Origin of the sequence: Micromonospora sp. NBC_00617, from assembly GCF_045161355.1 — a bacterium.
In the GTDB taxonomy this organism is placed as follows: Bacteria; Actinomycetota; Actinomycetes; order Mycobacteriales; family Micromonosporaceae; genus Micromonospora.
Genome location: NZ_CP107751.1, coordinates 3,146,528 through 3,204,198, shown reverse-complemented (window position 1 = coordinate 3,204,198; position 57,671 = coordinate 3,146,528). Strand labels below are relative to the sequence as shown.

Below are 57,671 nucleotides of genomic sequence, written 5' to 3'. Positions count from 1 at the left end.
ATCCCGGCGGCAGCATCAAGGACCGCACCGCGCTGAGCATGCTGCGCGCCAAGGTCGAATCCGGGGAGCTGGTGCCCGGCCGTTCGGTGGTCGTCGAGTCCAGCTCGGGCAATCTGGCCATCGGCCTCGCTCAGGTTTGTGCGTACTACGCGATCCGGTTCATCTGCGTGGTCGACCCGAAGACCACCCGGCAGAACCTCGCGATCCTGACCGCGTACCACGCGGAGATCGAGATGGTCGAGCACCCCGACCCGGTCACCGGCGAGTACCTGCCGGCCCGGCAGCGCCGCGTCCGCGAGCTGTGCGAGCAGGTCCCGCACGCCTACCGCCCGGACCAGTACGCCAACCCGCTCAATGCCGCCGCGCAGCGGCAGACGATGGCCGAGATCGTGACCGCGCTCGACGGGCGGATCGACTATCTGTTCTGTTCCACCGGCACCTGCGGGACGCTGGTCGGCTGCGTCGGCTACCTCCGCGACCACGGGCTGTCCACGCGGGTGGTGGCGGTGGACGCGGTGGGCAGCGCCATCTTCGGCGACGAGCCAGCGACCCGGCTGATCCCCGGGCACGGCGCCTCGGTCGTGCCGCCGCTGGCCGCCGACGCCACCCCGGACGAGATCATGCACGTCTCCGACCTGGACTGCGTGGTCGGTTGCCGGTTGCTGCTGCACCGGGAGGCCATCCTCGCCGGCGGGTCCTCCGGCGCCACCGTGGCCGCACTGCGCCGACGGATGGCGGACATCCCGGCGGGCGCCACCGCCGTGCTGATCCTGCCCGACAACGGCGACCGCTACCTCGACACGATCTATTCCGATCAATGGGTTTCCGGGCACTTCGGGGAGATCACCCACCTGTGGAAGGACGCTACGTGCTGATCATCGGTCGGGCTGTGGTGCGGGACATCCTCGACGGCGACGACGCCCGGGTGGTGGATCTGGTTCGGCACGCGTACCTGCTGCACGAGCAGGGCCGCACGAGCCTGCCGCACTCGGTCTTCCTGCGCTTCCCGCAGCAACCCCGCGACCGCATCATCGGCCTGCCCGCCTACCTCGGCGCCGACCCACCGGTGAGCGGCATCAAATGGATCTCCTCCTTCCCCGGCAACCTGGCCGCAGGGCTGGAGCGGGCCAGCGCGGCGATCCTGCTGAACTCGATGCGTACCGGCCACCCGGTGGCCCTGGTCGAGGGCTCGGTCATCTCGGCCCGGCGTACCGCGGCGAGCGCGGCGCTCGCGGCCGGCCTGCTCACCGCGCACCGCCGCCCGGACGGTCTGGCCCTGATCGGCTGCGGGCTGATCAACCAGCAGGTGCTGCGGTTCGTGGCGGGCACCATCGCCCCTCCGCTGGCGCTGACGCTGTTCGACACCGACCCCCGCCGGGCCGAGGCCTTCGCCGAGGTCGCCCGGACCCTGCTGCCGGGGACGCCGACGACACTGGCCGGGACTGCCGAAGAGGCGATGGCCGCGCACCGGCTGGTCTCGATCGCCACCACCGCCACCGAGCCCCACCTCGACCTGGCCGCCTGCCGGCCCGGCGCGATGCTGCTGCACCTGTCCCTGCGCGACCTGCTCCCCGAGGGGCTGCTGACCGCGCGCAACGTGGTCGACGACCCCGATCACGCCTGCCGAGAGGGCACCTCGTTGCAGTTGGCCGAGCAGCTCACCGGCGGCCGGAACTTCATCCACGCCACCATCGGCGCGCTGGCCGGCGGCCAGGCGCGGCTGCCCGTCGACGACGTACCGGTGGTGGTGTCCCCGTTCGGCCTCGGCGTGCTGGATCTCGTGCTCGCCGAGCACGTCCGCGCCACCGCCGTACGGCGGCGCCTGGGCGTACGCGTCGACGACTTCCTACCCGTGGTGGACGCCACCGTGGCGTCCACCGGATCCCTTAAGGAGTGGCAATGACGGACAACCGCAGCTACCGAGTGGTGCTCAACGACGAGGAGCAGTACTCGGTCTGGTGGACCGACCGGGATCTGCCCGCCGGCTGGCGTGCCGAGGGCACCGAGGGCACCCGCGACGAGTGCTTGGCCCGCATCGACGAGATCTGGACCGACATGCGGCCGCTGAGCCTGCGCCAGCGCATGGAGTCCCAGGCCACGGCCTGACCACCTGATCCGATCCCACGCCCGCGCCCGGTCCCCCGGAGGAGCACCATGAACATCGTTCCGCCAACGGCGCCCGCAGCCGCAGCCGCCACCCAGGGGGCGGGCACCCTGTCCGAGCTGATCGCCTGGCAGGCCGCGCTGACCCCCACCGCGATCGCGGTGAGCAGCGACACCGAGCGGCTGGACTACGCCGGGCTGGACCGGCGGGCCAACCAGCTCGGGCGGCACCTGGCCGAGCTGGGTGTCGGTCCGGAATCGCTGGTCGCGGTCAACCTGGACCGCGGCGTCGACCTCGTGGTCGCGCTGCTGGGAGTGTGGCGTGCCGGTGCCGCGTACCTGCCGCTGGACCCGACCCACCCCGCCGAACGGCGGCGGCGGCTCCTCGCCGACAGCGGGGCCGGAGTGCTGCTCACCCGCAACGCGCTGTGCGACGAGGCGACGCCCGGCCAGGTGGTCTGCCTGGACGCCGACCGGGCGCGGATCGCGGCCTGCCCGGACACCGCCGCGGTGCGGTCACCCGACCCGGACTCGGTGGCGTACGCCATCTACACCTCCGGGTCCACCGGCCAGCCCAAGGGAGTGCTGATCACCCACCGCGGAATCGGCAACCGGGTGACCTGGACGATCCGGGAGCACGGCCTGGGCCCTGGCGACCGGGTGCTGCAAAAGACCTCGGTCAGTTTCGACGCGGCGGGCTGGGAGTTCTTCGCCCCGCTGGCCAGCGGCGGCACCGTGGTGCTCGCCCCGGACGGGGCGCACCGGGATCCCGCCGCCCTGGTCGCCGCGGTCATCCGGCACCGGATCACCGTCCTACAGGGAGTGCCGTCGGTGTTCGGTCGGCTGGTCGACGAGCCCGGCTGGGCCGACTGCACCAGTCTGCGACTGGTCTTCTCGGCCGGGGAACCGTTGCACGCCGACCTGTGCCGGCGGCTGGCGGTCACGCCCGACGTGCGGGTGTGGAACACCTACGGCCCCACCGAGTGCGCCATCGACGTGACCGCCCACCCGGTGGACACGGCGCAGCCGACCGGGCCGGTGCCGATCGGACGGCCGCTGCCCGACGTCCGCGTCCAGGTGCTCGACGCCGACCGACGACCGGTGCCGGTGGGTGTGGTCGGCGAGCTCTATGTCGGTGGGGCCAACCTGGGCCGGGGCTATCTGCACCGGCCGGACCTGACCGCCGAGCGGTTCGTGCCCGACGAGTACGGGACGCCCGGCGCCCGCCTCTACCGCACCGGCGACCAGGTCCGGTGGCGCGGTGACCGGAGCCTGGAGTTCGTCGGTCGAGCTGACCACCAACTCAAGGTCAACGGCGTACGGATCGAACCGGCCGAGGTGGAGGCGATGCTCGCCGCTCACCCGGACGTCCAGGCGGCGGTGGTGGTGGGGTACACCGACCCGGCCGGTCGCCGGCAGCTCGCCGCGTACGTCGCCGGTCGGCGGTCGCTCGACCCGGCGGCCCTGCGGGCGTTCTGCGTCGGCCGGCTGCCCGAGGCGCTGGTGCCGGCCGTGTTCCAGCCGGTGGCGGAGTTCCCGCTCACCGCCAGCGGCAAGATCGACCGGTCCGCCCTGCCGGCAATCGACCCTCTCGACCGGCCGGCGCTGCGTCCACCGCGGACCGCCGCCGAACGGACGGTCGCGGCCATCTGGCGGGATCTGCTCGACGTCGACCAGGTCGGCGTCGACGACGACTTCTACCAACTCGGCGGCTCCTCACTGGTGACGCTGATGTTGGAGAGCCGGCTCAGCGGGGCCGGCGGCACGGTGACGCTGCGCGATCTGCTCACCCACACCACCGTGGCCGCGCAGGCCCGGCTGGTGGAGGCGGCCACCCCGGCGGACTCGCCGGTGCTGCCGGTGGGACGCGACCGGCCCCTGCCACTCTCCGCCGCCCAGCACCGGCTCTGGATGCTCGACCAGCTCGATCCGGGCAGCAAGGAGTGGGTCGTCCCCGTGCCCGTACGGCTGCCCGCCACCATCCACCCCGACCACGTCCGGGCGGCCCTGCACGCGCTCGAGGCACGGCACGAGCCGTTGCGCACCCGCTATCTGGTGGTCGACGGCGTGGCCCGGCAGCAGGTCGTGCCGCCGGGAGCGGCCGACCTGGAGGTGCGCGACGTCAGCCACGGCGGGTTGGCCGAACTCATCACCGCACAGCTCGGCCGGGGCTTCGACCTGCACACCGGCCCGCTGTGGCGGGCAGGGCTGGCCATTGCCGCCGGCCGTGATCACCTGCTGGTGCTGGCCGTGCACCACATCGCGTCCGACGCCGGCACCGCCGAGGTCCTCGACCGGGACCTGCGGGAGCTGTGCGACGCCGCCGCGCAGGGACGGCCGGCCGACCTGGCGGAGCTGCGGGTGCAGTACGCCGACTACGCGGTCTGGCAGCAGCGACACCTCACCGACGACGTCGTCGGGCGGGAGTTGGCGTACTGGCGGGAGACGCTGGCCGGGATGCCCCAGCTGGAGCTGCCGCTGGACCATCCGCGCCCGGCCCGGCGGGACGCGCAGGGCAGGATGCTCGGCTTCACCGTCGCGGCGGAGGTCGCCGGCGCCCTGACCGAGCTGGGTCGGCGCTGCGCGGCCAGCCCGTTCATGACCCTGCTCACCGGCTTCGCCACGGTTCTCGCTCGCTACACCGGGCAGTGGGACGTGCCGATCGGCACGCCCACCTCGGGGCACCGGCCCGCCGAACTGGACCAGACCGCCGGGATCTTCCTCAATCCGGTGGTGCTGCGCTGCACTCTGGACCCGGCGTCCAGCTTCACCCAGACCGTCCGGGAGGTCCGCGACCGGACCGTCGCCGCCCTGGCCCACCAGGACCTGCCCTTCGACCGGGTGGTGTACGACCTGGTCGGCGAGCGGGACCTCTCCCGCACCCCCCTCTACCAGGTGGCGCTGAACTACCAGGAGGACGGGATCACCGGCCGGGTGGCCGAAGACCCGCTCACGATCGACGCGCTGCGGCAGGCGTCCACCGTGGCCAAGACCGACCTGACCGTGCACCTGTGGCCGCAACCGGACGGCTCGCTCGCCGGAGCCGTCGAGTACGCCACCGCGCTGTTCGACGAGGCAACCGTGCGACGACTGGCCGACCACTTCGTCCGGCTGCTCCGCGCCGCCGCCGACGAGCCGGACGCCCGCCTGGACCAGCTCGACCCGTTCTCGGCCAACGAGCGGCACCGGCTGCTGCACGAGTGGAACGGGCCGACGGTGCCCCGTCCCGCCACCACCGTGGTTGACCTGTTCGAGGCACGCCGCGCGGCGACACCGCAGGCCGTGGCGTTGCGCCACGGCCACGCGCGCACCAGCTACGCAGAGTTGGACGACCGGGCCAACCGCTTCGCCAACCACCTGCGCCGGTCCGACGTGGCGCCGGGCACGACCATCGCCGTACTGCTGGGGCGGGCACCCGACCTGGTCGCCGCGATTCTCGGGTGCTGGAAGGCTGGTGCCGCCTGCCTTCCGCTGGATCCCTCGTACCCGGCCGAGCGGATCGGCTACCTGCTCGACGCCGCCGGCGTCGGCCTCGCCGTCACCGACTCGCGGTACGCCGACCGGTTCGGAGTGCCCACCCTCCAGGTGGACACCCACCGGCTGATGGTCAGTGCCGAGCCGCCCACCGCGCCGGCTCGCGACCTCGACCCGGCGCAGACGGCGTACGTGCTGTTCACCTCCGGATCGACCGGCCGCCCCAAGGGGGTGCTGCTCTCCCACGCGGCGGTGACGAACTTCCTGGCCTGCGCCACGGAGACCGAGGCGCTCGGCGACCGGGGCGGCCGCCCGGCCGGCGGCGGGGCCCCGCTCTTCTCCACCATCGCCTTCGACCTGTCGATCTCCAACCTCTGGGGGCCGCTGGTGGCCGGGCAGCCGGTGACCCTGCTTCCGCAGGAGTTCGACCTCACCCAGCTCGGCGCACTGCTGCTGGCCGCCGGCCCGTACGACCGTTTCATCATGACGCCGCCGCACCTGGAGCTGCTGGCCGCGCAGGTCGACGCCGCGCAGGCGCAGCGGCTGGCCGGTCAGCTCTGGGTGGCCGGTGGGGTGCTGCGCCGGTCGGTGGCGAACCAGTGGCTCGACCTCCTCGGTCCGGGCGGCTTGATCAACTCTTATGGCCCGACCGAGACCACCGTGATCATGTCGGCGTACCCGGTGGTGGCACCACAGACCAGCGAGATCGTGCCGATCGGCCGGCCGATGGCGAACACCGTGGTGCGGATCCTGGACGACGCGATGCGGCTGCTGCCGGTCGGCGCCGTCGGCGAGCTGTACATCGGTGGTGCGTGCCTGGCCACCGGCTATCTCGGGCAGCCAGGGCTGACCGCCGAGCGCTTCGTGCCCGACCCCTTCGGCCCGCCGGGCGCCCGCCTGTACCGCAGCGGCGACCTGGGCCATTGGCGGCCCGACGGCACGATGGCCTTCGTCGGTCGGGTGGACGACCAGGTCAAGGTCCGCGGCTACCGCATCGAACCCGGCGAGATCAGCGCTGTCGTCGCCCAACACCCTCGGGTACGCGACTGCGTGGTCCTCGCCCACCAGGACCGTCTGGTCGCCTTCTACCGCGGCGAGGCCACCGACCTGGCCGCGTACTGCGCCCGGCAGTTGCCCGACTTCATGGTGCCGAGTCTTTTCGTGCCGGTGGAGCGGATCCCGCTCAATGCTAACGGCAAGGTGGACCGGGACGCCCTACGCGGCCGGCTCGACGCGGCGCTCGCCGACGGCACCGCCGATCCCGCCGAGTTCGTCGCACCGCAGACCGTGGTCGAGAAGCGGGTCGCCGCGAACTGGGCGGAGCTGCTCGACGCGCGGATCGGCGCGACGACCGACTTTTTCCTCCTGGGTGGTCACTCGGTGCTCGCCGCCCGGCTGATCGCCGGGTTGCAGGAGGAGTTCGACCTCGACCTGCCGATCCGGCTGGTGTTCGAGCACCCCACGGTGCGCGCCCAGGCGATCGCCATCGAAGACCTGATCCGAGCGGAGGTCGACGCGCTGGACGCCGCCGACCTCACCCACGACCTTTCGCGATCCGAGGAGTACCCGGCATGACCAGCATCGCCAACGAGCCGAACCTGCGTGAAGAACTCGTCCAGCGTCGGCTGGCCGGCCGTCGTACCGGCCGCCGGGACCGGATTCCGACCGTTGACCGGTCGGGGGAGCTGCCGCTGTCGTACGGCCAGCAGCAGATGTGGTTCCTCAACAGGATGGACCCCACCAGCGCCGAGTTCCTGGTCTCCTCCGCGCTGCGGCTGCGCGGGCAGCTGGACGCCGACGCGCTGGGCCGCGCCCTCGACGCCCTGGTCGCCCGGCACGAGATCCTCCGCACCCGCTACGCCCTCGCCGGCACCGCTCCGGTCCAGGTGATCGACCCGCCGACGCGCCGCGACCTGCCGGTGGTGGACCTGACCAACCGGCCGCGCACCGAGCGGGAGGCGGCGCTCGACGCGGTGCTCGCCGACACTGCGCTGACCGGGTTCGACCTGGCCCGGGACTGGCCGGTGCGGGCCGTGCTGGTCCGGCTGGACGCCGACGAGCACGTGCTCGCCCTGGTGCTGCACCACATCGCCTGCGACGCGCCGTCCCTCGCGGTGCTCACCGGTGAGCTGGCCGAGCTGTACGCCGCCCTCCGGGCCGGCGTCGAGCCCTGGTTGCCGGCGCCCGCCGTGCAGTTCGCCGACTTCGCCGCCTGGCAGCGCGGCCGGCTGCGCGCCGAGCCGGTGGCCCGGTCGCTCGACTACTGGCGCGACCAACTCGCCGGGCTGACGCCGGTGGAGCTGCCGGCCGACCGGACCCGGCCGAAGAGCCGGGACTGGCGTGGTTCGTCGGTGCCGTTCACGCTGACCGCCGAGCTCTCCGCCGCGTTGCGCGGGGTCGCACGCGACGCTGGCACCACCGTCTTCGTCACCCTGCTCAGCGCCTACCAGGTGCTGCTGTCGCGCTACACCGGCCGGACCGACCTCGCCGTGGGCACGGTGTCGTCCGCGCGCAGTCGCGCGGAGCTGCACAACCTCGTCGGGTACGGCATCGACAACCTGGTGCTGCGGGCCCGGTGGAGCGGCGACCCCTCGTTCGCCGCCCTGCTGGAGCAGACCCGGGACACCGTGCTGGGCGCGTTCGACCACACCGATGCCCCGTTCGCCCTGCTGGCCGACGAGCTGGAACCGGAGCGGGATCTCTCCCGTACCCCGCTCTACCAGGTCGCGTTCACCCTCCAGTCCGAGCCGCCCACCACCGACTGGCCCGGCGACCTGCGCGTGGAACCGGTCGAGCTGCCCCTGCGGTCGTCCAAGGTCGATCTGACCCTGCACATGATGGAGGGCGCCGACGGCGGGCTGCGCGGCCGGATCGAGTACGCCACCGCCCTGTTCGACCCGGCCACCGTCGAGCGCGCCGCCGACCACCTGGTGCGGCTCCTGGAGCAGGTGGCGGCCGACCCGACGGCCCGACTGTCCGACCTGGCCATCCTCGGTGCCGCCGAGCTGGCCATGGTGACCCGGGGGCCGGTCACCGCGGACCCGGTCACCGGCACCGTGCACGACGTCTTCGAGGCGATCGCGGCCGCCCACCCCGACGCGGCGGCGCTGACGGTGGGCGACACCACCCGTAGCTACGCCGAGCTGAACGCCGACGCCAACCGGCTCGCCCACTGGCTGCGCGGCCACGGTGCCGGGCCCGAGCGGCTGGTCGGGGTGCAGCTCGACCACGGCCCCGAACTGGTTCCGGCCCTGCTCGGCGTGCTCAAGTCCGGCGCGGCGTACCTGCCCCTCGACCCGGCCTCGCCGGACGAACGCCTCGACTTCATGATCAACGACGCCGGGGCCGAGATCGTGCTGACCACGACCGCCCACCGCGACCGGTTTGCCGACTTCGGTGGGACCGTGGTGTTGCTGGACGACCCGGACCTCGCCGCGGAGCTGGCCGCCCAGCCGACCGCCGACCCGGCCGTGTCGATGGACGTGGACAACCTCTGCTACGTCATCTACACCTCGGGCTCCACCGGCCGCCCCAAGGGTGTCGCGGTGGCCCACCGGCAGGTGCTGCGGCTGCTGACCGTCACCGCCGCCGACTACCGGTTCGGCCCGGACGACGTGTGGACGCTGCTGCACTCGTACGCGTTCGACTTCTCGGTCTGGGAGATCTGGGGCTGTCTGCTGCACGGCGGTCGACTGCTGGTGGTGCCCCGGGCGCTGGCCCGATCCCCGCAGGAGTTGCTCGACGAGCTGATCGCACACCGGGTCACGGTGCTCTGCCAGACGCCCACGGCGTTCCGCGCGCTGGTCCGACTGGCGGCCGAGGGCGACGCTCGGGTGGACCGGCTCGCCCTGCGGGTGGTGACCTTCGGCGGCGAGAAACTGGACTTCGCCGAGCTGGCATCGTGGGTGGCCAGCCGTGGCGTGGACGCGCCGCAACTGATCAACATGTACGGGATCACCGAGACCACCGTGCACACCACGTACCACCGGGTCGTCGCCGCCGAGGTGGGCGGTACGGCCAGCCCGATCGGCGTACCGCTGTCGGACCTCACCGTCCACCTGCTCGACGCCGACGGCCGACCGGTGCCGATCGGTGTACCGGGTGAGATCCACGTGGGCGGCCCGGGTGTCGCCCGCGGCTACCTCGGTCGCGCCGAGCTCACCGCGCAGCGGTTCGTGCCGGACCCGTGGGGGCCGGCCGGTTCGCGGCTCTACCGCAGCGGCGACCTCGCCCGACGGCACGCCGACGGGCGGCTGGAGTTCGTCGGACGCATCGACCACCAGGTCAAGATCCGTGGCTACCGGGTGGAGCTGGGCGAGATCGAGGCGGCCCTGACCGTCCTGCCGGGCGTCCGGGACGCGGTGGTGGTGCTGCGCGAGGACAACCCGGGCGACCAGCGGCTGACCGCGTACCTGGTGGCCGATGACAACTCGACGTTGCTGCGCCCCTCGCAGTTGCGCGCGGCGCTGGGCCGGACGCTGCCGGACTACATGGTCCCGGCGGCGTTCATGCCGCTGCCCCGGATCCCGCTGACCGTCAACGGCAAGCTCGACCAGGCCGCGCTGCCCGCCCCGGGCCGTTCGGTGGCCGCCGTCGACCGCCCGTACGTGGCCCCACGCACCACTGTGGAGCAACAGCTCGTCGACATCTGGACCGCCACCCTCGGGCTGGACCGGGTCGGTGTGCAGGACGGCTTCTTCGACCTCGGTGGGGACTCCATCCGCGCGGTGGCACTGGCCGGCGCGTTGCGGGCGGCGCACTTCGACGTCGAGGTCCGGGACATCTTCGAGCGGCGTACCGTCGCCGAGCTGGCCGAACTGCTCACCGCGCGGCCGGCCGCCGAGCCGGAGCCGACGGTCGCCCCGTTCGAGCTGGTCGGCGAGGCGGACCGGGCCGCGCTGCCCGTCGGCGTGGTGGACGCCTACCCGTGCACCCAGGGACAGCTCGGCATGCTGGTCGAGCTGCTGTCCGACACCGAGCAGAACCCCTACCACAACGTGACCAGCTACCGGGTCCGTGGCGACGGGGAGTTCTCCCTGGACGCGCTGCGTGCCGCCGCGGCACTGCTGGTGCGCCGTCACGAGGTGCTGCGTACCTCCTTCGACCTGACCAGCTATTCGGTGCCGATGCAGCTGGTGCACGGCACCGCCGAGCTGACCGTCACGCACGATCACAGCCTTGCCACCGAGCGGGCTGAGCTGGACCGGGAACTGCGCGACCACATCGCGGTCGAGCGGACCCGTCTGTTCGACCTCGATCGCCCGTCGCTGCTGCGGCTGCACGCCAGGACCTGCGCGGACGGCAGCTGGTGGCTCACCATCACCGAGTGCCACCCGATCCTGGACGGGTGGAGCTACCACTCGCTGATCATGGAGTTGGTCCGCGACTACCACCAGATCCGGGCCGGAGAGCCGCTGTCGCCGCGGCCGATCCCGTCGGTGCGGTTCGCCGACGCCGTCGCGGCCGAACGGCGGTCGGTCACCGGCGACGCCGACCGGGCGTTCTGGCGTGGCGTCCTGGCCGGTCGAGCCCGTCACGACCTGCCCACCGGCTGGGGTGACCCCGACGCGCCGGAGGGTGCCAAGCACGAGCACTGGGTGCCGGTGCAGGACCTCGAATCCTCGCTGCGCGACCTGGCCCGGCGCCTCGGCGTGCCGTTCAAGTCGATCATGCTGGCCGCGCACCTGAAGGTGATGAGCCAGCTCACCCGCGCGGAGCGGTTCTACACCGGCCTGGTCTGCAACATCCGCCCCGAGGCAGCCGGCGCCGACCAGGTGTACGGCATGCACCTCAACACCGTGCCGGTCGGCTACGACGGGCCGGCTGCCACCTGGGAAGAGCTGATCCAGCGGACCTTCGCCGCCGAGGTAGAGCTGTGGCCGTACCGGCGCTACCCGCTGTCCACTTTGCAACGGGAGGTCGGCGAGGACGCCCGCATGCTCGACGTGCGGTTCAGCTTCCACGACTTCCACCAGATCGATGCCGACGACATCGACTACGCCGAGTCCATCGACGACAGCCCCACCGAGTTCCCGTTGGGCGTGTTCAGTCGGCTCGGCTTCCTCACCTTGCAGGCCAGCCGGCGGCACGTCGGCCACGACGCCCTGCGCCGCCTGGGCGCGATGTATCGGGTGGTGTTGGAGGCGATGGTGGCGGATTCGGGTGGGGATGCGCGGGTGGTGTGTTTGCCGGCGGGTGAGGTGTCGGTGGTGTTGGCCGATGGCGGTGGTGTGGTGGAGCCGTTGTCGGGGTCGGTGTTGGGGTGGTTTGAGGAGCAGGTGGCGGCGGTGCCGTCGGGTGAGGCAGTCAACGGGGTTGGGTTCGCGGAGTTGGATGCGCGGGCGGTGGGTTTGGCGTCGTGGTTGGTGTCGCGGGGTGTTTCTCGGGGTTTGGTGGTGGGGGTGTTGCTGGATCGGGGTGCCGATTTGGTGGCGGCGCTGCTTGGGGTGTGGAAGGCGGGGGCGGCGTTTGTGCCGTTGGATCCGTCGTATCCGGCTGGGCGGATCGGGTCGATTTTGGCAGATGCGGGTGTGTCTCATGTGGTGACGTCGGCTCGTTATGCGGATCGGTTCCCGTCCGGGGTAGAGGTGTTGGTGGCCGAGCGGGCTGTGGTGTCGCAGCAGCCGGTGGTGTTGCCGGGTGTGGCGGATTTGGATGATTTGGCGTATGTGATTTTCACGTCGGGTTCGACGGGTCGGCCGAAGGGTGTGCAGGTTACGCATCGGGGTTTGGCGAATCATGTTCGGTGGGCGTCGGTGGAGTTGGCTGGTCGTGGTTCGGGTGGGTCGTCGGTGTTTTCGTCGGTGGCTTTTGATTTGCAGGTGCCGAATTTGTGGGCGCCGTTGGTGGTGGGCCAGCGGGTGTTCATGGTGGATCAGGATCTGGATTTGGCGGAGTTGGGGGAGTCGCTTTCGGCGGCGGGGCCGTTTAGTTTCTTGAAGTTGACGCCGGGTCATTTGGAGATTTTGGGTCGGCAGTTGTCGGATGAGCGGTTGGCTGGTTTGGCGCCGGTGGTGGTGGCGGCGGGTGAGGGTTTGCCGGCGGCGTTGGCGAATCGGTGGTTGGGCATTCTGGGTCCGGGGAATTTGGTTAATGAGTATGGGCCGACGGAGGCGTCGGTGGGTACGTGTGTTTTTCCGGTGCGGGTGGAGCAGACGTTGCCGGTGGTGCCGATTGGTCGGGCGTTGCCGGGTATGCGGATGTTTGTGCTTGATTCGTGGATGAATCTGGTGCCGGTGGGTGTGGTTGGTGAGTTGTTCGTGGGTGGTGTGGGGGTTGCTCGGGGTTATGTGGGTCGGTCGGGGTTGACGGCGGATCGGTTTGTGCCGGATCCGTTTGGGTCGGTGGGGTCGCGGTTGTATCGGACGGGGGATCTGGTTCGTCGGTTGGCTGATGGTGCGGTGGAGTTCGTGGGCCGGGTTGATCATCAGGTGAAGGTTCGTGGTTACCGGATCGAGTTGGGTGAGATCGAGTCGGTGATCGGCGTGGTGGCCGGGGTCCGCGATGTGGTGGCCCTGGTCCATGGCGACGAGTCGCGGCTGGTGGCTTTTTATGTGCCGGACGGCCCGGATGTTGGCTTGTCGGAGCGGGTGCGGCGGGAGTGCGAGGGCCGACTGCCGGAGTACATGATTCCGGCGGATCTGGTCGTGGTGGAGTCGATCCCGCTGAACGCCAACGGCAAGGTCGATCGTGCTGCTCTGGCGGCGGCGGTGACCGGTGGCGGGCGGGTGCACGTGGCCCCGCGTACTGACCTGGAGCGGCAGCTCGCGGAGATCTGGGCGCAGGTGCTGAGCCTGGACACGGTCAGCGTCATGGACAGCTTCTTCGACCTCGGCGGTCACTCGATCAGCGCCATCGCTCTCGTCGGCGCACTGCGTACGGCCGGGATCCCCGCGTCGGTGCGCGACATATTCCTGCACCGGACCGTCGCCGCGCTCGCCGCGAACCTTGAAGCGGAGCAGACCCCCGTCGAGCCGGAGTTCCAGCCGGTGGCCCCGTTCGCGCTGCTCGACGACGCCGACCGGGCCGCCCTGCCCGCCGGCCTCACTGACGCCTACCCCATCGCCCAGGTGCAACTCGGCATGCTCGTCAAGACGATGGCCGACACCGAGCGGCACACCTACCACAACGTTTCAGCCTTCCCGATCCACGACGAGCAGCCGCTGGTCCCCGACGCGTTGCGCCGCGCCGTGCAGACCGTCGTCGACCGGCACGAGATCCTGCGTACGTCGTTCGACCTGAACGGCTACTCGGTGCCGCTGCAACTCGTGCACGCCGAGGTGCCGATCGAGGTGACCGAGCTCGACCTGCGTGGCCCGGACACCGAGGCCCGGATGAGCGCCTTCATGGCCGCCGAACGGGCCAACCCGTTCGCGCCGGACCAGGTCCCGCAGATGCGCGTCGCCGGTGCGATCGGCGAGGGCAACGCCTGGTGGTTCGTACTGACCATGTCGCACGGCATCCTCGAAGGCTGGAGCCACCACTCCCTGCTGATGGAGATCCTGGACAACTACCGGCGGCTGCGGGACACCGGTGCTCCGGTGCCCGTCGACGCGTTGCCAGTGCGCTACGCCGACTTCGTCGCCGCGGAGTTGGCCTCGCTGACCTCCGCCGAGGACGAGGCGTACTGGCGGGGCGTCGTCGAGTACCCGCGCTTCGCGTTGCCCACCGGGTGGGATGCCCCCGATTCCGACCCCCAGTTCCAGTGCGGCACCCGGGTGCCGCTGCACGACCTGCTCGACGGGCTCAGGGACCTGGCCAGCAGCACCGGCACCGCACTGAAGAGCGTGCTGCTTGCCGCGCACCTGAAGGTGATGAGCCAGCTCACCGGCGAACTCGTCTTCACCAGCGGCCTGGTCTGCCACGGGCGGCCCGAGGTGACCGGCGCGGACCGGGTGTACGGCATGCACCTGAACACGTTGCCGATCGTGCACCGTGGCCCGGCTGCCACCTGGGCGGAGCTGATCCGGCAGACCTTCGACGCCGAGCTGGAGCTGTGGCCGCACCGGCACTACCCGCTGCCGTCGGTGCAGCGGTTCACCGACGGCGCCCGGCCCATCGAAATCCTCTTCAACTACCTCGACTTCGCGCAGGTCGACACCGACCGGGTTGGCTTCGACGACGCCGTCTACGAGGCGTCCAGTGAGTTCGACCTGCACGTCTCCACCCTGGACGGGACGCTCAGCATCCTCAGCGACCCCCACGTCGTCAGCTACCCCAACGTCCTGCGCCTGGGCGCGATGTATCGGGTGGTGTTGGAGGCGATGGTGGCGGATTCGGGTGGGGATGCGCGGGTGGTGTGTTTGCCGGCGGGTGAGGTGTCGGTGGTGTTGGCCGATGGCGGTGGTGTGGTGGAGCCGTTGTCGGGGTCGGTGTTGGGGTGGTTTGAGGAGCAGGTGGCGGCGGTGCCGTCGGGTGAGGCAGTCAACGGGGTTGGGTTCGCGGAGTTGGATGCGCGGGCGGTGGGTTTGGCGTCGTGGTTGGTGTCGCGGGGTGTTTCTCGGGGTTTGGTGGTGGGGGTGTTGCTGGATCGGGGTGCCGATTTGGTGGCGGCGCTGCTTGGGGTGTGGAAGGCGGGGGCGGCGTTTGTGCCGTTGGATCCGTCGTATCCGGCTGGGCGGATCGGGTCGATTTTGGCAGATGCGGGTGTGTCTCATGTGGTGACGTCGGCTCGTTATGCGGATCGGTTCCCGTCCGGGGTAGAGGTGTTGGTGGCCGAGCGGGCTGTGGTGTCGCAGCAGCCGGTGGTGTTGCCGGGTGTGGCGGATTTGGATGATTTGGCGTATGTGATTTTCACGTCGGGTTCGACGGGTCGGCCGAAGGGTGTGCAGGTTACGCATCGGGGTTTGGCGAATCATGTTCGGTGGGCGTCGGTGGAGTTGGCTGGTCGTGGTTCGGGTGGGTCGTCGGTGTTTTCGTCGGTGGCTTTTGATTTGCAGGTGCCGAATTTGTGGGCGCCGTTGGTGGTGGGCCAGCGGGTGTTCATGGTGGATCAGGATCTGGATTTGGCGGAGTTGGGGGAGTCGCTTTCGGCGGCGGGGCCGTTTAGTTTCTTGAAGTTGACGCCGGGTCATTTGGAGATTTTGGGTCGGCAGTTGTCGGATGAGCGGTTGGCTGGTTTGGCGCCGGTGGTGGTGGCGGCGGGTGAGGGTTTGCCGGCGGCGTTGGCGAATCGGTGGTTGGGCATTCTGGGTCCGGGGAATTTGGTTAATGAGTATGGGCCGACGGAGGCGTCGGTGGGTACGTGTGTTTTTCCGGTGCGGGTGGAGCAGACGTTGCCGGTGGTGCCGATTGGTCGGGCGTTGCCGGGTATGCGGATGTTTGTGCTTGATTCGTGGATGAATCTGGTGCCGGTGGGTGTGGTTGGTGAGTTGTTCGTGGGTGGTGTGGGGGTTGCTCGGGGTTATGTGGGTCGGTCGGGGTTGACGGCGGATCGGTTTGTGCCGGATCCGTTTGGGTCGGTGGGGTCGCGGTTGTATCGGACGGGGGATCTGGTTCGTCGGTTGGCTGATGGTGCGGTGGAGTTCGTGGGCCGGGTTGATCATCAGGTGAAGGTTCGTGGTTACCGGATCGAGTTGGGTGAGATCGAGTCGGTGATCGGCGTGGTGGCCGGGGTCCGCGACACGGTGGCCCTGGTCCATCCGGAAGAGGCGCGGTTGCTCGCCTTCTACGTACCCGAAGGGCCGGACGCCGATCTGGCCGCCCGGGTGCGGCAGGAATGTGCGAGCCGACTGCCGGAGTACATGATCCCGGCGGATCTGGTCGTGGTGGAGTCGATCCCGCTGAACGCCAACGGCAAGGTCGACCGGGCCGCCCTGGCCGCGTCGGTCGGGGCGACCGGCCGGGTGCACGTGGCTCCCCGCACCGATCTGGAGCGGCAACTCGCGGAGATCTGGGCACGCGTGCTGAGCCTGGACACGGTCAGCGTCACGGACAGCTTCTTCGACCTCGGCGGCGACTCACTGCGAGCGGTGGCCCTGGTCGGCGCGCTCCGCGGAGCCGGCTTCCCGGTTGGCGTCCGAGACGTCTTCGTGCACCGCACCGTGGCCGCGCTGGCCGCCCACCTGACGGCCAAGGACACCGCCGAGGTCGCACCGGAGTTCCAGCCGGCGGCCCCGTTCGCCCTGCTCGACGACGCCGACCGGGCCGCCCTGCCCGCCGGCCTCACCGACGCCTACCCCATCGCCCAGGTGCAACTCGGCATGCTGGTGGAGATCCAGAAGGACCCGACGCGGTCGCTCTATCACATCGTCCGCTGCTTCCGGGTGCACAGTCGCCAGCCCTTCTCGGCCGACGCGCTCACGACGGCCGTGCAGGACATCGTCGACCGGCACGACACCCTGCGTACGTCCTTCGACCCGCACACCTACTCGGTGCCGCTGCAACTCGTGCACGCCCAGGCCCCCGTCGACGTACGGATCCTGCGCCTGGACGAGGAGCGGGCCGAGGCGCACCTGCGCGGCTACGTCGACGCCGAGCGGGCCCGGCCATTCGACGCCGAGCACCCCGCCCCGCTGCTGCGGGTCAGCGCTCACGTCGCTACCGACGGCGGATGGTGGCTCACCGTGGCGATCAGCCACCTGGTGACCGGTGGATGGGACCTGAACACCCTTCTGGCCGAGCTGCTCAGCTGCTACGAGCGGCGGTGCGTGGGCATGGCGCCGGAGGCACCGGAGCCGACCGCGGTCCGGTACGCCGACTTCGTCGCCGGCGAGCGGGCGGCGCTCGCCTCGGAGGGCGACGAGGCGTACTGGCGAAAGATCACTTCCGAGTACGCCAGATTCGCCCCGCCGACGGGCTGGGGCGAGGAGTCCGCGACTCCCGGGACGGTGCTGCGGCACCGGATCAGCTACCAGGATCTCGACCCACGGATCCGCGCTCTGGCCTCGGCGCTCGAGGTGTCACCCAAGGCTGTTCTGCACGCGGCTCATTTGAAGGTGATGAGTCAGTTGACCGATGAGCGGCGTTTTCACACGGGTTTGGTGTGTGATGCGCGGCCGGAGGTGCGGGGTGCGGAGCGTGTGCATGGGATGTACATCAATGTGTTGCCGTTCGGTCATGAGCGGGGTGGGGGTTCGTGGCGTGGTCTGGTGCGGTCGGTGTTCGACCGTGAGGTGGAGTTGTGGCCGCATCGGCGGTTCCCGTTGCCGGCGGTGCGCCGGTTGACGGGTGTCAACACGCACCCGATCGACGTCGTTTTCGACTACACCGAGTTCCGGCGTGCCAACACCGACAGCGAGGAGCAGGTCGGCTTCGAGGCCGTCGCCGGTGAGGGTGGCACCGAGTTCGCCCTCCAGGTCACCGCGGCCAGCGGATTCCTCGACCTCGTCGCTGATGGGCGGGTGTTTGGTGCGGCGGGGTTGGTGCGGTTGGCGGGGATGTTTCGGGTGGTGTTGGAGTCGATGGTGGCGGATCCGGGTGGGGATTCGCGGGTGGTGTGTGTGCCGTCTGGTGAGGCGGAGTGGTTGTCGCGGGCGGGTGTGGGTGCGGTGGTGCGGGTGTCGGGGGTGGTGGTTTCGGCGTTTGAGGCGCAGGTGGGTGTTCGGGCGGGGGCGGTGGCGGTTTGTGATGGTGGGGTGTCGTTGTCGTATGGGGAGTTGAATGCGGCGGCGAACAGGTTGGCTCGGTATTTGCGGTCGGTGGGTGTGGGTGCCGAGGTGTTGGTGGGTGTGTGTGTGCATCGGTCGGTGGAGCAGGTGGTGGCGATGCTGGCGGTGCATAAGGCGGGTGGTGTGTATGTGCCGTTGGATCCGGGTTATCCGGTTGAGCGTTTGGGTTTGATGGTTGCTGATGCGGGGGCGTCGGTGGTGGTGACGTCGTCGGGTTTGGTGTCGGGGTTGCCGGAGTTGGCGGCTGAGGTGGTGTTGGTTGATCGGCCGGGGTTGTGGGCGGGTGAGTCTGCTGAGGATGTGCCGGCGGTGGTGGGGCCGGAGAACGCGTGTTATGTGATTTACACGTCGGGGTCGACGGGTCGGCCGAAGGGTGCGGTCGTCACCCACGCCGGCCTGGTCAACCGCACCGCCCACGTCGCACCCACCATCAACCGCCTCGGTGCCGACGGGGTGATCCTGCAGAAGACCGAGATCGGCTTCGACGTCTCGCCGGCCGAGGGGTACGCCGCGCTGTCGGCCGGCGCGCGGATCGTCGTGGCTCGGCCGGGTGGGCACCGCGACCCCGCGTACCTGCGCGACCTGATCATCGCCGAGTCGGTCACCTCGATCGAGCTCGTGCCCAGCATGTTGTCGGCGCTGCTCGCCGAGGGCATCACCGGCTGCACCTCGCTGCGGTCGGTGGCGGTCGGTGGTGAGGAGTTGCCGGTCGACGTGGCGCGGGCGTTCCTGGCGGCGCTGCCCGACTGCGAGCTGCACAACACCTACGGGCCGGCGGAAACCACCGTCGATGTCACCAGTTGGCGTTGCACCGCCGACGAGTTGGCCGACGTGTCCCGGGTGCCGCTGGGGCGCCCCTTCCCGAACCTCACCCTGCGAGTGCTCGACGACGAACTCCAGCCGGTGCCGGTCGGTGTGCGGGGGGAGTTGTTTGTCGGTGGTGTGGGTGTGGGTCGGGGTTATTTGCGGGCTGGGGGGTTGACGGCGGGTCGGTTTGTGCCGGATCCGTTTGGGTCGGTGGGGTCGCGGTTGTATCGGACTGGGGATGCGGTGGCGTGGCGGCCGGACGGGACGGTGGAGTTCCTGGGTCGGTTGGATGCGCAGGTGAAGTTGCGTGGTGTTCGGGTGGAGTTGGGTGAGGTGGAGTCGGCGTTGCGGTCCTGTGTGGGTGTGCGGGATGCGGTGGCGGCGGTGGTGGAGGTGGATGGTCGGCGGGTGTTGGCCGGTTATGTGGTGCCGGTGGGTTCGGGTGTTGATGTGGTGGGTGTGCGGGAGGTGTTGCGGGGGGTCTTGCCGGAGGTGTTGGTGCCTTCGACGTTGGTGGTGATCGATGTGGTGCCGGTGGATCCGAATGGGAAGGTGGATCGGCGGCAGTTGCCGTTGCCGTCGGTGACGGATGAGCCGGTGGGTGTGTTTGTGGCGCCGGTGTCGGTGGTGGAGCGGGCCGTGGCTGCGGTGTGGGCGCGGGTGTTGGGTCGTGACGTGGTCAGTGTCGAGTCGAGTTTCTTTGATCTCGGTGGTGATTCGATGCTGGCGGTGACGTTGGTGGGGGCGTTGCGGGCGGCGGGTTATCCGACGAGTGTGCGGGATGTTTTCGCGTTCCGGACGGTGCGTGGGTTGGCGGCGTCGTTGGGTGGGGTCGAGGATTCGTGGGTCCCGGTGGCGCCGTTCGCGCTGCTGGGAGACGCGGACCGAAACGCCCTACCGGCCGGCCTCACCGACGCCTACCCGGCGACCCAGGCCCAGGTGGGCATGGCGGTGGAGATCGCCAAGGACGAGACCGCCACGCCGTACCACATCGTGCACACCATGCGCGTGCACGACGAGTTGCCCTTCGACGTCGAGCCGCTGCGCGCCACCCTCGCCGAGCTGGTCGCCCGGCACGACACGCTGCGCACCTCGATCGACCTGACCGGCTACTCGGTGCCGATGCAGCTCGTGCACGCCGAGGCGCAGGTGCCGGTCGCGGTGCATGCCGAGGCGACCGGCCATCCCGCGTACGTCGCCGCCGAGCGTGACCGGCCGTTCGACCTGGCGACGCCGCCGCCGCTGCTGCGGGTGGCTGTCCATCGCGAGGACGATCGGGCCTGGTGGCTCACCGTCTCCGTCAGCCACCTGATCACCGGCGGCTGGGACCTCAACCTCCTGCTGGCAGACCTGCGCGACGGCTACCACCGGCGGCAGCGCGGCGAGCAGCCGACGCCGGCCGAACCGGTGGCCGTCCGGTACGCGGACTTCGTGGCCGCCGAACTCTCGGCGCTCGACTCCGAGACCGACGCCGCCTACTGGCGGGAAGTCGTGACCGGTACGCCGAAGCTCACCCTGCCGGGCACCCCGGCGACCGACTCCGGCCCACGGCAGGTGTGCCGCACCGAGGTGGACATCGCCGACCTGGACGGTGCGTTGCGCCAGCTCGCCAGCAGCCTCGGCGTACCCGTCAAGGCTGTTCTGCACGCGGCTCATTTGAAGGTGATGAGTCAGTTGACCGATGAGCGGCGTTTTCACACGGGTTTGGTGTGTGATGCGCGGCCGGAGGTGCGGGGTGCGGAGCGTGTGCATGGGATGTACATCAATGTGTTGCCGTTCGGTCATGAGCGGGGTGAGGGTTCGTGGCGTGGTCTGGTGCGGTCGGTGTTCGACCGTGAGGTGGAGTTGTGGCCGCATCGGCGGTTCCCGTTGCCGGCGGTGCGCCGGTTGACGGGTATCGACACGCACCCGATCGACGTCGTCTTCGGCTACACCGAACCTCGTACCGACCCGTCCGGTAGGGGAGGCGCGGACGGGCCGGGCGCCGCGCCGACGCCCGATGGCCACACCACGCACGCCGACGAGGCCGTTGCCGGGCGGGTCGCCAGCGACGTGGCCGCCACCGAATTCGTCCTGTCCGTCGGTGCCAGCCCGACCGTGATCCGTCTCGTCGCTGATGGGCGGGTGTTTGGTGCGGCGGGGTTGGTGCGGTTGGCGGGGATGTTTCGGGTGGTGTTGGAGTCGATGGTGGCGGATCCGGGTGGGGATTCGCGGGTGGTGTGTGTGCCGTCTGGTGAGGCGGAGTGGTTGTCGCGGGCGGGTGTGGGTGCGGTGGTGCGGGTGTCGGGGGTGGTGGTTTCGGCGTTTGAGGCGCAGGTGGGTGTTCGGGCGGGGGCGGTGGCGGTTTGTGATGGTGGGGTGTCGTTGTCGTATGGGGAGTTGAATGCGGCGGCGAACAGGTTGGCTCGGTATTTGCGGTCGGTGGGTGTGGGTGCCGAAGTGTTGGTGGGTGTGTGTGTGCATCGGTCGGTGGAGCAGGTGGTGGCGATGCTGGCGGTGCATAAGGCGGGTGGTGTGTATGTGCCGTTGGATCCGGGTTATCCGGTTGAGCGTTTGGGTTTGATGGTTGCTGATGCGGGGGCGTCGGTGGTGGTGACGTCGTCGGGTTTGGTGTCGGGGTTGCCGGAGTTGGCGGCTGAGGTGGTGTTGGTTGATCGGCCGGGGTTGTGGGCGGGTGAGTCTGCTGAGGATGTGCCGGCGGTGGTGGGGCCGGAGAACGCGTGTTATGTGATTTACACGTCGGGGTCGACGGGTCGGCCGAAGGGTGCGGTGGTCACCCACGCCGGCCTCGTTAACCGAACCCAACACGTACTGCCGGAGGTCTACCGCATCGGCCCGGACGGCGTCGTCCTCCAGAAAACCGAGATCGGCTTCGACGTCTCGCCGGCCGAGGTGTACGCCGCGCTGTCGGCCGGCGCGCGGATCGTCGTGGCTCGGCCGGGTGGGCACCGCGACCCCGCGTACCTGCGCGATCTGATCATCGCGGAGCAGGTGACGACCGCCCACTTCGTCCCGGCGATGGTGTCGGCGTTGCTCGCCGAGGGCATCGAGCGGTGCACCTCGCTGCGTTCCGTCGGCGTCGGCGGCGAGGAGTTGCCGGTCGACGTGGCGCGGGCGTTCCTGGCGGCGCTGCCCGACTGCGAACTGCACAACACCTACGGGCCCGCCGAGGCGGCGGTCGATGTCACCAGTTGGCGGTGCGACCCGGAGGCCCTGGCCGAGCTGACCCGGGTGCCCCTCGGCGGACCGCACCCCAATCTGCGGCTCTACGTCCTCGACGAAGACCTCGCGATGGTGCCGGTCGGTGTGCGGGGGGAGTTGTTTGTCGGTGGTGTGGGTGTGGGTCGGGGTTATTTGCGGGCTGGGGGGTTGACGGCGGGTCGGTTTGTGCCGGATCCGTTTGGGTCGGTGGGGTCGCGGTTGTATCGGACTGGGGATGCGGTGGCGTGGCGGCCGGACGGGACGGTGGAGTTCCTGGGTCGGTTGGATGCGCAGGTGAAGTTGCGTGGTGTTCGGGTGGAGTTGGGTGAGGTGGAGTCGGCGTTGCGGTCCTGTGTGGGTGTGCGGGATGCGGTGGCGGCGGTGGTGGAGGTGGATGGTCGGCGGGTGTTGGCCGGTTATGTGGTGCCGGTGGGTTCGGGTGTTGATGTGGTGGGTGTGCGGGAGGTGTTGCGGGGGGTCTTGCCGGAGGTGTTGGTGCCTTCGACGTTGGTGGTGATCGATGTGGTGCCGGTGGATCCGAATGGGAAGGTGGATCGGCGGCAGTTGCCGTTGCCGTCGGTGACGGATGAGCCGGTGGGTGTGTTTGTGGCGCCGGTGTCGGTGGTGGAGCGGGCCGTGGCTGCGGTGTGGGCGCGGGTGTTGGGTCGTGACGTGGTCAGTGTCGAGTCGAGTTTCTTTGATCTCGGTGGTGATTCGATGCTGGCGGTGACGTTGGTGGGGGCGTTGCGGGCGGCGGGTTATCCGACGAGTGTGCGGGATGTTTTCGCGTTCCGGACGGTGCGTGGGTTGGCGGCGTCGTTGGGTGGGGTCGAGGATTCGTGGGTCCCGGTGGCGCCGTTCGCGCTGCTGGGAGACGCGGACCGAAACGCCCTACCGGCCGGCCTCACCGACGCCTACCCCGCCGCACAGACCCAACTCGGCATGCTCGTCGAGCTGGCCACCAGCGGAGACCGGGCGGCCTACCACAGCGTCATCGCCCACCAGGTCCGCGACGGGCGGCCGTTCTCGGCCGACGCGCTGCGGGCCGCCGTCGCGACGGTCGTCGCCCGGCACGAGATCCTGCGCACCTCGTTCGACCTGACCGGCTATTCGGTGCCGATGCAGCTCGTACACGCCGAAGTAACCCCGCAGGTGACCGTCGTGGACGGTCGGGACGTGCCGGCGGATCAGCAGGTGCGACTCTTCGAGGAGTTCGTCGCGGCCGAGCGGGCCACCCCCTTCGACCTGGCTGTCGCGCCACTGCTGCGCGTCGCCGCGCACCAGGACGGCGACGCGAGTTGGTGGCTGAGCTTCACCATCTGCCACGCGGTCACCGAGGGCTGGAGCACCGCACAGCTGCTCGCCGAACTGTTGGCCGTCTACGCCGACCTGGCCGACGGGCGGAGCCCGACCGAGACCGAACAGCCGGCGGTGCGGTACGCCGACTTCATCGCCGCCGAGCTGTCCGCGCTGGCGTCCGACGAGGACCGGGACTACTGGCGTGCGGTGGTCGACGGGCGCAGCCCGTTCGTGCTGCCCGCGGGTTGGGGTGAGCCCGGCGATCCGACCGCCATCTCGACCACCGTCGACGTCGCCGACCTGGACGAGGCCGTCGCACGGTTCGCCTCCGAGGCCGGCGTCTCGGTCAAGGCGGTGCTGCACGCGGCGCACCTGAAGGTGCTCAGTCAACTCACCACCGAACAGAGCTTCCACGCCGGGCTGGTCTGCGACGCCCGGCCCGAGGTGCTCGGGGCCGACCGGGTGCAGGGCATGTATCTCAACACCCTGCCGTTCGGCTACGAACGCACCGCCCGGACGTGGCGCGACCTGGTGACGGCGGTCTTCGATCGGGAGGTCGACCTCTGGCCCCACCGGCGGTTCCCGCTGGCGGAGATCCAGCATGGCAGTGGTCAGCGGCTGCTGCGGGTGCTCTTCAACTACCAGGACTTCTCCCGGGCCGGGCAGTCGGCGACCGCGACCGGCACCGAGCCTGTCGTCGTCGGCAGCGCCGGCGACGGTGCCACCGAGTTCGAGCTGTCGGTCTTCGCGCACCGGGGCAACTACCAGCTCTCCAGCCGCAGCGACGTGCTCTCCCGGGCAAATCTGGAGCGGCTGGCCGGCATGTACCGGGCGGTGCTGGCGGCGATGGTCGCCGACCCGGCCGGTGACGCGCAGGCGGTCCACCTGCCCGGTGGCGAGCGGGAGCGGCTGCTGGGCGTGGTCGACACCGGCGTCGAGGAGCCGGTGACCGGCACGGTGGTCGAGCTGTTCCAGGCTCGGGTGACTGCCGCACCCGACGCGGTCGCGGTGGTCGCCGGCCCGACCCGGCTGACGTACGCGCAGGTGAACGCGCAGGCCAACCGGCTCGCCGGGCAGCTGCGGACCGCCGGTGCGGGCAGGGGCACGGTGGTCGGTGTCTGCCTGGACCGGGGCGTGGACCTGGTGCCCGCACTGCTCGGCGTGCTCAAGGCCGGTGCCGCCTACCTGCCGCTGGACCCGACTCAGCCGGCCGAGCGCATCGCGTATCTGCTCGCCGACGCGGGCGCCGGGACGGTGGTCGCCACGAGTGCCCACGCCGACGCACTGGCCGGCTACGACGGGCACCTGGTGCTGCTCGACCGCACCGACCTGACCGGCCAGCCGGAGACCGACCCGGCCCCGGTGAACGACGCCGACGATCCGCTCTACGTCATCTACACCTCCGGCTCGACCGGCCGCCCAAAGGGTGTCTGCGTCAGCCACGCCAACGTGCTGCGGCTGCTCGACAGCACGCAGGAGCACTACGCCACCGACGATACCGACGTCGTCGCGCTGTTCCACTCGTACGCCTTCGACGTCTCGGTCTGGGAGCTGTGGGGTGCGCTGCTGCACGGCAGCCGGCTGGTGGTGGTGCCGCCGGCGGTGGCCCGGGTGCCGGAGGACCTGCTCGACCTGCTGGTGGAGCAGGAGGTGACTCTGTTGGCCCAGACCCCCACGGCCTTCCGGGGTCTGGGCCGGCTGGCCGCCGACGGTGACCAGCGGCTGCGGCGACTGGTGCTGCGCGCGGTCGTCCTGGCCGGCGAGCGGCTGGACTTCGCCGAACTCACCCCGTGGGTCGATCGGCTCGGACTGGCCCGGATCGCCCTCGTCAACATGTACGGGATCACCGAGACCACGGTCTACTCCACCTATCACCGGGTCACCCGCGCCGACCTCGCTGCCGGGGTGGGCAGCCGGATCGGGCGTCCGCTGGCCGGTGTGCGCATGTACGTGCTCGACCAGCAGGGGCACCCGACTCCGCTCGGTGTGCCCGGCGAGATCCACCTGGCCGGGCACGGTGTGGCCCGGGGTTACCTGAACCAACCGGCGCTGACCGCCCAGCGGTTCCTGCCCGACCCCTACGGCCCCGCCGGCAGTCGGATGTATCGCACCGGCGACCAGGGGATCCGGCTGCCCGACGGCAGCGTGGAGTTCCTCGTCCGGCTCGACGACCAGGTCAAGCTGCGTGGTTACCGGATCGAGTTGGGCGAGGTGGAGACGGCGCTGGCCGCGCTGCCGGAGGTCGCCGAGGCGGCGGTCGTCCTGCGCGAGGACACCGCTGGCGACCCACGACTGGTCGGATATCTGGCCGGCGCGCCCGGTCAGCGGCCGAGCACCGGCGAGCTTCGCGTGGCGCTGGCCCGGACGCTGCCGGACTACATGATCCCGTCGGTCTTCGTGACGCTGGACCAGTTGCCCCGCAACAACAGCGGCAAGCTCGACCGGCGGGCACTGCCCGCGCCGCAGGACGGCGATCCCGGCGATGGGCGGGCCAGCGTCGGTCCGCGTACTGAGTTGGAGGAACGGGTCGCCGGGATCTGGGCGCAGGTGCTGGGCCTGCCGGCGGTGGGCGTCGAGGACGGCTTCTTCGAGTTGGGTGGCCACTCGATCAAGGCGCTGGTGCTGGCCAGCACGCTGCGGACGGCCGGTTTCGAGGTCTCGGTCGCGGACGTGATGGACCTGCAGACCGTTTCCCGGCTCTGCGCCGCGCTGGTCGATCGCACCGGACCGGTGCACGTCGACCGCCCGGTGGAGCCGTTCGAGTTGGTGTCCGCGCCGGACCGGGCGCTGCTGCCGGACGGCCTCACCGACGCGTACCCGCTGTCCCAGGTGCAGCTCGGCATGCTGCTGGAGATGCTGGCCGACAATGGCTGGAACCACTACCACAACGTGGCGTCCTTCCTCGTCCGTGAGGAAGACCCGCTGGACCTGCCGACGCTGCGCGAGGCGGTGGACCTCGTGGTGAACCGGCACGAGGTGCTGCGCTCCGCGGTGGACCCGACCGGCTACTCGGTGCCGATGCAGCTGGTGCATCCCGCCGTGCGGGTGCCGGTCGTGCCGCACGACCTGCGCGGGTTGTCCGAGGAGGACCGGCAGGCCGAGCTGCGCCGCCTCGTCGCCGTGGAGTACGCGTCGCCGTTCGACGTCGAGCGGGCGCCGCTGCTGCGGTTCGCCGTCTGCCGGGAGACCGACCGGAGTTGGCGGCTGGTGCTGACGATCTGCCATGTGGTCGTCGAGGGCTGGAGCCTGCACGCGCTGGTCGCGGAGATCCTCGACCGCTACCGCTCGATGCGCGTCGGGGCCGGGCCTGAGCCGGAGCCCCTGCCGGAGGTGCGGTTCGCCGACTTCATCGCCGAGGAACGTCGTGCCCTGGAATCCGCGGCGGACCGGCGGTACTGGCAGGACCTGATGGACCGGTGCGCGAAGTTCACCTTCCCCACCGGCTGGCGGCCCACGGCGCCGCCGCAGGCGCGTACCGCCCACACCGTCCGGGTGCCGTTCCGCGACCTGGAGCCGGGCCTTCGCGCGCTGGCCTCCGCCGCGCGGGTCTCGCTCAAGGCGGTGCTGCACGCCGCGCACCTGACGGTGCTCGGCCAGCTCACCGACGAGCCCCGGTTCTACAGCGGCCTGGTCTGCCACACCCGGCCGGACATGCCGGGCAGCGAGCGGGTGTACGCCATGTCGCTGAACACGCTGCCGTTCCCGTACGAACGCGACTCCGCCACCTGGACCGAACTGGTCCGGCGGGTGCACGCGACGGAGGTCGAGATGTGGCCGCACCGGCGCTACCCCGCGCCGGCGATCCGGCCGGCGGTCGCCGGCACCCGCCTGCTCGACGTCTACTTCAGCTACCTCGACTTCGACGAGGTGGTCGGTGAGCACGTCGATGCAGGTCCCCGGTACGCCGCCGCCAGCTCGGAGTTCGCCCTGGCCGTCTCCGCGGTCGCCGGGCACCTGGAGCTGAGCAGCGACAGCGACCACCTGGAGCGAGCCGAGGTCGAACGGATGGCCGCGATGTACCGGCTCGTGCTCGCCGCGATGGTGGCGGACCCGGACGGCGACGCCCGCGCGGTCCGGCTGCCCGAGGCGGAACGGCACAACGTGCTGGTGGCCTGGGCCGAGGCGGCCGACGAGAAACTGCCGGAGCACGGCCTGGTGCCTGACCTGGTGCGGGATAGGGCTGCCACCGCGGGCGACGCGGAGGCGGTCGGTGAGCTGAGCTACGCCGGCCTCGACGCGGCGGCGAACCGGCTCGGCTGGCATCTGCAGGAGCGGGGCGTCGGACCGGAGCGGGTGGTGGGGGTGCTGCTCGACCGGGGTGCAGACCTCGTCACGACCCTGCTGGGCATCTGGCGGGCGGGCGGGGCGTACCTGCCGATCGACCCGTCGTACCCGGCGGCGCGGATCGCGTCCATGCTCACCCAGGCCGGGGCCACCGTCGTGGTCACCAGCACCGCCTACGCCGACCGGTTCACCGGCGTCGACCGGGTGCTGCTGGACGTCGACGCGGGGCCGATCGCGGCCCGCCCTGACGAGCAGCCACCCGGCCGCACCGACCCGGACCAGCTCGCGTACGTGATCTTCACGTCGGGGTCGACGGGACGGCCCAACGGCGTGCAGGTCAGCCACCGCAGTCTGGCCGGCTACCTGAACTGGGCGGTGGACGAGCTCGTCGCCGACCGGGCGGGTGGCGCGGCATTGTTCTCCTCGGTCGCCTTCGACATGGTGGTGACCACCATCTGGGCGCCGCTGGTTGCCGGGCAGCGCCTGTGGCTGATGCCGGCCGACGCCGGGCTGGACGAACTCGGCCCGCGGCTGGCCGAGGCGGGGCCGTTCAGCTTCGTCAAGCTGACCCCGAGTCATCTGGACCTGCTCGCCGGGCAGTTGTCGAGCGAGCAGGCAGCCGCGCTGACCCCGGTGCTGGTGCTCGGCGGCGAGGCGCTCACCGCGCGGACCTGCGCGCGGTGGCAGCAACTCGCACCGCGGACCGTCCTGCTCAACGAGTACGGACCGACCGAGGCGACCGTCGCCGTCAGCCGTTACCCGGTGACCGGCACGCTCACCGGCCAGGTCGCGCCGGTCGGTCGGCCGCTCGGCGGGATGCGTACCTATGTGCTGGACGCCCGGCTGAATCCGGTGCCGGTCGGCGCGGTCGGCGAGGTCTACCTCGGTGGGCCGCAACTGGCCCGGGGGTACGCCGGACGGCCCGAACACACCGCCGTCCGGTTCGTGCCCGACCCGTACGGGCCGGCGGGCTCCCGGCTGTACCGCACCGGTGACCGCGGCCGTTGGTTGCCGGACGGGCAGCTCGACCTGCTCGGCCGAATCGACGACCAGGTGAAGATCCGTGGGCACCGGGTGGAGCCGGGCGAGATCCGCGCGGTGCTCCTCGAACATCCCGCCGTACGCGACGCGGCGGTGTTGGCCCACCCGGCGCCCGGCGGGGGCAACCAGCTGATCGCGTACCACGTGGGTGGTGCCGAAGATCTGGCCGGGCATTGTGCCCGGCGGCTGCCCGCCGCCCTGGTCCCGGCGGCCTTCGTGTCGGTCGACACCATCGCGCTCAATCCCAACGGCAAGGTGGACCTGCGGGCGTTGCCGGCGGTGCCACTGCGGACGGAGGCGGAGATCGCCCCGCCGCAGGGTCCGGCCGAGACCATCCTCGCCGGCATCTGGGCCGAGGTGCTGGACGTGCCGAGGATCGGTCGTCAGGACCGGTTCTTCGCCCTGGGCGGGCATTCCCTGCTGGTGGTGCCCGTGGTCACCGCGGCCCGGCAGGCCGGCCTCCCGCTCACCCTGCAACAGGCGATGCTGGACCAACCGCTGGCCGACCTCGCCGCCGGGCTCACCCCGGCCGGTCCGGCCCCGAGGGCTGGTGCGGCGCGAGCCGTGGCGCTGCCCCGGATCGCGCCGTTGCCCCAGGTCGCTCCGCTGCCCCAGGTCGCTCCGCTGCTCGCCGAGGCGCGGGTGCCCGGCGCGTCGCTGGCCGTGCTCGCGGACGGCGAGTTGGTGCAGGTCCTTGCTGTCGGGCACTGCACGGCGGGCGGTGACGCCCCGGTGACCCCGGCGACCATCTTCCAGGTGGGCTCGGTCAGCAAGCTGGTCGCGGCGGTTGGGGCGCTGGCCCTGGTCGACAGGGGAGCACTCCAGCTCGACGCGGACGTCAACGCGTACCTCAAGGCCTGGCAGTTGCCCGCCGACCGGCCGGTGAGTCTGCGGCAACTGCTCAGCCACGTCGCCGGGCTGACATCGACGGGCAGCACCGGAGGCTTGCGCGGCGGTCCGGTGCCGCCGCTGTCGGACCTGCTGCTCGGCCGTGGCGTGCCCACCGGCCCGGTGCGGGCGCTCGACGCGCCCGACCCGGTCGCGGTGGAGCGCAACAGCCACTTCGTGGTGGTCCAGCAGCTCATGGAGGACGTCACCGCGACACCCTTCGCCGACCTGATGGCCGAGCTGGTCTTCGCACCACTGGGGATGACCGGCAGCAGCTTCGACCAGAGCTTCCCGGAGACATCCGGCCGGCCGGTGGCCGCCGGGCACGACGAACGGGGCGAGCCGCACCCACACGGTTGGGAGGTGCGTGCGGACCTGGCGGCAGCCGGCCTCTGGACCACCGCTACCGACCTGGCCGCGCTGACCAGGGAGATCCAGCTCGCCTACCTGGGTGAGCGGGCACTGCTCAGCCAGGAACTGGTGATGGCGCAACTGACCGCCGGCCCGGGTGGCGTCTTCGGGCTCGGCTGCATGGTGGACCGCATCGAGGGGAGCGCTGAAACGCACGTGGAGTTCACCCACCGGGGCCACATCGCCGGCTACCGGGCGCTCACCACTGGTCGGGTTCCGGACGGGGCCGGGCTGGTGCTGCTGACCAACGGCGAGGCGGGCGACGAGGTCATGTCGCTGCTGATGTCGAACACCACACGGACGGAGGACATGTGATGACGACCTTGCCGAGCGTCTCCGCGACGGTCACCGACCCCACCGTCCGGCAGGTGCGGCACCTGGTGTCGATCCGCGACCTGACCGATGGGGACCTTTACTCGATCGTTGCCCGGGGCGCCGCGTTCGCCGCCGGGGAGTGCGGCAGCCCGCTCGCCGGGCAGGTGGTCGGGGTCTGCTTCCTCAAGACTTCGACGCGCACCCGGACCGCCTTCACCAGCGCGGCACTGCGACTCGGCGCTGGCGTGATCCAGTACGGCCCGCAGGACCTGCAGACCAACACCGGAGAGACCAGCGAGGACACCGGCCGGGTGCTGTCCGGCATGCTCGACGTGCTGGTCGCCCGCACCGCCGGTGACCCGGCCGAGTTGCGGGCCTGGGCTGCCCAGAGTCGGATGGCGGTGCTCAACGCGATGAGCGCCGAGGAGCACCCCACCCAGGCGCTGACCGACCTGACCACGTTGCTGCGGCAGTTCGGCCGGATCGAGGGGCTGCGCCTGCTCTATCTGGGGGAGGCCAACAACACGGCCACCGCGCTCGCCCTGGCGCTCACCCGGTTTCCGGGCGTGGAACTGGAACTGCGCACCCCGCCCGGCTACGGCCTGCCCGCACAGATCCTGGCCGACGCCATCCGGCAGGCCGGGATCAGTGGGGCGAGCATCGTCGAGCGGTGCCACATGTCCGACCTGCCGGGCGATCTCGACGCCATCTACACCACCCGCTGGCAGACCACCGGCACCGTGAAGCCGGACCCGGACTGGCGTCAGGTCTTCGCCCCGTTCCGGGTCGAACAGGACCTCTGGCGGCACAGCCCGAACGCGGTCTTCCTGCACGACCTGCCGGCGCATCGCGGCGAGGAGGTTACCTCGGAGGTACTCGACGGGCCGGCGAGCATCGCGTTCGGTCAGGCGGAGAACAAGCTCTACAGCGCGATGGCGGTGCTTGAGTGGTGCCGATCGCGCGCGGCTGGGACGACGCGGTGACGGTCCTCGAGCCGCCGGGCAGACCCGCCCGCCGCGCGGCGAGGCTCACCCGCAACCGGGACTTCCTGTTGCTCTGGACCGGCTCGGGGCTCTCCGCGCTCGGCGCCCGGGCCACCTCCATCGGCTACACCCTGCTGGTCTACTGGTCGACCGGTTCGGCCACCGCAGCCAGCCTCGTCACCTTCGCCGCGCTGCTGCCGAACCTGGTCGCTCAGCTACCGGCCGGCGCGCTGGTCGACCGGTGGAACCGGCGTACGACGATGCTGGTCTGCACCGCCGGCCGCGTTCTCGGAGCCGGCAGCGTGGCGGCGGTGGTGCTGCTCGACGCGGTGCGGTTGCCGCACCTGATGGTGGTCGCGTTCCTGGAGGCCACCCTCGGCATCTGCTACGCGTTGGCGGAACGAGCCGCGGTGTGTGCCGTGGTGCCCCGCGACCAACTGGGCGCGGCGATGGCGGCCAACGAGTCGCGGGCCAACGCCGCCAGCATCCTCGGTCAGCCGACCGGCACCGTGCTCTATGCCGTGGCCCGGTTCGCACCGTTCCTGTTCGCCACCGGGGTGCACCTGATTTCGCTGGTGACCCTGCTGTTCGTCCGACGGGACCTGCGGGCGCCCCGGCCGTCGCGCGGCGGGGCGGGCGGGCTGATCGCCCAGATCAGGGAAGGTGTCGTCTTCATCTGGGGCAAGCTCTACCTGCGTCGGGCGCTGTGTCTCTTCGCGGCCAGCAACATCCTCTTCCAGGTTCTCGGCCTCGGTCTGGTGGTGCTGGTCAAGGACCGGGACGGCACGCCCGCGACGGTCGGTCTGCTGTTGGCGGTCAACAGCGTCTTCGGCATGGCGGGCGCGATGACCAGTAACGCCTACCTGCGCCGGTGGGGCATCCGCCGGATGATGATCGGCATCCACGTGGTGTGGGCGGTGCTGATGCCGCTGCTGGTCGTGGCACCCGGGCTGGTGGCGGTCAGTGTGATCCTGGCGTTGATCAACTACGGCGCCGGGATCGGCAATGTGGCCGGGATGCTGTACCTGCTCAGGACGACTCCCGACGAGCTGCGCGGCCGGGCCGGCTCGATCTTCACGCTGCTCTCCTCGGGTGCCAACTCGATCGGCGCGCTGTTCGCGGGCTTCCTGCTGGACGCCGCACGCATCGAGGTGGCGTTGGCCGTCGTGGGCGCGACGATGGTGGTGATCGCGGTGTTCGCGGTGCTGGCTTTCGGCACCCGTACCGCCGCCGAGGCGGAACGGGCCGAGGCGGCTGCCGAGCGGGTCGACGCCGAGCGGGTCGACGCCGAGCGGGTCGACGCCGAGCGGGCCGATGCGGAGCTGGCGGCGACGGCAGCCGGTCGCGACCCGCATGGTTGAGCCCGGCGACGATATCGAGGAAATATGGCTGCCCACGTCAGGCTGCCGGCACTGGACCGACCCTGGCGTGGAGGAGACCGACCGATGAGCGAGCACGGCACGTGGCAGCCGCACGAGATCACACCCAGCAGCGCCGGATGCGCAGCCACCGTTGACGGGCTGATCGGCCATCTGCGGGAGCTGGACCTAACGGCGTTACTCACCACCGAGAAGGCGCTGGTGTTCCGGGGCTTCGGCGTCGAGCCGGGCGCGCTGGACCCGGTGATGGACATGGTGCTGCCCAACCGGCTCGCCTACGTGCATGGCAACTCGCCCCGCACCAAGGTCGGCCGCAACGTCTACACCTCGACGGAGTACCCGGCGCCGTACACCATCTCCATGCACAACGAACTGTCGTACGCCGCGCACTGGCCGGCCCGCTTGCTGTTCTACTGCCAGCTCGCCGCGCCGACCGGCGGTGCCACCCCGGTGGTCGACGCCCATCACTGGCTGGAGTCCCTCGACCCGGAGGTCCGCGCCGCCTTCGCGGGCGGGGTGTGCTACCAGCAGAACCTGCACGACGGCCTGGGGCTGGGCAAGAGCTGGCAGCAGACCTTTGAGACCGAGGACCGGGCGGAGGTCGAGGCGTTTCTCGACGGCACCGGGGCGACCTGGAAGTGGACCGCGGAAGGGCTGCGGGTGAGCCAGGTCCGCCCGGCCACCACCCGGCACCCCGTAACGGGGGTGGAGGTGTGGTTCAACCAGAGCGACCAGTGGCACCCGGCCGCTCTGGACGACGAGGTCGCTCGGGTGATGACCCAGGTGATGACGCAGGACGAACTGCCCCAGTCGGTCACCTTCGCCGACGGCAGCCCGATCCCCGACGAGTACGTGTTCCAGATCCGCGACCGAGGGCTGGACGCGGCGATCGACGTGGACTGGCGCGTCGGTGACCTGCTGCTGATCGACAACGTGCTGGTGGCGCACGGTCGGCGGCCCTACACCGGGAGCCGCCGCATCCTGGTGGCGATGTCGGACTGACCGGGCATCGGCCGGCGGGAGGAGAAATGTGGAGATGATAGGGGCCGAGGTACGCGGCCGGTGGCTGCGGACCTTCCGCCGAGCTGAGCGGTCCGACCTGCGGCTGGTCTGCTTCCCGCACGCCGGTGGGAACGCCAACGTGTTCCAACCCTGGGCGGGCCTGCTTGACGGCGCCACCGATCTGCTGGCGGTCTGCTACCCGGGTCGGCAGGACCGGCTGCTGGAGCCCTGCGTGGATCAGATGGACGTGCTCGCCGAGCGGATCAGTGACGTGCTCGTGCCGTACCTGGACCGGCCGATTGCATTCTTCGGCCACAGCCTGGGCGCGTCGGTGGCGTACGAGGTCACCCTGGTTCTGGAGTCCCGGTACGGGTTCACGCCGAGCGTGCTCTTCGTCTCGGGACACGGCGCGCCGCACGTCTGCCAGGTCGACCTCGATCCGGATCTCGCCGACGACGAATATCTGCTCGGCCGGATCGGCGCCCTGGGCGAGGTCGATCCGGTGCTGCTGCGGTCACCGAAGCTCCGCGAGCTGATCATGCCCTCGCTCCGGGGGGACCTGCGGATGCTCTACCGCCACCTGCCGCGGGAACCGGCGAAGGTCCGAGCCCCGATCGTCGCCTACCTGGGCACCGAGGACCCGACCTGCACCACGTCGACGGTGCGGGCCTGGGGGGAGTTGACTACCGGCTGCTTCGAGTTGGCGACGTTCCCCGGTGACCACTTCTATCTTGTGCCGGAACAGGAGCAGGTGGTCGCCGCGGTGACCGCCCGCCTGGGCTGACCGACGGACCACGCCCCAAGGGACGGTCGGCGATCAACTGGGCCCGGCGGGGTGTGATCGTCAACGCGGGTTCGCCCTACACCGACCGGCTCCGCGACCTCCTGGTCGACATGCTCCTCGCCGCCGGCGACACGCCGGGTGCCGTGCGGGTCCGGCGGGAGGAGTTCGCACGGCATCCCACCGCTGCCGGGTACCGATCGTTAATTGACACCGTGGAAACGGCTGGCGGCGACGATCCAGCGGCGTGGGCTCTGGGGATGCTGCGCGACCGGATCACCCAGCAGCCGGCGTACGCCTCCGAGTTGGTCGACGTGCTGCTGGCGGTGGGCCGTGACGACCAGGCCTGGGAGGAGGCCCTGCACCACCGGTGGTGGCTCGGCGGACCGCAGTGGCAGACCCTGCTGGCAAGGCGGGCCGCCACACATCCGGAGGAGGCCATACAGCCGTACCGGGACCTCGTCGAGCAGGCGATCCTCAACTCGGCCGACAAGCGGCGCTACCGGCGGGCCGTCGCGTTGCTCCCCGCCCTGCGAGCGGTGTACCAGGCCATTGGAGAACATGCGGCGTTTGGGCAGTACCTCGCGGAGTTGCGGGTCGAGCACAAGCGCCGGCCGACGTTCCTCAATCCCATCACTGGGTGACCGCATCTGAGCAGGGACCGTCGACCGCGTCCGGCGGCCTCGGCGGTCTTCGCGGCGCTGACCCAGTTCCGTAGCGCCTCATGGTTGACACCGAGTTCCTGACCGACCTCACGCAGTGACCGTCCCGACGAACGGACCAGATCAACAGCGTCCCTACGGAACTGCTCGGGGCACTTCGATGGACGTGGCACCAGGCCATCCTTCCCCAGACCACTGTCTGGGCTCAGGGTGACCGGTCTGCAGGGGGGAACCTCAATCACCGACCTGCACCTCGCCACTGGTCTGCTGCCGGACCTGACCGTCCGCAGCGCCGGTCGTCCGCAGCGCGGCCCCTGGCCGCTGCTCGTGAACACCGTCATCACTACCATCGTCCTCGGCGCCGCGTTTTTGCTGCGGCGCCGGACCTGTCCGTAGCAGCGTCTGTTGTGCTTGTCTCCTACCAGGTCGCGGTGGTGGCCGTGTGGTTGAGGGCGAAAGGATGGTTGTGTGGTGCGGACCAACCGACTGGAGGCGTTCAGTGATGGTGTGCTCGCCATCATCATCACGATCATGGTGCTGGGGCTCAAGGTCCCGGCAGGTCACGACCTCTCCGACCTCGTCCGCACGACCGGCACCGGGCTGCTGACCTATCTCCTCACCTTTGTCTATGTGGGCATCTACTGGAACAACCATCACCACATGTTCCACCTGGTGCGGCAGGTCAGCGGCGGGGTGCTGTGGGCGAACCTGGCGCTGCTGTTCTGCCTGTCGCTGTTTCCGTTGACGACGGCCTGGATCGACGACTCAAGGTTTGAACCGATCCCCGTAGGCATCTACGGTCTGAACCTGCTCAGCGCGGCCATCGCATACTTCGTGCTCCAGACGGTGATCATTCGGCAGCAGGGGCCGGGGTCGCCGCTGCGGCAGGCTGTCGGCGCCGACATCAAGGGCAAGGTTTCCCTGGTGCTCTACCTCGCCGGGATCCTCAGCGCCCTGCTGATCGACCGGAGTGGGCACATCGGAGTCGGGCTCGCCCTGGCCGGTTTCGTTACCGTGGCGGTCATGTGGGTCGTGCCCGACCGCCGCATCGACCGGGTTGTCCGCCAGCACGAGATCCCCGACCAGGGCGCTGCCAGAGCCAGCTAAGAACGTCACCAAGCACGCGCATTCATTCCATGCCGACGGCACCGCTCAGGACGGCTCCGGCCGGGAGTTCGAGGTCGACGGCGCGGCCGGGATCTACGGCAACACCGACGGGCAGGGCTTCCTCGACAAAATCATCCCCGGCAACGCGGTGAAGGCGAACGTCTACTTCGACGTTCCCAAGGGCACAAAGCTGAAGACGATCACGTTCAAGGCCGGCCTGTTCACCTTCGCCGACGACGCCGTCGTCACCCTCTGACCGGTGCCGGCCGTAGCGTCTGCGCAGAGCCCGACAGCGCGATTAGTTGTTCGGCGTTGATGCGTCGGGCGGCTTCGCGTTCGGTGGCGTTGCTCCAGCGGATCGCCTGACCTGCCAGACGCATCGTCATGAGTCGAATCATCGCGATCTTGATCATGGCTTCGGAGTTGGCGGTCAGCCGCTCGTAGTCCCAGGCCAGGCGCCGGTTACGGACCAGCCAGCCGAACGTTCTCTCCACGACCCACCTGCGCGGTAAGACCTTGAAGCCCTTGACGTCGTCGGTACGTTTCACGATCTCCAGCAGGATGCCCAGCTTGTCTTTCGCCCAGCTCGGCAGGCTGGCGTCGATGCTGTTGGTGTACCCGCCGTCGGCCCATACGAGGGCGATGGTGGTGAATGTCTCGGCGAGGCGTTGCAGGATCCGCCGGCCGCCGGGACGGTCGTTGACGGAGGCGGAGGTGACGATCACCACCAGGATCAGGCCCATCGTGTCGACGACTAGGTGCCTCTTGCGGCCCGTCGTCTTCTTGCCCATATCGAACCCGCGGCATTCGCCACCCTCGCTGGACTTGATCGACTGAGCGTCCAAGACCGCCGCGGTCGGCTCCGGCTCACGACCGGCCGCCACTCGCACCTGCCGGCGAAGCTCGTCGTGGATGCGGTCCCAGGTGCCGTTCTTCCGCCATGTCGTGAACCAGCGATGCGCCGCATCCGCCGGCGCCAGATCACGCGGCATCATCCGCCACGGACACCCCGACCGCAGCACATAGAAGATCGAGTCCAGGACCAGCCGATCGTTGTAGACCCGGGGTCGACCGCCTTTACCCAGGTCACGCACAGGCATCAGCGGGGCCAGGACCGCCCACATCGCGCCGGTCAAGCTCGACGGATAGACTTCGCGGGCATCATCCCCGCCGTATTCGCATTGGCACACACCACGCGATCATGGCGGGGATGATCCATTTGTCGAGGACCTGCCATCGATGTGTCTCGCCGTGACATCCGGTCCTCAACCAGTTACCCGACGCCCTCTCAGCTTGTGATTAAACCTTTTGTGGCTTGTTGTGGTTGGTTGCCGCGTTCTGGTGTTGGGTTTTGCCGACCGGCGGGTGTGCTCTGACGTGCTTGTTCCGGGAGCCTGGCGGGCGTCCCGGGCCTGGTCGGGTGGGTTTCGGTGCACTGGCCGGCTGGGCGAGTTTCGGGTGGAGGTTCGGAAATCCGCGCCGGACGCGGGCCGGGGTCAGCCGTCCGGATTTGGCCGGCGGACGCTCCCACGGGCGGCGCAGGTCGGTGGCCAGATCGCGGGCCAACCGTAGTTGGGTATGCACGGCAATGATCAGCCAGGTCCACCGGGTCGGCGGCCCGCGGATCCCGCACCCGGGGCCGGGTCCAGCCGAGGGTCTGCTTGAACAGCCTGAACGTGTGCTCCACATCGAAACGACGCAGATACGCCTGCCAGATTCGGTCCACCTCGGACGCGGTCAGCCCGGTCGCCGAGGCCCACAACCACACCGGTTTCGGATGCCGATCACCGGGCAGCCGGTCCACGCGGAGCCGGATGACGGTGCCCTCGATGATCGGCAACGGCCCCGCATGCTCGGTCCACCCGCCGCGCCGGGCCAGCCTCGGGTGGGCCCGATCCCACGCGTCGGCGAACGCCGCACCGTAACGGCTGGTCTCACCGACCGTGGCGACGGCAGGGTCACCGATGATCTGCCGGTTGGTCGAGGTCGAGGACCCCGCCGTGCCGGGCCGGGCGTCCGACCCGCCCCGGTACCGGGGCCTCGGCGGGTAAGTACAGGACCCGGTCCGAACACAGCTGCCCCACAAGATCCACAGGGAGATCGCGCAGCAACCATGCCAGACGGGTCACGTCGTAGCCGGCGTCGAACACGATCAGAATCCTCGGGTCGCCGTCACACCACCGCCCGTGCTCACGCAGCCGGGCGATGACCTCCCGAACCTGCCCGGCGGTTACCTCGGTGGCATCCTCGAGCGGCCCTATCCGCACCACATCCAGCACCGCAGTCCAGGACGAACGCCCGGTCTCCAACGCGGCGACAAACGAGTACGCCCAACCCGGAATCATCTGCGCAGCGTTACGGCCACGGCCATACACGTGGCAGAACGAGCGCGCCTCCGCAGTCGCGGCGTCCGGCCGCAACCACGGGCTGACATCGACCGTCAACACGATCCGGCCGTCGCGGTCACGCGGCAACGGCAACCCGACCAGCGCCCGCCGCAACCGGTCCACCTCGACAACGCCGCTGTTCACCGCGTCGTACAACGCGCCGTGACCACGACGATGCTCCGCCGCCAGGGACAACCCGACCAAACTGGTGACCGGCCCGTCGGTGCACAACACCGCATCGGCAAGCTCGAACAAGGCATCCGCCCGGCGACGCAGCGAGGCATAGAAGTCCTGCCGGAACTCCGACAACTCCCCGAACGCAGCACTCCGAACCGGCATCGTTCACACTGATGTTGTGTGTCATGGCTCCTTCGCAAGAACCATGATCACGCAAGGGCTGCCCTCATGATCGCCCTGGCCCGGCTGACCACCGCACACCGACCGAAACCAGGCGGCCCGACCACAGGCCACGAACCTCGCTGCCACCCCGAACGACCACGCCCAGAGCAAGCCGATCACGAAATCGGCGATTCCACCCTGCCCGAAACCACTCGAAATCGAATCTATTCAACCGCGACCATCACGAACCGCGTCGGTGGATCGAGGCTGAGTGAGTTCCGCGATGACGAGCCATCATTACGCAGCCACCGTCAGCGATCCGATACGCCCCCGGGACGTCGACAACGACAAGATCCCGTTGTCGTGATCGAATCGGTCGTGACCAGGGCGGACGGGGTTGTCGGCACCCACAGCGCTGCCGGCCTCCTGGATCGCCACCGGGTCACCGGTCGCGCAGGGCGGAGGCGAGTTCGCGGCGGGAGCTGATGCCCAGCTTGGTGAAGATCTTGCGCAGGTGCCATTCGACGGTACGCGGACTGAGGAACAGCACCGCGCCGATCTCCGGATTCGTACGCCCTGCCGCAGCCAGACGCGCTATCTGCGCCTCCTGGGGGGTCAGCTCCTTGCGTACCCCCAGGGTCCGCTTGCGCACCGTCTCGCCGGTGGCGGCCAGCTCTCGCGCAGCGCGCTCGGCAAAGGCCTCGGCACCCGTCGTGGTGAACGCCTCATGCGCGGCGCGCAGTTGGTCCCGCGCGTCGCCGCGCCGCCCCTTGCGGCGCAGCCATTCGCCGTAGAGCAGGCGGGCGCGCGCGGTCTGCATGCTCAGCCGCGTCGCGGAGAACTGCTCGATCGCTTCGCGGTAGTACTCCTCGGCGCGTTCGGGCGGCCCGGCGAGCGCGTCCGCGAGTGCGTGGGCGGCGCGCGCCCAGCTCGTGTCGACGACTTGGGTACGGGCGACGAGGCGGTCACGGGCCTGCACCGCGACGCTGTGCTCACCGGCGCGGACGGCGGCTTCGACCAGCTCCCCGAGCGTCCTCTGCACGACGGCGAGGTCCTCGTACCGGGCCCCCTCCAGCCCTGCCTCCAACGCGGCCGCGTACCGGCCGAGCCCGTTGAACAGCAACGCCCTGCTGTAGCTGGCGACGGCGTGCAACCACCCCAGGCCATGGGACTCGGCATCGCGTACCAACGCGTCGTTGAGTTCCAGCGCCGGCTCCTCGCGTCCCCGGTAGGCGGCCAGGATGACGGCGGGGGCCCGATGCGGGGACGAGCCGGTGACGTTGCCGAGGGCCTCGGCCTCGTCGAGCAGATCCGACGCGTCGGCGAAATGGCCGGTCTCGACCAGCGCGGTGGCGCGGTAGGAGAGCGCGTACGGCAGGAGCGACAGGATGCCGGTCTCGCGGGCGTACCCGACGGCCCGTTCGGTTTGGGTCTGGAACGCCGCGTCGTCCCACACCTCGTCACCGACCACCGAGGTCAGCCAGGCCAGGTCCACATCGTTGTCGGCGGTGACCGCGGTCAGGCCACGGGTGAACAGCGGCACCGCCGCCGCGTGCCCTTCCAACACCCATGCCGTCAGGCCGGCGAGGAGCAGACCGGCCGGTTCTTCGCCCGGCGCGACACCTCGAGCCGCCTCGGCCGCGCGGCGCAGGTCGTCGCCGCCGAGCCGCCCGGCTCTCACGGCCGCGCCGATCGCCGCAAGGTAGGTCTCCCGAGCCGCGGCCGGGTCGAGCGCCTCCAGGCGGCGCGCGGCCGCCAGCAGCGGCGGTACCGCCGCCCGTCCGGCGTTGACCGCGAACGCGGCCTTGGCGCGTAGCCGTTCCACTCCGGCCTGCTGGACTGGGTCCAGCGGACCCAGTTCGGCGGCGGCCAGCAGGTCCGGCACCTCGCCGAAGGCGCCAGCGGCGAATCGGGCCTCGGCGGCGGCCAGAGTACGCCCGGCACGCTTGGTGGGATTGGGGGTGAGCTCGGCCGCGCGGGTGAGGAATGCGGCGGCGGCCGCCCGGCCGCCACGGGCCATCGCCCGGTCGGCCGACTGCTCCAGTTCGGCGGCGACCTCTTCATCCGGTCCCAGCGCCGCGTGCGCCCGGTGCCAGGCACGCCGGTCCGGGTCCTGCTGGGGATCGGTCATCTCGGCCAGCGCCCGGTGCACAGCGCGCAGGTCGGTGGGCCCGGCGGAGCTCCGGCAGGCCGACCGGACCAGCGGGTGCCGGAACCGCACCCGGGTACCGATCTCGATCAGGCCCTCGACCTCCGCCGGTGCGGCGGCGTCCAGCCCGACACCCAGCCGCTCGACCGCGCGCCACAGCAGCGGCACGTCGCCGACCGGTTCGACCGCGGCGGTAAGCAGGAGCGTGCGGGTTTCCGAAGGCAGCCCGGCAATGCGCCGCTGGAAGCCCTGCTCCACCCGGCCCACCAGCGGCGTCGTGCTGCGCCCGCCGAAACCGAACGCCAGTTCCGCGGCCGTGAGACCACGCGGCAACTCAAGCAGGGCGAGCGGATTGCCGCGCGTCTCCGCGACGATCCGGTCGCGTACCCGGGAGTCCACCGGCCCGGGGAGCACGGAGTCCAGCAGGTCCCGGGCGTCCGCGTCGGCCAGGCCCTCGACACGCAACTCCGGCAGCCCGTCGAGGATCCCCTCGTCACCGGGGCTGCGCGCGCCGAAGACCAACGCGACCGACTCGGCATCCAGCCGCCGGGCGACGAAGGTGAGGATCAGCTCGGACATCCGGTCCAGCCACTGCACGTCGTCCACGACACAGACCAACGGCTGCTCCGACGCAGCCTCGGCGAACAGCCCCAGCACGGCCAGCCCGAGGATCAGCGCCTCCGGCGGCTCGCCGGCACTGAGCCCGAAGGCGGTGGCGAGCGCGGCGCGCTGCGGCCCGTACAGCCGGTCGAGGTGGCCCAGCAGCGGCGCACAGATCTGCTGCAGAGCAGCGTACGCGATCTCTGACTCGGGCTCCACTCCGGCCGCCCGTATCACGCGGCCCGCCGGTGCCTGCTCGGTCAGGTAGTCCAGCAGGGCTGTCTTGCCGGCTCCGGCCTCGCCGCGCAGGACGAGCACCCTGCTCTGCCCGGCGCGGACGTCACGCATCAGCCGGTCGAGCGTCTCCTGCTCCCTTCGACGCCCCCGCAACGCGGCAGTTTCGGTGTTGACGGGCACGTCACCAGCGCTCCTGATCCCGGACTCGACACTTAGGCCGAGCTGGTGACGTACGGGAACTCCCGTTCCGGGCTGAAAGCCACCAGGATCCGCCTTGCTGACGCCAGTCATTCTCGCTGGTCGAAGATGGACTGACAAGGTGTCAATGGCCATAGTGATGTCGCCACTGGTGGCCACCGAATGTCTCCACCGGTGGCCATGTCAGGTCATGATCGGCTCCTTGTGGTGCGGGTGCGGGCCTCCCGCATGCGGGAGGACTCGCCTTCGGTGACCACGACGGTGGCGTGGTGCAGCAGCCGGTCGAGCAGGCTGGTGGCGGTGACGTGTTCGGGGAGGAAGCGACCCCACTGCTCGAACGGCCAGTGGGAGGCGATGCCGAGGGCGCGGCGTTCGTAGGCGGCGGCGACGAACCGGAACAGCAGTTGGGTGCCGGTGTCGTCCAGGGGTGCGAAGCCGACCTCGTCCACGATGATCAAATCGTGGCGGAGCAGGGTGTCGATGACCCGGCCGACGGAGCTGTCGGCCAGGCCGCGGTAGAGCTGCTCGACGAGTTCAGCGGCGGTGAGGTAGCGGACCTTGTGCCCGGCGGCGACGGCGGCGTGGCCGAGTGCGGCGAGCAGGTGGGACTTGCCGGTGCCGGCGGGGCCGACGAGGCAGAGGTTCTCGGCCTTGCCGATCCATTCCAGGCCGGCGAGGTAGTCGAAGGTCGCCTGCGGCACCGAGGAGGCGGTGACCTTGAACTCCTCCAGGGTCTTGGTGACCGGGAACCCGGCGCCGCGTAGCCGGTTGCGTTGGTTGGACTCGTCGCGGGCGGCGACCTCGGCCTCGATGAGGGTGCGCAGCACCTCTTCCGGGGTCCAGCGTTGGATTTTCGCGGTGTGCAGCACGTCGGGCGCCAGTTGCCGCATGGTGGACAGCTTGAGGCGTTTCAGCGCCTCGGTCAGGTCCGCGGCGAGGGGCGCCGGGGCGGTCGCGGCTGGGGTGCGGGCGGGCATCAGGCCACCTCCCGCAGCCGGTCGGTGCGGTAGGCGTCCAGGCCCCGGGTCGGGCACCGCCGGCAGGGAACCTCGAGCGTGGCGCCGGGTGGTTGTGGGGTGGGCGCGGCCGGGCCGGCGGCCAGGATCGCCCGCACGTCCTCGACGGTGAACCGGCGGAATTGGATGGCCCGGTGCAGCGCTGTGGCTAGTGCGTCACGCCCGTGTGCTGCTTCGAGGGCGACGATACCGGCGATGTGGGTGGGCAGCCGCTGCGTGCCGGCTGCGGCGGCGGCGCGCAGGAACGCCTCCGCGTCGGCGCCGAGGGCCAGGAACTGCTGCTCGGCCGTGGTGCGTGGCCGCAGCGCCCGCTACGGCTTGCGGGCAGGCCGGTCGTAGTGCTCATCCATGATGGAGGTGCCCCCGGGCGGGACGAGGCGGTGCGAGGCCACGAGGGCCTGCTCGTGCCAGACCTCGATCCGGTCATCGACGGTGGCCACCTCGACCTGAGCGCCGACCAGACCGTGCGGCACCGAGTACCGCGCGGAGCCGATCCGCACCGTGGCCAGCTTGTCGACCTTGCGGGTCACACCGTGGCCCATGGCCGGGCGCAGCGACGGCAGCGCCCGCAGCACCTGGACCTCCTCGGCCAGCCGCTCATCCGGCACCGCCTGGATTTCCGTGTGGATGCGGGCGTTGACCTCGGCGCACCACACCAGCGCCGCGGTGTTGGCGACCGCCAGATCGCCGCCGAAGTCCTCGGCCGGCACCACCAGATCCGACTTCGCGACCCGGACGAGGGCCTCGACGGCTCCCTTGGACTCCGGGTCCCTGGCCTCGCAGAAGTCCGGCCGGAACCGGTAGTGCGCGGCGAAGCGCACGTACGCTGCGGTCGGCACGACCACGTTGGCGACCACGCCGCCCTTCAGGCAGCCCATCCGGTCGGCGAGGACCTCGGCCGGCACCCCACCGGCGGTCTCGAAGCATTCGGCGAGCAGCCGCAACGTCGTGTCCAACGATTCGTCGCGGGTGAAGCGCACGAACCGCCACCGCGACCACGGCAGGATCGCGGTGAACAGCTTCAGACCGCGGTTCGGGCCCTTGGTGACGGTGCCGTAGTCGATGAGCAGATGCCCACCCGGCTCCGGCGTCCAGGGCCGATACACCCGCCGCGCCCGCTTCCACGTGGCTTTCTGCGCCGCGACCGCCCGCCGCAACGTGCGCGCCGACCCCGTGTAGCCGGCCGCGCGGACCACCGGCAGCAGCCGCTTCGCGGTGATCCGCCCATCCGTCGCCTTCACCTTCGCGGAGATCAGATCGGTGAACGGATCGGCCAGCCCCGGCGCCGGCGCCGGGGCCCGCCGCCGACCCGGCCGCTGCCCCGCCACACGGCGATCCAGCACCCGCTTCACCGTCTTGTGGGTCGTGCCGCAGAGAGCTGCCGCGGCCCGCAGGCTGCCGGTCTCCTCGTAGGCGTTGATGATGTCCAACTCCTGCCTCGCAGTCTTCAATAGAGGGGTCCTTCGGGGCTTGCTGACGTGCTGGTTGGCACCCAGTCTCACGGCCCCGAAGGACCCTCAAAAGATCAACTAATCCCCTGCGAGGTGGGGACTTTCACTGGCCACGAGCGGAGACATTGCCACGGCCACGGACAGCAGGTGGTGGCCAGCGAAGGCGGTCCGGTCGGCTTGCACGGTGGAGGGCCGCCCTGAGCACCCGGCTGGGCCGCCACCGCATCGACAACGCTCATCGCCAGCACCGCGGTATTTCGTAGATTCTCAGAGACGCTTCCTCAAGGCCTCCACGTTCATCACGGGCCCCGACGGCGCGATCGAGCTGCCGTGGCCGGGCCGTCGCTTCGACCACGAGCCCGAGCTGGGCGTGACATCGGCCGCACAACCGCGCGCGTGTCCGGGGCCGAAGCTCTGGATCACGTCTTCGGCTACACGCCGCGGCAGGGGCCTCCCGCGTGGCGGTGTGTGCAGGCGGATCAGCGAGGTGGCCGGGGTGCGTCGTCCCTCGCGCTGGCGGCCACCTCGTCGGTCTCCGCCAACCGGCCACCGAGGGCGGGCGAGAAATCATGCCGCCTCGGTGGACTGTCGGTCACTCCGGGAGCTGCTCGCCGTGGTTTTCGGCGACCATGTACGCCGCGTACCACTCCGGCCAGTTCTCGTCGCGCTCACCGCCGTTGCGAACCTCGTGCTCGCCGTGCGCGGCCGCCGCCCGCTTGAGCGCACCGACCAGGTCGCTCAGCGACGCGTACTCGATCGCGCCCGTATCCACGCGACCGGGGATCCGCGTGGTGACCTCCTGGAGCAGGAAGCTGTTGCCGTCGGGGTCACGGAAGGTGGCGAAGGACCCGTAGCTGGCGCGGTCCTTCGCCGGTCCGCCGGTCTGTCCGTCGGCGATCTGACCGAACTGGGCGCCCGGGGCGTCGGGGTGGAACACGTCGCTGACGTCCACGCCCAGGCTCACGAGCTCGTCGTGCGCGGCCTGGATGTCCGAGACCACCAGGTAGATGCCCTCGGCGGTGCCCGGGGCCTGCGCGGTGATCCTGCTGCCGAACTGGATCGACGCCGGCGATCCCGGAGGCGTGAACTGAACGACCCGGAAGCCGTTGTCGAAGCCGAAGTCGGCGTCGAGACGCCAGCCCAGGTCATCGTAGAACCTCTTCGACCGATCGACGTCGCTCACCGGGATCACCACGGCCTCGAGCTTGAGATCGGTTTTCATGACGATGGTATCGGTCTCGGTACTCGTTGCAGTGTCGTTCATGAGTCTCCTTCGTCTGCGCCAGCAGGTTGCGGTCATCGCCGATGATTGCTCCGGCGGCCACCTGGTCACACCAGGGAGAGACCCTGGTCTCCATTGGCGGACCCCCGGGCACCGGACGAATCGGACACGCACGGGCGAGGTCAAATCCCTGCCGGCCAGGGACCTCGTCCAGCGTCGGCGCCGCCTGCTTGGCGCACGGGTGATGCCCGCCGTCCAGGACCAGGGTTCTGCCCCGTAGGCCCACGGGCGCGATCGGGGGGATAGCGGCGCGATGGTGAGGGCAGCGCACGCTCGTGCGCGGTGAGGCGAGGAGACCGGCATGACCAGATCACCACGATTCGGCGTCCGGGCCCGACCCGCTCGGCCCGCGAGAAGCAAGGGACTGATGGTTGTGGCCGACGGCGGCCTGATGCGCACGGCTGCCGGCGGTCGCTCCAGTCTGCCGGAACAGGCGACGCGTCCGGGCCTGAATGGGTGGCTGCGTCCATGAGCGATGCGATCGACTGCGATGTCGTTGTCGTGGGCCTAGGCCCAGGTGGGGAACACGTGGCCGGCAGCCTGGCCAAGGCCGGTCTGCAGGTGGTCGGGGTCGACCAGCGGCTGGTTGGCGGTGAGTGTCCCTACTACGGCTGCATCCCGACCAAGATGATGGTCACCGCGGCCGAGAAGCTCCGCGAGGGCCGGCTGGTGGGGCGCTACGCAGGTAAGTCGGTGGTGACTCCGGACTGGAAGCCGGTCGCGGACCGGATCCGCAACGAGGCCACCGATGACTGGAACGACCAGGTGGCGGTGGACCGCCTGGTCGACGCCGGCGCCATCTTCGCCCGTGGACGCGGCCGGATCACCGCGCCAAGCACGGTCACCGTCACCGGTCTCGACGGCTCGATCACGTCGTACGTCGCCCGGCGCGGGATCGTGCTGAACACCGGCACCTCCCCCGCCGCGCCACCGGTACCCGGCCTCGCCGAAACGCCGTATTCGACCAACCGGGACATGGTCCAGCTGACCGAGCTCCCAGCCTCACTCGCGATCCTGGGCGGTGGTGCGATCGGGTGCGAGCTGGCCCAGGTGTTCGCGACCTTCGGGGTCGAGGTGACCGTTATCGAGGCATCCCCGCGGATCCTGGCGATGGAGGAGCCAGAAGCCTCCGAGGCGGTGCAAATAGCGTTCAACGCAGCCGGCATCACCGTGCTCGCCGGCGCGCGGGCCCAGCAGGTCGAGCACGGCCCCAACGGGTTCCGGGTCGTGCTCGCCGACGGCACCGTCACCGCCGAGCAACTGCTGGTCGCGGCCGGCCGGCGCAACAACCTGCAGGACCTTGGCCTGGAGCACCTCGGTCTCGACCCCGAGACGCGGGTGCTCGACCCGGACGAGCGAATGCGGGTGGCCGAGGATGTCTGGGCGATCGGCGACATCACCGGCAAGGGCGCGTTCACCCACATGTCGATGTACCAGGCGGACGTGGTGATCCGGGACCTGACCGGGGTGGACGGCCCGTGGGCGGACTACCGCGCAGTCGGCCGAGTCACCTTCACCGCGCCCGAGGTGGGCTCGGTGGGGCTCAGCGAGGCGGCCGCACGGCAACGGGGCGTCAACGTCAGGACGGCGACCGGCGACCTGGGCAGCCGCGGCTGGATCGCCGAGGAGCCCGGCCCGATCAAGCTGGTCGCGGACGCCGACAAGGCCGTGCTGATCGGCGGCACCGTGGTCGGCAGCATGGGCGGCGAGGTGCTCTCCGCGATCGTCACCGCGATCCACGCCGAGGTCCCGATCAGCACGCTAGCGAACATGCATTTCGCGTACCCGACCTTCCACCGCGCGCTGCAGCCGGTTCTCCGTGAGCTCGTCCAGTCATAATGAAGGGCCGGCTCCAGTTCTGCTCGTGGTGGTTGATCTCGTGGGTCATCCACGCTGAGGCGGATGGGCCACACCGGAAAGGAGCCAGTCGCCATGGATAGCATGACGCAGGTGGACGGTCCGATCCGTCTCGGATTGGACGTGGCCATCCGGTCGGACCCGACGCACGTCCCGGACTGGACCAGGACCCGCTGATCCCAGGTCTCTGTAGTAGGGCACGACCGTGCGGATGCACGGCTTGTCGATGGTGGCACGTCTCGGAGCTGGTCGTCGGACGTCGGCCAGGTAGACGGTGATGGTGGGCTGTCCGGTCGCGGTCCCAGATGCGGATCTGCTCCCGCAGCGCATCGGCGAGCTGTTGGCCAGTGGGGTCCGCGGCCACGGCCTTGATCAATATTTACTTCGGCCTGAGTAGATCGACGGCTGTCGGCGTTTCCGGCTGTGCCGGACACGCCTGGCTGCCACGATGACGGTGACGGTGACAGGAGTCTGGCACGCAAGGGATTACGGTCATGCTGCGGACGCGGAACGTGCCGCCGTCGTTATGGGAGTCGGTGCTGCCGGAGGTGTCAAGCCCCGGGTTTGATGGAGAGTTGGTTAGCTGGTTTTCAGGGGTGCATTGACCGGGTGGGTCATCGCGTGTAGCGCCTCGTACTCGGCGGGTGGGACGTGGCCGAGTTCGCCGTGCAGCCTGCGGTTGTTGTACCAGTCGATGTACTCGACGGTGGCCATCTCCAGGTCGTCGAGCCCGCGCCACGGGCCCTTGTTGCGGACGAGTTCGGCCTTGTACAGGGAGTTGAACGCTTCGGCCATCGCGTTGTCGTACGAGTCGCCCTTGGCGCCGACCGAGGCGACAGCGCCGGCCTCGGCGAGCCGCTGGGTGTAGCGGATCGCTCGATACTGGACTCCCCGGTCGGAATGATGGATGAGTCCGCCCAGGTCAGCGTCTTGATTCTCGCGCCGCCAGATCGCCATCTTCAACGCGTCGAGAGCCAGATCCGTGTAGAGCGACGTCGACACCTGCCAGCCGACGATCATGCGGGAGTACACGTCGAGGACGAACGCGGCGTACACCCATCCCACGCTGGTTCGCACGTAGGTCAGATCCGCGACCCACAGCTGGTTCGGCTGTACGGCGGTGAAGTCACGTTTGACCAGGTCAGCAGGACGGCTGGTCTCGGCCGCCGGGCGGGTTGTGCGCGGCGACTTGTCGCGCAGCAGCCCGCGCAGCCCGGACTCGCGCATCAGCCGCTCGACGGTGCACCGGGCCGCCTTGATGTCCTGGCGGTGCAGCTCGTGCCAGATCTTGCGTGCCCCGTAGACGCCGTAGTTCTCCGCGTGGATCCGCTCAATCATCGCGGTCAGCTCCTCATCGCGCCGTGACCGGGCCGAGGCCGAGCGGGTCTTGGCGGCGTAGTAGGTCGACGGTGCGATCTGTGCCGGCGTGCCTTCGAGCGCCTGCAGGACCGGCTGGACACCGTGTCGCTCCCGCTGGGAGTCGACGAACTCGACCTTCATCGCGACGGACGGTCCAACTCCGCCGCGAAGAAAGACGCCGCAGACTTCAGGATCTGGTTCGCCCGCCGCAGCTCACGCACCTCCCGTTCCAACGCGGCGAGGCGTTCCGCGTCGCTGCTGGTGGTGCCCGGCCGATCGCCGGCGTCGGTCTCGGCCTTCTTCACCCACGTGCGCAACGCCTCCGGGTGAACCCCGAGCTGACCGGCGATCCGACGGATCGCTCCGACCGCGGACGCCGGCTCCCGGCGGGCCTCGACCGCCAACCGGGTCGCACGCTCACGCAGCTCATCGTTGTACTTCTTCGGTGCGGGCATCGCTGGTGTTCCTCCCAGGTTTCGATGTCTCCATCAAACCCGGTGCGGAACACGGCGACCCGCCTGGTCAGCCTGCACGATCCCGACGCCCGCCCGATCGCGAAAGGCCGACTGGGCGGGCCCGTCGAGTTCGGCTACAAGGCGCAGGTCGTCGACAATGAGGACGGCATCGTCCTGGACCACACCGTCGAGGCAGGCAATCCACCGGACGGCCCGCAACTGGCGCCCGCGGTCGACCGGATCACCGACCGCACCGGACGACCGCCGGGTGCGGTGGCCACGGACCGCGGCTACGGCGAGGCCGGCGTCGAACAGGATCTGCACGACGCCGGCATGAAAACCGTGGCGATACCCCGCAACGGCAGACCCGGCACCGCCCGCTAGGCCCACGAGCGACAACCGGGTTAGCGGTTCGCCCGGTTGGCGCTGGCTCAGCCACCCGGGCGACACGTCGCTGGGGGAACGAATCAGGGCACGCGGGTGTCAACGGCGCTGACTGGCGGCGGGACGGCGTCGCAGGAGTGCAGCCCGTTGCTGCTCGGTCATGCCACCCCAGATGCCGTACGTTTCGCGGTTACTTATGGCGTACCGCCGGCACCTGGCACGGATAGGACATTGCGCGCACACCAGCAGCGCCCGCGCCTCGGCCACCCTGTCATTCGGCAGCGGATAGAAAACGTCTACGTCAATCCCGCGGCACGCGGCCCGCTCCCACCAGTCTTCGCGGGCGCCGAGCAGCGTCCGGCAGTCCGCGTCCGCCAAGAAGAACGGCCCGGGCAGGGGGCTCCCGGTCCGACCGCCCACCTGGGTGGCCGTACCAGAGGTCGAGCTTCGCGCGACCCGACCCGATAGCAATGACAGCGTCATCTTGAGCTCTCCCTCGTTAGCCGGGACCGACGTGCCCAGCGGTGGCCTGTTGTAGGGGGGGCAGCGCGGGCGCTGCGGGCAAACTCCGTATCTACGACCACGGATCCTCTCGTTCTGATGTCAGGGGCCGGCATCACCGCCGCCTGCGGAAAGCGTGACGTCCGGGTGAGTGAAACGGTCCAAGCACGAATCCGTTCGAGCCGTCGTCAACGGTGGCGACGTACTGGTGGCGCCGCCATCCGCTGCACCTCGCCAGGACCGATACGGTCCACGATTGGCAATAGTCGGCGGCCGACTTCGCGACATGGAGCTGACGACTGAGCGGGGCACCGCACCGGATGCATTTCGAGTCCGCCGCGACGACCTCGTAGATGAGTTGGATCAACGACAAATCGAGGGCGGTGAGCTCGGGGCGCCGTCCGAAGAGGGTACGAGAGGCGGGTACAGCCTCGTGACTGCAGGTCGCTGGAGCGAACGAACTACCGAGCGCCAACCAATGCGCCCAAAACGCCACAAACAACTCCATGATCTCCTCCGCTATTGACTGCACCGGCGTGAGGTTGGCGAGTTTCATCTCCACGATCTGAACTCTTCGCTCTCCCCAGAGCCGGCGCAGATCGATGCCGACCTGACCACGCTCGCGCGGCTCACGGCCCTTTCGCCCCAGGGAGACTCCCTGGTCCATGCCGGGTCCTGGCGACAGTCGGCAAGGCGGCGCGACCGGAGGAGTTCTCCGCCGTAACGGGCGAGCCGTTGCGCCGCGATCGCCGGCTTCGTAAGTCCGCGCGGTCAGCGTCGTCAGCGAAGCCCTGGTTTGCGCCTTCGCAGGCCCGTGGATGGGCCAGGGATTCTCACGGGCGCGACGCGCCTGGCATCAGCGGCATCGTTCAATCGCGATGCGATGGGTGTACGGCACGTCGAGAAGAGGGGAAGCGTTCCATCACACGAGCCACGGGGATTTGGTTGTCACTTGCAAGCAAGAGAAGGAGTTCCTGATGACCAAGCGCGTCCTCCGGCTCCGTGAAGCAGATCAACGGTGTCCGCCCCTTCCGCATCGAGGTCGCGCAAAAGGAGATCAACGAGCTGCGGCAGCGGGTGAAGATGACGCGCTGGCCGGATAAGGAGACCGTCGTCGACCGGTCCCAGGGTGTTCAGCTGGCACAGCTCCGCCCGCTCGTCGAGTACTGGGGCACTCGCTGCGATTGGCGCAAGGTCGAGGCGAAGCTCAACGCGCTGCCGCAGTTCATCACCAAGATCGACGGGCTGGACATTCGGTGACACGTCACCCTTCCACGGTGGCGCCCCCTTCAAGAAGAGGAAGCTAGGAATGATCAAGGTCGGAATCATCCTTGGGAGCACCCGCCCGGGCCGGAACGGCGAGGCCGTGGCCAAGTGGGTCTACGACATCGCGAGCCGGCGCGCGGACGCGGAGTTCGAGCTGGTCGACCTGCTCGACTACAACCTGCCGCACCTGGACGAGGCCGCACCGCCGTCGATGGGCCAGTACGCGAACGAGCACACCAAGCAGTGGGCAGCCAAGATCGCCGAGTTCGACGCGTACATCTTCGTGACGCCGGAGTACAACCACTCAACCAGTGGCGCACTCAAGAACGCGATCGACTTCCTCTACACCGAGTGGAACAACAAGGCGGCGGGCTTCGTCAGCTACGGCTCGGCGGGCGGCACGCGCGCGGTCGAGCACCTGCGGCTCATCGCCGGCGAGCTGCAGATCGCCGATGTGCGCGCCCAGGTCGCGCTGTCGCTGTTCTCGGACTTCGAGAACTACAGTGTCTTCAAGCCCGGCCCGCAGCACGAGGCCACGTTGAACACTGTCCTCGACCAGACGGTGACTTGGGGCAAGGCTCTCGCCACGGTCCGCAGAGGCTGATCGACTCGCTCATTCCTGGCCGGCCGGAGTTCCGAGGGAGGGTTCCGGCCGGCCTTTTCCTTCATCGGTACGCCCAGTGCCGAGGGGCCGAACCCTCATCTCTTACGCAGCACCGCATCAAGAAGCTCTACCTACATCAAGCTCCTCTCTGCGTTCGTGACACACGTGGATTCAGGCTTAGATGGTTTCTAGAATCGGCCGGAAATCCCTTTAACAGAGGTGTGCCATGCCTGATGAAATGACGTGCGCCGACTGCGTCGGCCAGCTTACCCACCACCAGACGGGCGTACTCGCCGAACCGATCCGAACCGTCGTCGACGAGCACCTCGCTGGCTGCCCGGACTGCGCAGCCTTCGCCGAACAGCTGATCGCGACCGACACTCTCCTGCAGAGCGTGCCGCGGCCGGTATCCCGATCCGGGCTCGCGCCGGGCAACCATGCACCGGCTGTGCTCAGCGCGCTGCAGCAACTCGCCGACTCGCTCGATCGTGCCCGCGCCGACGACCTGGTCCAGGACGTGCTGACCGAGGCGCTGGCCGTAGGCGAGGACCTGGACCTGGAGATCCTGACACGTGCGCTGGTCGACCGGGTGCTGGCGGATGGGGCGGACGAACGGCAGGTCAGCGCTTTCGCCGTCGCGGACCGCACCCAGCAACTCGATGTCGACGCCGACACACCCGACCTGTTCTACCCGCAGTTCTATCTCGACGGCCCTGACCTCGGCGGATTCATCACCTCGCCCAACATCTGGGGCGGCGACAACCAACTGTTGGGCCCGGAGGACGATCTCGTCACCGCCGAACTGCTAGACCAGGTCAACGAGGCCCTCGACAAGCTGCCCCCACCGGCAGGGCCACTCGCTCAGCTCGTCCTGCTCGATGGTATGCCGATCACCGCGGCCGCCGCCGCGATGCGTCTGAGCCCGCACGAAGCGGCGAGCGCCCTGCACCTGGCGCGGATCCGCCTGCGAGCCGCGGTCGCCACCACACTGTCCTGAACGCTGTGCGAGTACCGTCGCGTCGGACACGCGCCAGAGGAGCCAACTCGATGTATCGACCCGTGCACGCGCAGGTCGATCTGCCCGCCCTCGACCACGAGGTGCTGCGCTTCTGGCCTCGCCCGTTCAGACCGAAATTGATGCATCGAGGGTGATAAGGGAAAGGTGCGCCTGACCTGTCAGGATGTGAGTGTCTACGTCATATCCACATCAGAATCGGGTGCACCTTTCTGGTGAGCAAGGGTAGCGGGTGGGATCAGCGGCTGCAGGTGGCGGCGGGTGGGAAGGGTTTGGTTGGGCATGCGGGTGCGGTCTTGCTGCGCCGGTGCGCGGACCGGACCGACCTGACTGGGGCGTTGAACGCGGTGCTGCCGCGGGGTGCGGGGCCGGGGTGGTGGGTGGTGGGACCGGGGCACGGTCCTGGTCTGCCTGGCGACCGCGATCGTGCTCGGCGGGGCCAGCATGTCCGACATCGGGCTACTGGCTAATCGGGGGCTCGTGTTCGGCGGTCCGCCGTCGGAAGCGACCGTCCGCCGGGCCCTGGCCGGGCTGGACGAGACCGCCCTGCGTCGGATCGCCAAGGCGAGGGCGAAGGTCCGCGTTCGGGTGTGGGACCTGCTTTCCCGCCGGCCGCAGGGCTTCCCGTGGCTGTGCGTGGCCGGCAAGCTGCTGTCGGGGTGGGTGGTCATCGACATGGACGCCACTCTGATCACCGCTCACTCCGACAAGCAGGGCGCGGCGGCCACGTTCAAGAAGGGATACGGGTTCCACCCGCTGGGGGCGTGGTGTGCCAACACGTCGGAGAGTCTGGCCATGCTGCTGTGGCCGGGTAACGCCGGCTCGAACATGGTCACCGACCACATCCGCGTGCTGGGTGAGGCGATCGCCCAGCTGCCGGTGGCATACCGGCGCAGGATCCTCGTGCGGGTCGACGGGGCCGGCGCCACCCACGACCGGACCCACGCTCCGAGTCGCCCTTGGACCCGACCGAGGCGACGGCACCGGCCTCGGCGAGCCGCTGGCTGTAGCGAATCGCTCGATACTGGGCGAGGCGGTCGGAGTGGAAGATCGCTTTCGGGTCGGCCAGGCCGCGTCGGTGGGCGAGGGTGACGGCGTCGCAGACGAGTTGCGCGCGCATGTGCCCGGCCATGGCGTGGCCGACGACTTCGCGGGTGTGCAGGTCGATGTGGTCGCCAGGTAGAGCCAGCCCTCGGCGGTGGGTAGGTAGGTGATGTCTCCGACGAGGCGTTGTCCGGGGGCGTCGGCGGTGAAGTCCCGCCCGATCAGGTCCGGCGCTGGCGCGGCCGTGGCGTCTTGCCGGGTCAGGCTGCGGCGTCGGCGACGGGTGATCCCGACGATGCCGCGTTCGCGCATGACCCGCTCGACCCGCTTGCGGTTGACCCGCCGGCCACGGCGGCGCAGTTCGACCGTCACCCGCGGGGAGCCGTAGGCGCCGCGGTGCCCGCCGTGGATCGCGGTGATCTCGGCGGTGAGTTGGTCCTCGGCCGCGGCGCGCTGCTCGCGGGCCGGTTGGGCGGCCAGCCACTCGTAGAAGCCGGGACGTCGTACCGCCAGGACGTGGCACAGCCGCTGCACGCCGTAGTTGGCGCGGTGTTCGGAGATGAACCGGTAGCGGAGGGTCATCGACCCATCTCCTTGGCAAAATAGGCGGCCGCCTTACGGAGGATCTCCTTCTCGACCTCCAACTCGGCGACCTTCTTCCGCAGCCGACGCAGTTCCTCGCGCTCGTCGGCGCTCACCGGCTCCTCGCCGCGACCGCGACCAGCGGCCTCGGCGGTCTTCGCGGCGTTGACCCAGTTCCGCAGCGTCTCATGGTTGACGCCGAGTTCCTGACCGACCTCACGCAGCGACCGGCCCGACGAACGGACCAGATCAACAGCGTCCCTACGGAACTGCTCAGGGTACTTCGATGGACGTGGCACCAGGCCATCCTTCCCCAGACCACTGTCTGGGCTCAGGGTGTCCGGTCCGCAGGTGGAACCTCAGTCAACGGTGGCGACGTACTGGTGGCGCCGCCATCCGCTGCACCTCGCCAGGACCGATACGGTCCACGATTGGCAATAGTCGGCGGCCGACTTCGCGACATGGAGCTGACGACTGAGCGGGGCACCGCACCGGATGCATTTCGAGTCCGCCGCGACGACCTCGTAGATGAGTTGGATCAACGACAAATCGAGGGCGGTGAGCTCGGGGCGCCGTCCGAAGAGGGTACGAGAGGCGGGTACAGCCTCGTGACTGCAGGTCGCTGGAGCGAACGAACTACCGAGCGCCAACCAATGCGCCCAAAACGCCACAAACAACTCCATGATCTCCTCCGCTATTGACTGCACCGGCGTGAGGTTGGCGAGTTTCATCTCCACGATCTGAACTCTTCGCTCTCCCCAGAGCCGGCGCAGATCGATGCCGACCTGACCACGCTCGCGCGGCTCACGGCCCTTTCGCCCCAGGGAGACTCCCTGGTCCATGCCGGGTCCTGGCGACAGTCGGCAAGGCGGCGCGACCGGAGGAGTTCTCCGCCGTAACGGGCGAGCCGTTGCGCCGCGATCGCCGGCTTCGTAAGTCCGCGCGGTCAGCGTCGTCAGCGAAGCCCTGGTTTGCGCCTTCGCAGGCCCGTGGATGGGCCAGGGATTCTCACGGGCGCGACGCGCCTGGCATCAGCGGCATCGTTCAATCGCGATGCGATGGGTGTACGGCACGTCGAGAGGAGGGAAGCGTCGGCCCAGCAGTTTCCGGATCCGCCCAGGTTCTACACCTGATCGCCTCGGACGTCGAGGCGGCCCGCGCCGGGCTCGCTCATCAGGCGCGGTAGCACCGTGAGCGAGGTGTTCCGTGACGCCACGGCGCGTTCCATCACACGAGCCACGGGGAATTGGCTGTCACTCGTAAAGCAAGAGAAGGAGTTCCTGATGGGTACGATCGAGAATGCCGGCCAGGCCAACACTGACCGCCGCAGGTTTCTGGGCGTCGCCGCTGGTGCCGTCGTCGCCACCCAGCTCGGCATACCCGGCCAGGCGCAGGCGACGGCACCGGCGGGCGCCTTGCCGGTGAGAAGCGCGTCCTCCGGCTCCGTGAAGCAGATCAACGGTGTCCGCCCCTTCCGCATCGAGGTCCCGCAGAAGGAGATCAACGAGCTGCGGCAGCGGGTGAAGATGACGCGCTGGCCGGATAAGGAGACCGTCGCCGACCGGTCCCAGGGTGTTCAGCTGGCACAGCTCCGCCCGCTCGTCGAGTACTGGGGCACTCGCTACGATTGGCGCAAGGTCGAGGCGAAGCTCAACGCGCTGCCGCAGTTCATCACCAAGATCGACGGGCTGGACATCCAGTTCGCGCACATCCGCTCGCCGCACCACAATGCCCTGCCGCTGCTCATGACACACGGCTGGCCCGGCTCGATCATCGAGCTGCTGAAGGTCTGCGGACCACTCACGAACCCGACGGCCCACGGTGGGCGCGCCGAGGACGCCTTCCACCTCGTCCTCCCGACGATGCCCGGCTACGGCTTCTCTGGCAAGCCAACGTCGACCGGCTGGAACCCGGCCCGGATGGCGAGGTCGTTCCACGAACTCATGCTCCGGCTCGGCTACCCGCGGTACGTCTCCCAGGGAGGCGACTGGGGCGCGATCATTTCGCAGGTGCTCGCGGTCCAGCAGCCCGAGGGGCTCCTCGGCATCCACGTCAACATGCCCGGGACCGTGCCATCGGACGTCCTGCGACACCTCCGCAACTTCGACCCCGCGCCCGCAAATCTGTCGGATCGCGAGAAGCTCGCCTACGACCGGCTGCTGCATTTCTACCGCGACGGCTTCGGCTACGCGGCGATGATGAATCAGAGCCCGCAGACGATCGGCTACGCCCTTGCGGATTCGCCGGTCGGGATGGCGGCGTATTACTACGACAAGTTTGCGGAGTGGACCGACACCGGCGGCAAGCCCGAGAAGATCTTCACGTACGACGAGATGCTCGACGCCATCTCGCTCTACTGGCTGACCAATACCGGGACATCGTCGTCCCGGTCGTATTGGGAAGGCGCGCAGGCCGGTGGCGGCCCGTTCAACGCCTTCGACATCCCGACCGTCCCGGTCGCGGTCACGGTGTTCCCGGCCGAGATCTACCGCGCGCCGCGGAGCTGGGGCGAGCGGGCCTTCGGCAACCTCATCTACTGGAACGAGGTTGACCGAGGCGGCCACTTCGCCGCCTGGGAGCAGCCGCATCTGTTCTCCACA

27 protein-coding genes and 7 pseudogenes (2 of these 34 running past the window's edge) are annotated in these 57,671 nt (G+C 69.9%); 20 read left to right on the top strand and 14 right to left on the bottom strand.

Going from position 1 to position 57,671, the window contains the following annotated elements:
- The 10 genes from sbnA to OG505_RS14565 all read left to right on the top strand — a co-directional run.
- Window positions 1-875 carry the 3' portion of a 2,3-diaminopropionate biosynthesis protein SbnA gene (gene sbnA / locus OG505_RS14610; protein ID WP_272619357.1) on the top strand. It extends 94 nt beyond the left edge of the window, so the window shows 875 of its 969 coding nt (coding positions 95-969); its start codon lies off the left edge, out of view; its stop codon occupies window positions 873-875.
- Window positions 869-1,903, top strand: coding sequence for a 2,3-diaminopropionate biosynthesis protein SbnB (gene sbnB / locus OG505_RS14605; RefSeq protein WP_405433850.1), 1,035 nt, complete (start codon window positions 869-871; stop codon window positions 1,901-1,903). The genes sbnA and sbnB overlap by 7 nt, the downstream gene beginning before the upstream one ends.
- Window positions 1,900-2,106, top strand: a complete 207-nt coding sequence (locus OG505_RS14600; RefSeq protein ID WP_328375647.1) for an MbtH family NRPS accessory protein — start codon at window positions 1,900-1,902, stop codon at window positions 2,104-2,106. The genes sbnB and OG505_RS14600 overlap by 4 nt, the downstream gene beginning before the upstream one ends.
- A 48-nt stretch (window positions 2,107-2,154) precedes the next feature.
- A complete protein-coding gene (locus tag OG505_RS14595) occupies window positions 2,155-7,152 on the top strand; it encodes an amino acid adenylation domain-containing protein (protein WP_405433848.1) in 4,998 nt (1,665 codons plus the stop codon).
- On the top strand, window positions 7,149-30,431 hold the full coding sequence (locus tag OG505_RS14590) for an amino acid adenylation domain-containing protein (protein WP_405433846.1): 23,283 nt from the start codon (window positions 7,149-7,151) through the stop codon (window positions 30,429-30,431). The genes OG505_RS14595 and OG505_RS14590 overlap by 4 nt, the downstream gene beginning before the upstream one ends.
- Window positions 30,431-31,414, top strand: a complete 984-nt coding sequence (locus OG505_RS14585; RefSeq protein WP_405433845.1) for an ornithine carbamoyltransferase — start codon at window positions 30,431-30,433, stop codon at window positions 31,412-31,414. The genes OG505_RS14590 and OG505_RS14585 overlap by 1 nt, the downstream gene beginning before the upstream one ends.
- Window positions 31,381-32,775, top strand: coding sequence for an MFS transporter (locus OG505_RS14580; RefSeq protein ID WP_405433844.1), 1,395 nt, complete (start codon window positions 31,381-31,383; stop codon window positions 32,773-32,775). Before OG505_RS14585 ends, OG505_RS14580 begins: the two co-directional genes overlap by 34 nt.
- 84 nt (window positions 32,776-32,859) lie before the next feature.
- The gene (locus tag OG505_RS14575) at window positions 32,860-33,795 is read left to right on the top strand and encodes a TauD/TfdA family dioxygenase (RefSeq protein ID WP_328375638.1); all 936 of its coding nucleotides are present in this window, start codon (window positions 32,860-32,862) and stop codon (window positions 33,793-33,795) included.
- A 34-nt stretch (window positions 33,796-33,829) separates the two neighbouring features.
- Complete coding sequence (locus tag OG505_RS14570; RefSeq protein ID WP_405433842.1) at window positions 33,830-34,579, top strand: thioesterase II family protein; 750 nt, start codon at window positions 33,830-33,832, stop codon at window positions 34,577-34,579.
- Window positions 34,580-34,632: 53 nt separating this feature from the next.
- The gene (locus OG505_RS14565; RefSeq protein ID WP_405434910.1) at window positions 34,633-35,220 is read left to right on the top strand and encodes a hypothetical protein; all 588 of its coding nucleotides are present in this window, start codon (window positions 34,633-34,635) and stop codon (window positions 35,218-35,220) included.
- A gap of 47 nt (window positions 35,221-35,267) precedes the next feature.
- Here OG505_RS14565 and OG505_RS14560 read toward each other — a convergent pair.
- Window positions 35,268-35,411 (bottom strand): annotated as a pseudogene (locus tag OG505_RS14560) (transposase); the annotation flags it as partial.
- Between the two features lie 37 nt (window positions 35,412-35,448).
- Between OG505_RS14560 and OG505_RS14555 the strand changes: the two are divergent.
- From OG505_RS14555 to OG505_RS14545, 3 genes are all read left to right on the top strand, one after another.
- Window positions 35,449-35,634 carry a hypothetical protein gene (locus tag OG505_RS14555; RefSeq protein WP_405433841.1) on the top strand — a complete coding sequence of 62 codons (186 nt, stop codon included), beginning with the start codon at window positions 35,449-35,451 and terminating at the stop codon, window positions 35,632-35,634.
- A gap of 72 nt (window positions 35,635-35,706) precedes the next feature.
- The gene (locus tag OG505_RS14550) at window positions 35,707-36,345 is read left to right on the top strand and encodes a TMEM175 family protein (protein WP_405433840.1); all 639 of its coding nucleotides are present in this window, start codon (window positions 35,707-35,709) and stop codon (window positions 36,343-36,345) included.
- A complete protein-coding gene (locus OG505_RS14545; RefSeq protein WP_405433839.1) occupies window positions 36,296-36,601 on the top strand; it encodes a DUF4352 domain-containing protein in 306 nt (101 codons plus the stop codon). Before OG505_RS14550 ends, OG505_RS14545 begins: the two co-directional genes overlap by 50 nt.
- A 112-nt stretch (window positions 36,602-36,713) precedes the next feature.
- Here OG505_RS14545 and OG505_RS14540 read toward each other — a convergent pair.
- From OG505_RS14540 to OG505_RS14515, 6 genes and pseudogenes are all read right to left on the bottom strand, one after another.
- Window positions 36,714-37,535: pseudogene (locus OG505_RS14540) on the bottom strand (IS5 family transposase); the annotation flags it as partial.
- Window positions 37,536-37,644: 109 nt separating this feature from the next.
- Window positions 37,645-39,071: pseudogene (locus tag OG505_RS14535) on the bottom strand (NF041680 family putative transposase).
- A gap of 442 nt (window positions 39,072-39,513) precedes the next feature.
- Window positions 39,514-42,237, bottom strand: coding sequence for an ATP-binding protein (locus OG505_RS14530; protein WP_405433838.1), 2,724 nt, complete (start codon window positions 42,235-42,237; stop codon window positions 39,514-39,516).
- 206 nt (window positions 42,238-42,443) lie between these two features.
- Window positions 42,444-43,232 (bottom strand): IS21-like element helper ATPase IstB, encoded by a 789-nt coding sequence (gene istB, locus OG505_RS14525; protein ID WP_405433836.1) that lies wholly within the window; start codon window positions 43,230-43,232, stop codon window positions 42,444-42,446.
- Window positions 43,232-44,722, bottom strand: a pseudogene (istA, locus tag OG505_RS14520) (IS21 family transposase). The gene istB and the pseudogene istA overlap by 1 nt, the downstream one beginning before the upstream one ends.
- A gap of 592 nt (window positions 44,723-45,314) precedes the next feature.
- A complete protein-coding gene (locus OG505_RS14515; RefSeq protein WP_405433835.1) occupies window positions 45,315-45,944 on the bottom strand; it encodes a VOC family protein in 630 nt (209 codons plus the stop codon).
- A 528-nt stretch (window positions 45,945-46,472) separates the two neighbouring features.
- On the opposite strand from OG505_RS14515, the gene OG505_RS14510 reads away from it, so the two are divergent.
- The gene (locus OG505_RS14510; protein WP_405433834.1) at window positions 46,473-47,843 is read left to right on the top strand and encodes a dihydrolipoyl dehydrogenase family protein; all 1,371 of its coding nucleotides are present in this window, start codon (window positions 46,473-46,475) and stop codon (window positions 47,841-47,843) included.
- A 597-nt stretch (window positions 47,844-48,440) separates the two neighbouring features.
- Here OG505_RS14510 and OG505_RS14505 read toward each other — a convergent pair.
- Window positions 48,441-49,675 (bottom strand): IS3 family transposase gene (locus tag OG505_RS14505; RefSeq protein WP_405433833.1). Its coding sequence is split into 2 segments (ribosomal slippage): window positions 48,441-49,396 and window positions 49,396-49,675, totalling 1,236 coding nucleotides; the frame shifts between segments, so codons are not numbered across the junction.
- Window positions 49,676-49,723: 48 nt separating this feature from the next.
- Between OG505_RS14505 and OG505_RS14500 the strand changes: the two are divergent.
- Window positions 49,724-50,059, top strand: a pseudogene (locus tag OG505_RS14500) (transposase); the annotation flags it as partial.
- Between the two features lie 99 nt (window positions 50,060-50,158).
- Here OG505_RS14500 and OG505_RS14495 read toward each other — a convergent pair.
- Window positions 50,159-50,542, bottom strand: a complete 384-nt coding sequence (locus tag OG505_RS14495) for a WhiB family transcriptional regulator (protein WP_405433832.1) — start codon at window positions 50,540-50,542, stop codon at window positions 50,159-50,161.
- A gap of 133 nt (window positions 50,543-50,675) precedes the next feature.
- A complete protein-coding gene (locus tag OG505_RS14490) occupies window positions 50,676-51,227 on the bottom strand; it encodes a hypothetical protein (RefSeq protein ID WP_405433831.1) in 552 nt (183 codons plus the stop codon).
- Between the two features lie 335 nt (window positions 51,228-51,562).
- On the opposite strand from OG505_RS14490, the gene OG505_RS14485 reads away from it, so the two are divergent.
- The 4 genes and pseudogenes from OG505_RS14485 to OG505_RS14470 form a co-directional block, all read left to right on the top strand.
- Window positions 51,563-51,820 (top strand): epoxide hydrolase N-terminal domain-containing protein, encoded by a 258-nt coding sequence (locus OG505_RS14485; protein ID WP_405433830.1) that lies wholly within the window; start codon window positions 51,563-51,565, stop codon window positions 51,818-51,820.
- Between the two features lie 49 nt (window positions 51,821-51,869).
- Window positions 51,870-52,430 (top strand): NADPH-dependent FMN reductase, encoded by a 561-nt coding sequence (locus OG505_RS14480; RefSeq protein ID WP_405433829.1) that lies wholly within the window; start codon window positions 51,870-51,872, stop codon window positions 52,428-52,430.
- A 226-nt stretch (window positions 52,431-52,656) separates the two neighbouring features.
- Window positions 52,657-53,427 (top strand): hypothetical protein, encoded by a 771-nt coding sequence (locus tag OG505_RS14475; RefSeq protein ID WP_405433827.1) that lies wholly within the window; start codon window positions 52,657-52,659, stop codon window positions 53,425-53,427.
- Window positions 53,428-53,889: 462 nt separating this feature from the next.
- A pseudogene (locus OG505_RS14470) lies at window positions 53,890-54,369 on the top strand (transposase); the annotation flags it as partial.
- Here the strand turns inward: OG505_RS14470 and OG505_RS14465 are convergent.
- The 4 genes and pseudogenes from OG505_RS14465 to OG505_RS14450 all read right to left on the bottom strand — a co-directional run bounded on the left by OG505_RS14465 (window position 54,278) and on the right by OG505_RS14450 (window position 55,913).
- Window positions 54,278-54,565 (bottom strand): hypothetical protein, encoded by a 288-nt coding sequence (locus OG505_RS14465; protein WP_405434501.1) that lies wholly within the window; start codon window positions 54,563-54,565, stop codon window positions 54,278-54,280. The pseudogene OG505_RS14470 and the gene OG505_RS14465 sit on opposite strands and share 92 nt — an antisense overlap.
- A 206-nt stretch (window positions 54,566-54,771) precedes the next feature.
- A pseudogene (locus tag OG505_RS14460) lies at window positions 54,772-55,071 on the bottom strand (IS3 family transposase); the annotation flags it as partial.
- Window positions 55,068-55,370 (bottom strand): transposase, encoded by a 303-nt coding sequence (locus OG505_RS14455; RefSeq protein WP_405433826.1) that lies wholly within the window; start codon window positions 55,368-55,370, stop codon window positions 55,068-55,070. The pseudogene OG505_RS14460 and the gene OG505_RS14455, both read right to left, overlap by 4 nt.
- A 60-nt stretch (window positions 55,371-55,430) precedes the next feature.
- Window positions 55,431-55,913 (bottom strand): hypothetical protein, encoded by a 483-nt coding sequence (locus OG505_RS14450; protein ID WP_405433825.1) that lies wholly within the window; start codon window positions 55,911-55,913, stop codon window positions 55,431-55,433.
- A gap of 441 nt (window positions 55,914-56,354) precedes the next feature.
- Between OG505_RS14450 and OG505_RS14445 the strand changes: the two genes are divergently transcribed.
- Window positions 56,355-57,671, top strand: the 5' portion of a protein-coding gene (locus OG505_RS14445; protein WP_405433823.1) for an alpha/beta fold hydrolase. 33 nt of this gene lie beyond the right edge of the window; only the first 1,317 of its 1,350 coding nucleotides appear in the window; it begins with the start codon at window positions 56,355-56,357; the stop codon falls past the right edge of the window.

Bases quoted from the DNA above. Each gene is read 5' to 3' on its own strand.
- OG505_RS14600 (WP_328375647.1), top strand. From the start codon at position 1,900: ATGACGGACAACCGCAGCTACCGAGTGGTGCTCAACGACGAGGAGCAG.
- OG505_RS14595 (WP_405433848.1), top strand. From the start codon at position 2,155: ATGAACATCGTTCCGCCAACGGCGCCCGCAGCCGCAGCCGCCACCCAG.
- OG505_RS14590 (WP_405433846.1), top strand. From the start codon at position 7,149: ATGACCAGCATCGCCAACGAGCCGAACCTGCGTGAAGAACTCGTCCAG.
- OG505_RS14585 (WP_405433845.1), top strand. From the start codon at position 30,431: ATGACGACCTTGCCGAGCGTCTCCGCGACGGTCACCGACCCCACCGTC.
- OG505_RS14575 (WP_328375638.1), top strand. From the start codon at position 32,860: ATGAGCGAGCACGGCACGTGGCAGCCGCACGAGATCACACCCAGCAGC.
- OG505_RS14570 (WP_405433842.1), top strand. From the start codon at position 33,830: ATGATAGGGGCCGAGGTACGCGGCCGGTGGCTGCGGACCTTCCGCCGA.
- istB (WP_405433836.1), bottom strand. From the start codon at position 43,232: ATGCCCGCCCGCACCCCAGCCGCGACCGCCCCGGCGCCCCTCGCCGCG.
- OG505_RS14515 (WP_405433835.1), bottom strand. From the start codon at position 45,944: ATGAAAACCGATCTCAAGCTCGAGGCCGTGGTGATCCCGGTGAGCGAC.
- OG505_RS14510 (WP_405433834.1), top strand. From the start codon at position 46,473: ATGAGCGATGCGATCGACTGCGATGTCGTTGTCGTGGGCCTAGGCCCA.
- OG505_RS14495 (WP_405433832.1), bottom strand. From the start codon at position 50,542: ATGACGCTGTCATTGCTATCGGGTCGGGTCGCGCGAAGCTCGACCTCT.
- OG505_RS14490 (WP_405433831.1), bottom strand. From the start codon at position 51,227: ATGGACCAGGGAGTCTCCCTGGGGCGAAAGGGCCGTGAGCCGCGCGAG.
- OG505_RS14480 (WP_405433829.1), top strand. From the start codon at position 51,870: ATGATCAAGGTCGGAATCATCCTTGGGAGCACCCGCCCGGGCCGGAAC.
- OG505_RS14475 (WP_405433827.1), top strand. From the start codon at position 52,657: ATGCCTGATGAAATGACGTGCGCCGACTGCGTCGGCCAGCTTACCCAC.
- OG505_RS14465 (WP_405434501.1), bottom strand. From the start codon at position 54,565: ATGCGCGCGCAACTCGTCTGCGACGCCGTCACCCTCGCCCACCGACGC.
- OG505_RS14450 (WP_405433825.1), bottom strand. From the start codon at position 55,913: ATGGACCAGGGAGTCTCCCTGGGGCGAAAGGGCCGTGAGCCGCGCGAG.